We start from the raw sequence: 55,202 nt of genomic DNA on the forward strand, positions 1-55,202 counted from the left end.
CCAGCAGCGCGGCGCGGGCGGCGGCCACCCAGACGGCGTCGGAGCGGGCCGGGCCCGAGGTGACGGGGGCGGCGGCCGTGGCGGCGGGACCCGTGCCCGCCGCGTTCTCGGCGCGCACGGCGACCGTGTAGGTGCCCTCGGCGACCCCGCGCAGCACGGCGGTGCGGGCGGTCGCGGGGAGCGACTCCGTGACGGCGGCGCCCCCGCTGACCGGGGTGAGGGTGACGCGGTAGCCCGAGACGGGGGCGCGGCCGGAGCCGGCGGGCGCGCCGGTCCACGAGACGCTCACACTGTCGTCGGTCGACGTGGCGCCGACGCCGGATGGCTGGACGGTCGGCGCGACGAGGTCGGCCGAGTGCAGCGCGGCGACCTGCTCGGCGGTGAGCGCCTCGTCGAACACGCGCAGGTCGCGGAAGGACCCGGCGTAGGTGGGGTCGGTGCGGTAGTTGCTCTTCCCGATCAGCACGCTGAGCGGGCCGGCGAACTCGGCGATGCGCGTCGTCTTCGGCACCGCCGGGCCCATCGGCACGCCGTCGAGGTAGCCGCGGATCGAGTCGGCCGTGATGACCGTGGTGTACTGCGCCCACCGCGAGCGGGGCGCGGCGGGCACCGAGTTCGCCGTCGAGGACGGCCCGACCTCGGTCGACCAGGGCTGGGAGGCGCTGGCCCCGTTCGTGAACACGCTCTTCGCGGAGCCGCCCGGGTTCGAGGGGTTCAGGAACCAGTAGTTCGTCGGCACGTCGGGGTTCGCCGCGGTGCCGAAGAAGAGGGCGGAGTAGTTGCCGTTCGGCACCTCGCGCTTCACCCAGGTCGAGACCGTCAGGTCCTCGCCCTGGTCGGTGACGACCGCTGCGGGGAGGCTCGCGTGGGGGCCGGTGCCGGAGCCGCCGGGCAGGGTGAGGCCGTCGGTCCAGGTGACGGCGCCGACCGCGCGGCCGTCGTAGTCGCCGGCGCTGTCGACGAGGTCGGTGCTCAGCGGGTAGTGGGCCGCGGGGGCGGGAGGGATCGCGGCCGCGGCCGCCCCTCCGCTCGCGACGAGCCCGGAGGCGAGGAGCAGTCCGCAGACGGCTCTGGAGAGCAGGGCGGTACGACGGGAACGGCGCATGTCACATCCTTGTGAACGAGGGAGTCACCGGATGTTACCGTGAACAGTTTCGGACGGGCAAGGGTGCCGGGGGCGAGTGCGGTTGCTGTCCCGCGGTCGTCGGGCCGGTCGGCAGTGCGGTCAGCGAGACGCCGCGGATCGCTCCGGCGACAGGCCGACAGCCCGGACGCGCCCCTCCGCCGCCTCCAGGACCACCACCTCGCCGTTCGCGATCCGCGGGAACGGGCGGCCGGTCAGCACCGCGATCCCGCTGCGGAGGAACGCGCCGTGCCCCACGATCACGGTGCCGGGAGTCGCCAGCAGCGCCAGGGCGGGTCCGCTCCGGGCGGTCAGCTCGTCGGCGGTCTCGCCGCCCGGGTAGGCCCCGTCCGGCCAGCGGTGGAGAGCCTCGTCGACCGGCACCCCCTCCGCGTCGCCGTAGTCGCGCTCGAGGAGCAGCGGCTCGAGCGCGGGAGCGGGCAGTCCGAGCTCCGCCGCCACGATCTCAGCGGTGCGCCTCGCGCGCACGAGCGGCGAGCACACGACCCGGGTCCACGGGTCGCCCGCGAGGGCGAGGGCCGCCGCGAGGGCCTCGCGGTGCCCTTCCTCGTCCAGCGGGAGGTCGGCGCGGCCCTGCAGGCGGCGCTCGGCGTTCCAGCGGGTGCGCCCGTGACGGATCAGCGCGGTGCTGTCCCTCTGAGGGATCGGCGGCGTGCTCACGCGGCGGGCCGCGCGTAGGCGACGGCCCGGTCGACGTGCACCCGCACGTCCGCGCCGACCTCCGGCCGGAAGCCCTCGCTCCGGCAGCGCAGCGGCAGCCCCGCCCAGTCGAGGACGACGTCGTTGCCGGTGCGGCCGAAGAGCGAGGACACCACGGTCGCGGTCGTGCCGTCGGCGGCGGCGGGCTCGATCCGCACGTCGTCGGGCAGGATCGCGACCTCGCAGTCGCCGTCGGGGTAGTCGCCGTCCAGCCGCGCCGGGTCCAGTCGCAGCGGGTGCGCCTCGGCGGTGAAGCCGTCGGCCGATCGTCGGCCCGCGACGGTGGTCGCGTCCGAGAGGAACCGGGCCACCAGCGCGGAAGCCGGGCGCTCGAGGAGCTCGGCGGGTGAGGCGACCTGCTGGATCCGGCCCGAGTCGAGCACCACGACGCGGTCGGCCAGCGCGAGCGCCTCCTCGCGGTCGTGGGTGACGTGCAGCACGGTGAGCCCCATCCGCCGGGTGAGCGACTGCAGCTCGATCCGGAGGCGGTCGCGCAGCGGCTCGTCGAGAGCCGAGAGCGCCTCGTCGAGCAGCAGGACGCGCGGCTCGGCGATCAGGCGCGGGCGATCGCGACCCGCTGGCGCTGTCCGCCCGAGAGGGTGGCCGGATCGCGGCGCTCGGCCCCCTCCAGCCCCACGAGCTCGAGCACCTCGGCGACGCGGCGTGCACGGGAGCGGCGGTCGACCCCCGAGCGCCGCAGCGGGTAGTCGATGTTGCGGCCGACGTTCCAGTGCGGCCACACCGCGTGCTGCTGGAAGACCATGCCGAGTCCGCGCGCCTCGGGCGGAACGAACGCCGATCTGCTCGACACCACCGTCTCGCCGAGCCGGATCGTGCCGGAGGTGGGCGCGAGGAATCCCGCGACCGAGCGGAGCAGGGTGGTCTTGCCCGATCCGGAGGGGCCGACGAGCGCGACGAACTCGCCGTCGCCGACCCGGAGGTCGATGTCGGCGAGCCCGACGGCGCCGGACGGGTAGCGCAGCGAGACGGAGTCGAGGGTGACGGAGGCCACGGCGACCTTTCAGCGGGGAGAGCGGGCGGCGAGTCCGAGACCGGCGAGCCCGACGAGGGTGATGAGGAGGGAGAGCGCGGCGGCCGTGTTGTAGGCGCCGGCCTGCTGCAGGTTGAAGATCGCGACGCCGAGGGTCTGCGCGCCGGGGGAGAGCAGCAGGACCGAGAGGGTCAGCTCCCGGACCGCGGTGAGCGCGACCAGGACGGCGCCCGAGATCGCGGCGGGCACCGCCATCCGGCACGAGATGTCGAGGAGGGCGCGCAGTGCTCCCGCGCCCGAGACGCGGGCCGCCTCCTCCGCCGTGAGGGGAGTGGCGCGCAGCGGAGCCGCGACCGCCTGCACGACGAGGGCGACGAACGACGTGATGTAGGCGCAGAGGATCAGCCAGGGCGTGTTGAACAGCCCGATCCGCGGGGCGAGGACGAGCCACGCCACCGCGATGACGAGCCCGGGCACCGCCTGGGGGAGCAGGGCCACGGCCCGCAGCGCGCCGTTGTCGCGCGCGCGGGTCCTCGTGGTCAGCGCGCCGATGCCGAGCCCGAGGACTCCGCAGACGAGGCCGGCGAGGGCGGCGAGCAGGACGGACGTCGTCGCTCCGGTGATCGTGTTCTTCGCGGTGACGGCCCGGGTCAGGTTGTCGAGGGTGAGGTTCTCGAGCGTCAGCGGCACTCCGGGTGCGGGCAGCAGAGCCTGGCTGAGCAGGGCGAGGAGCGGGAGCAGGGTGAGGGCCAGCACGAAGCCCCACGTCGCGACGGCCGCGGCACCCCGCGCCGGCCCGAGCGGGAGCCGCTGCGGGGTCGACGTGGAGGAGTCGAGCTCGACCCGGCGCCGGCCCAGCAGCAGGTCTAGGACGAGGGCGGCGAGGGCGACGACCAGCAGCACCGCGCCGATCGTGGCGACGACCTCGAGCGGGCGGTCGACGGTGCCCGACTGGATGTAGCGGTAGACGAGCGTCGAGAGCGTCGTGTACCGCTCGGGCAGTCCGATGATCGAGGGGATGCCGAAGTCGGCGAGGTTGCCGACGGCGATCAGGAGGAACGCGGAGGCGATCGCGGGGCGCAGCAGCGGCACCGTGATGGTCGTGAGGGCGCGCAGGGCCGACGCCCCGCCGATCCGCGCCGCCAGCTCGAGGTCGACCGGGATCCGGCGGATCGCGGCCGAGACGATCAGCATTGCGATCGGGTAGCTGTGGACGGTGAGCAGGAACACGACTCCGTCGCCGCCGTAGACGCTCCACAGCGGCCCGCCGGTCAGGCCGCGCCACCACAGGTTGACCGCGCTGGTGGGCCCGGCGAGGCCGACCCAGGCGATCGCGCCGACGAACGGAGGGACGAGCAGCGGGCTCAGGGCGAGCATCCGCAGGGCGCGGCGGCCGGGCAGGTCGGTGCGGTCGAGCAGCACTGCGAGCACCGTGCCGACGAGCACGGCGAGGGCGCCCGAGAGGGTGGAGGAGACGAGGCTGTTGACGCCCGCCTCGACGACGTCGCCCTCGAGCAGCGTGCCGACGTGGCTCCCGCCCGCCGCGAGGACCAGGACGGTGCCCAGCGGCACCAGCACCAGCGCCCCGCAGGCCGCCCAGAGCAGCAGCCGGAGCGCGCTCGCCCCCGAGAGCCGGGGCGCGCCCGGCAGCCGGGGCGCGCGCCCGCGACGCCGACCGGGGGCGGTCGACGTCGCGAGCACGGAGGAGGCCGTCATCTACTGGAAGAGCGAGTTGAACGTCGCGACCGCGGCGTCCTGGCTGTCGCGGATCGTCTGCAGGTCGGGCGAGAGCACGGTGATCTCGTCCATCGCCGGAGCGCCCTCGGGGGTGCCGACGTCCGAGCGGACGGGGAGGTAGGACTGCTGGACCGCGAGCGTCTGACCGGCCTCGCTGACGAGGAAGTCGACGAACAGCTCCGACGCGGCCTGCTCGTCGGTGTCGGCGAAGATGCCGGCCGGCTGCGAGACGTAGGGCACGCCCTCGGTGGGGTACGCGACGGCGATCGGAGAGCCCTGGGCGGCGAGCTCGCGCACCAGGTAGTCCACGACGATCCCGACCGGCTGGGTGCCCGAGGCGACGGCCTGCGAGACCGGGCCGTTGCTGTCGGCGATCACCGGGCGGTTGGCGGCGAGCTCGGTCAGCCAGGACTCGCCCAGCGAGGGCTCGTCGAGCCAGACGGCGGCGTTGTAGGCGGCCGCGCCCGAGACGTCGGGGTTCGGCATCACGAGGCGGTCGGCGTAGGACGGGTCGGTGAGGTCGGCCCACGACTCGGGGGCGTCGGCCTCCTCGACGAGACCGGTGTTGTAGGCGATGACGGTCGGGATGATCCGGGTGCCCGTGTAGTAGCCCTCGGGGTCGACGCGTCCGGGTTCAGGGCGTCGACGTCGGCGGGCGAGTACTGCAGCAGCAGGTCCTCGGCGGCGTAGTCCTCGAAGGTGCCCGCGTCGGCGGCGAGGAGCACGTCGGCCTGCACGGCGCCGGCGGTGCGCTCGGACTCGATGCGGGCGGTCAGGTCGCCGGTGCCGGCGCGGAAGACCTCGACGGTGATCTCGGGGTGCTCCTCGTTGAAGGCGGCGACGAGGGCGTCGGCCTTCTCCTGCGGCTCGGAGGTGTAGAGCGTGATCGTGGCCGGCCGGGCGGCGGAGTCGCTCGCGGGGGCGGACTCGGCCGACTCCGCTCCTCCGCTGCAGCCGGCGAGGAGGAGGGTCGTGAGGGCGAAGGCCGGAACAGCGGCGGAACGCAGGAGGCGGGGCATGGTGGTGTCCTTCTTCTGGAGGGAGGGCTTCGGGAGGCGGGGATCAGAGGGCGACGGCGCGGCGCGCGGCCGTGACGAAGAGCGGCTCGGGCGTGCGCATGCTGACGGTGGTCGCGCCGACGGAGCGCGCGTCGAGGTGCACGAGCGAGAACATGGCGGAGTCGTGGCCGCTGACGGTGTCCGGACCCGCGTTCATCACCTGGTGGTAGGCGAGCGAGGGACCGACCGAGACCGGCACCGAGCCGACGACCGCGGCGAGGGGGTGGTGGAAGTGCCCCGCGAGGACGAGCCGGACGCGGTTCCGGCGAGCACGGCGAGGAACTCGTCGGCGTCGCGCAGGCCCTGCTGCGCGAGGGTCGCAGCGGGGATCCGAGCGGCGGGTGGTGCAGCGCGACGACGGTGCCGGAGGGGTGCGGCACCGCGAGCCTCTCGGCCAGCCAGCGCAGGCGCGCCGGTCCGAGCGCGCCGTCGCCGGAGTCGAGGAGGACGAGGCGCACCGCGTCGAGCTCGACGACGCGGTCGTGCCCCGCGGAGTGGCCCGGCAGGATCCGCGCGGCCACCGGGTCGTCGTGGTTGCCGAGCGTCGTCAGCACCGGAGCGCCGACGCGGTCCTCCAGGCGCTCGAGGGCCCGGGCGAGCGAGGAGTACGCGCTCGCGTGGCCCCGCTGCACGAGGTCGCCCGTGACGACGATCGCCTCGGGCGTGATCCCGGCGTCGAGGGCGTAGGTGCCGACCAGCTCGAGTCGCTCGAGGCCGTCGACCGCTCCGTAGAGCAGCTCGCCGTCGGTCGCGTGGACGTCGCTGACGTGCAGGATCGTGACGCGGCCGTTCTCGGTGCTCACCGCGTCATCCCGTTCCCGCGTTCCACCCGATGCGGAACGTCGTTACGGAGCCAGGGTCGGCGGGTCCGATGAACGTCGGGTAACGAGGGCGCGGCCTCGGTGCGAACGATCAGATCTCGTCGGTGAGCGCCTCCGCGACCACGTCCCGCATGCCGGCGCCGGTCGGTGCGAGGCGGCGGGCGAGCTGCGAGTGCAGCACGTGCAGCAGCACCGTCTGGTTCAGGCGGCTGAGGAACGGATCGACGCCGTGGCCGTCGCCGGTCGGCGAGCTGATGAGCGCCACGGTCGCCAGCCGCGCGAGGGGCGCCCGGGCGAAGCTGGTGATCGCGAGGACGTCGGCGCCCCGATCGGCGGCGGCACGGCAGGCGGCCAGCGTGTGCGCGTTCGCTCCGGAGTAGCTGACGGCGAGGCACACGTCGCCGGGCTCGAGCGCGTGCGCGGCGAACTGCTGTGCCAGGACGTCGGCGGGCGCCTCGACCGAGCGGCCCAGGGTGCTCAGCCGCAGCGCCGCGTCCTGGAGGGGTGGGCCCGAGAAGCCGTTGCCGACCAGCACCAGGCGGTGCGCGGTGGCGAGCAGGTCGACGGCCCGGCCCACCGCCTCCGGATCGACGCCCTCGCGGGCCAGGCGCAGGGCGGCGACGGCGTCGTCGAAGACGGTGCGGACGCCTCCGTCGGAGGCCGCCGCGTCGACTCCCGTCCGGGGCGTCGACCGCGCCAGCTCGAGGCGGAGGTGCTGGAACCCGCGGAACCCGAGGCTCTGGCAGGCCCGGATGACCGTCGCGGCCGACGTCTCGGCGGCGGTCGCGAGCTCGGTCGTGGACCAGTCGACGACGTCCTCCGGCCGGCTGAGCACGACCCGCGCCACGCGGCGCTCGCTCGGTCCGAGGCGCCCGGAGGCGGCTCTCAGCTGGGCCAGGAGCGTGCTGTCACCGGTGGTCGCGGTGGTCGGGCGGGGCTCCGGCGTCGGCATCCGCGGAGCATAGCGAACGGAGGTGGCGCGCTCCGGGCGTCCGTGTGGGCGCCGAACGATTGGCTGCGCGCCTCGATCGGCACCGGCGGCCGGACGCGCGCGCCTCCGGCCGCCGTTCGCGACGGATCGACGCGGGAAGCCGGTCAAGCCCCTCCCACCCGCGGCACGGCTCCGCTTGTCTGAAGACCGTGGGGACGGCGGCGGAGAGACGGATCGTGCGCGAGCGCGCCTACCAGGGCGGGTTCCTGATCGGCGTCGCGCTGATGGCGGCCGTCGACGAGATCGTGTTCCACCAGATCCTCGGCTGGCACCACTTCTACGACCGGTCCACCCCCGCCATCGGACTGCTGTCGGACGGACTGCTGCACGCGGTCGAGGTCGTCGCGCTGGTCGCCGGGTTCTTCCTGCTGCTGGATGCGCGGCGCCGCTCGGCACTGCGCGCGGGGGTCGCGGTGGCGGGCGGCCTCACCGGCGCGGGCCTCTTCCAGCTGTGGGACGGCGTCGTCGACCACAAGCTGCTCCGCGTGCACCAGGTGCGGTACGAGGTCGACCTGCTGCCGTACGACCTCGCCTGGATCGCGTCGGGCGCGCTCCTGCTCGTCGCGGGGATCGTGCTGTCGGTTCGCGCGCGGCGGCGCACCGCGTGACTCCGCACGGCCATCCCCTGCTCGATCCCGGGCTCCTGCTGAGCGCGCCCCTCGTCGTCGCGGCGGCGCTCGCCGTGGGAGCGAGCCGGGCCGAGTCCCGTCGCCGCCGCCCCTGGCCGGTGCGCCGGCTCCTCCTGCTGCTCACGGGCCTCGGAGTCGCGATCGCGTCGCTGACCGGCCCGTTCGCGCAGTGGGCGCACGCGGATCCACGGGGCGCGATGCTCTCGCATCTCGCGCTGGGCCTGCTCGCGCCGCTCCTGATCATGACCTCGGCGCCCGTCACCCTCGCCCTGCGCGCCCTCGACGTCACCGCCGCCCGCCGGCTCTCCCGCGTGCTGCGGAGCCGCCCCGCGCGCGTGCTCGCGCATCCGATCCCCGCCGTCCTGCTCTCGACCGGCTCGCTCTGGCTCGTGCACGCGACGGGCCTGCTCGGGGCCGCGCACGCGGATCCGCTGCTGCACGCTCTGCTGGGCGTGCACTTCCTCGCCTCGGGCTGCCTGCTCACCGGCGCGCTGGTCGGCGTCGACCCGGCGCCGCACCGCGGGCCGTTCGGACTGCGGCTCGGAGTGGTCCTCGGCAGCATCGCCGCGCACGCGCTGCTCGGCACGACCCTCTACGCCGAGGCGGCGAGCGGCGCCGAGCGGCAGGCCGCGCAGATCCTGTACTACGGAGGCGACCTGCTCGAACTCGCGCTCGTCACGGTCCTCTTCGCGCAGCAGTACGCGGCGACGGCCCCCGGGAGGCCGCGCAACCCCCTCCGCCGCCGCCCGGCGCATCCGTAGAGTCGCCGGATGCTGCTGATCTTCGGAACCCGCTCCATCGAGGACGTCCTGCGCGTGCTCGTCTTCGTCTGCCGCGTCTGCGGAGTGCGCGACGAGCAGCGCGTGATCCGGAGCCGGACGCGGCTGTCCCTCTTCTTCGTCCCGCTGCTCACGGTGTCGTCGCGGTACCTGCTCGAGTGCAACAACTGCGGGACGGTGTCGCGCATCACGAAGCAGGAGGCGGAGGGCACCGTCCGCTGGGCGGGCAACTCGGACGCCTGACGCGGGTCGCGCGGACGCGGACCGGGCCCTGGGTCGCCCCGAGCGTCCGATCCGCGTCCACTCGTGAAGCGCGGACGCCGCGAGTGGTCGCGCATCAGGGTCCGCACTGTGTCGTCAGCCCGTTCCGCGCCCACTCGCGAGACCCGGCCGCCGCCGGTGGGTGCCGGCCGGGCTCCGAGAGGCGTCGAGCGCCCGTCTCGCGTCCACTCGAGAGCGCCCTGTCCGGTCCGCGGGCACTCGCCGGTTCAGCGACTGCGCCGCAGCAGCACGATCCCCGTCAGCACCTGCCATGCCGTGATCGAGTACACCGCGAGGCGCTCCCAGGCCCCGTCGGGCAGCAGGTCGATGCTCGTGGTCCCCGAGTCGACCCGGAGCAGGACCAGCGCCGCGAGTCCGACGGCGCCGAGCGCACCGCTCGCGATCGCATAGCCCCGGGGCACCGCATGGCGGCGGGCGGTCGCGCCGGCGGCGATCGACGCGGCGTTGCCTCCGATGATCGCGAGGGCCGCGCCGAGGACGTGCAGCCAGCCGATCCCGCTCTCGGCGCTCGCCCGGCTCCCGTGCACGACGCCGATCAGCGCGCTGCCGACGGCGAAGGCGGCCGCCGGCGCGAGGAGCGCCCGCCATCGCCCGCCGGGCACGGCGCGCGCGGTGAGGACCGCGGCGGCGAGGTAGAGCACGCCTTGCAGCACGAAGGCCGTGTTCATCACGGCGCTCAGCGGCGAGTCGATCGCACGTCCCTGGTAGAGCTCGACGTCGGGGACACCGAGGTCGCTGATGTAGTTCGCCGCGTAGCTGTAGCCGGGGAACGCGGCCGCCGCGATCGCCTCGCCGCCGATGTAGACGACGGCGCCGAGCAGCCACAGCACGCCGGCCGGCCGGCCGAGGCGCGTCGCGAGCTCACGGGACGAAGAGGGACAGGAGCGTCGAGAGGATCCCGAGTACGACACCGGCTCCGAGGAGGATCAGGCCCGTCAGCCGCAGCGCCCGCACGGCGTCGCTCCAGCGGTGCAGCCGGATCCGCTCGGGGTCCTCCTCGCGGTAGTGCACCTCCCGCTGCTCCGATCGGACCGGCGCGAGGGGGTCGCCCGGCCTCAGCGGATGCGAGCGCACCTCGCCGGCGCGCGTCACCCAGTGCAGGGAGCGAGGGGGGCCGTCCTCGAGGTACGCGGTCGTCGGCAGCCAGCGTCCGTCGACCAGCGCCGCGACGAAGGCGGCGAGCAGGAACAGGAGGCCGAGCGGGGCCGTGGTCAGCGAGAGCGCCTCGAGGATCGTCTCCAGCATCCGGTGCCTCTCCTCGTCGTCGGATCACGAGAGTAGCGAGTGCGCCCTGAATGGACCCGGCAGCGGAGTCAGAGGAGGTCGCGCAGGGCCTCGCACGTGCGGTCGGGGTCCTCGAGGTGCAGGTCGTGGTGCAGGCCGGGGAGGCGGCGGACGCCCCAGCCGAGGTGCTCCAGCGATCCGACGAGGGCGTCGGGGAGCACGGAGGGGGACTCGTCCGACAGGACGAGGGTGGAGGGCACGGCCGGCGGCGCGGCGGCGAGCGGATGGAAGGCGACGTCGCGGAACACTCCGATCGCCATCCTCCGGTCGAACTGCTCCTGAGCGTGCGCGACGAGGGCCCGGGTGTCCGGGTCGAGCGGAGTCGCCGCTCCGCTGCGGCGCGCGCGGAGAGCCTGGGCGACACCGAGGCTCAGCAGCGGCACGAGCCAGAACAGGCGCCCGGCGATCCCCGTGGTCGGCAGGGCGAGCCGGAAGCCGGGGTCGAGGTAGATCGCGCGGGACGGCGCGAGGCGCTCGACGGCGCGGACGAGGACCGGTCCGCCGAGGGAGTGCCCGACGATGCTGTGGAGGCCGGCGGGGAGGGTCTCGACCAGATCGTCGGCCAGCGCGTCGAGCCCGTACGACGCGGCGCGGTCGCTGCTCCCGTGCCCGCGCAGATCGACGGTCGTCACGGTCCACCGCCCGTCGGCGAGCATCCGGTCGATCAGCGGCTGCCACGTCGCCCCGCTCGCGCCGAGCCCGTGCACGAGCCCCACCGTGATCGGCCCGGAGCCGGACGTCCTCGTCGTCAACCGCATGGGGTCATCCTCCTCCGCCTGAGCACGAGGGGAGCCGTTCCAGCGCGGCCCGGCGGTGAGCTCGCGCGACCGTCCCGAGCGCGCACCGGATCCCTCGGGCGTCGCGCGCGAGCAGGGCGCTCGGACTCAGGCGGCCCGTCGCGCCGCGAGAGTGCGACCGTGGTGCCCGGCGCGCTCCTCGGCGACGGCTCTGAGCTCCTCCGCGATGTCCGTGAACCGGTCCAGGCTCGGGTTCACTCCGACGAGGGTGAACTCGCGGGTGACGACCTCGAGGTCGAGCTCCCAGACGTCCTCGAGGATCCGGCGCATCCACCCGGTCGCGTGATCCCAGCCCTCGCGGGGAGTCCCGGCGGCGTAGTTGCCGCCCTGCACGGTGACGAGCACGGCGGGCCTGCCGGCGATCGAGGGGGTCCGCCCGGGAGCCATGCGCGGGTCCGTGAGCACGAGGTCGACGTACGTCTTGAAGTGCTGCGAGACGCCGAAGTTGTAGAGCGGCACTGCGAAGAGGAGTGCATCGGCTCCCTCGAGCTCGTCGGTCAGCTCGGCTGCCAGAGCTGCAGCCTCGTTCTGCGCGGCGCTGCGCGCCTCGGGGGGCGTCATCGATCCCGCCACCGCGTCCGACCACGAGGTCGACGGGAGGGGGTCGGAGCCGAGGTGGCGACGGACGATCGCGGCATCGGGGTGCGCGGCTCGCCACTCGTTCTCGACGATGTCTCCGAGAGCGCGGCTCGTCGATCCCTCGACGCGGATGCTGGCGTCCAGACGGAACAGGGACATTCTTCTCCTTCGCGGGACTCCGCTCGTGCGATCCGAGCGTGTCCGGGCTGTCGCCCTGCGGGTGGCGGGGCGGTGAACCGCTGTGGTTACCGTCAGTAACTGTGTACGCTCTGATCCCGTTACCGCAATCGCACCCCTGTTACCCCGCGGTGACCGAAGGAGGAGCGATGTCCCGCGATGATCGAGGCCGCGCCCTCCAGGAACGCCTCAGCGAGTCCATGCCCTCCATGCACCAGCTCTGCTCGGGGGAGTCGCCGGAGCTGTTCCGATCGCTGATGTCGCGCATCGGCGACAAGTGGACCCTCCTGGTCATCGGAGTACTGGGGAACGACCGCCTGCGCTTCACCGAGATCGCCGACACGATTCCGGGCATCTCCCGCCGCATGCTCACGGTCACTCTGCGCGCCCTCGAGCGCGACGGACTCCTCTCACGGACCGTGTACGCGCAGGTTCCGCCCCGAGTCGAGTACGAGGTCACCGATCTCGGACGCTCCCTGCAGACCGTCGCCTTCGCGGTCGGCGACTGGGTCGGGGACCATCAGCAGACGATCGTCGAGAACAGGCGCAGCTTCGACGCCGCCGCCGACCCCGCTGGCCCTGGGCGGCAGGCGGACGAGCCGAGCTCCGGAGCGCAGGCGCGCTGAGCGCCGGAGGAACCCTGTCCCCTTCTCTGAGAGGAGCAGGACGGCGTCCTCCTCCCGCGGAGGGGTCGGTGGTTCCCGGGCGAGCCGGACTCTCCTCCGCGAGGTCGCCTCCTCCGTCGCGTTCACAACGAAGGAAGGATGCGCGGGCTGCAACGTGGACACGCGTCCCCGCCGCTCGCCCGAGCGCATCCTTCCTTCGTTGTGAACGCGGAGTCCGGCTCCCGGACTCCGCTCGGCGTCAGGCCGGGCCCTCGGTCAGCCAGCGCTGGAACGTGACGAGCATGTCCTTGTTCGTCTGCGACGGCACCACGTGGCCGTACTGCCGCCCGCACCCGAGTGCGGCAGGAGCGACACCTCTTTGGCGACCGGCAGCGCGCGGCGGTAGAGACGGGCCGAGTGCTTCTCGTAGGGGACGACCTGGTCCTCGGGCGAGCCGCTGATGCGCAGGCGCGTCTTCGCCCAGACCGACTGCGGCAGGTAGATCGGGTTGGTCGCCTTCACCGCGGCGACGTCGTTGCCGTAGGCCGGCAGCACGCTCTCGGGCCGGCGGAGGAGGACGTCCTCCATGTCGTACACCCCGCTCGCGTGGTACGCACCGCGGATGTTGGGGACCATCCTCTTGCCGTACGCGTAGCAGAGCAGCGCCCCGCCGCCCGAGTTCGAGCGCAGGAACGAGACGGACACCTTCCAGAGCTTTGTCACGTAGGCCGTCGCGTTGCGCTGCGCCTGCAGCGCCGCCGCGCTGGTCCAGACGCTGCCGCCGTAGTTCGGGCAGATGCTGACCATGCCCTGGTCCACGGCCTGGTCGGCGGTGTACTGGAACGCGCCCGAGAGCGCCGCGTAGCTGCTCCCGTTGGCGTGGTAGTACCAGAGGAACGTCGCGTTGCGGGTGAGGCTGGGAGCCGCCGCGTGCGGCACGAAGAGGCGCGTGCGGTCACCCGAGATGAGGACGTCGATGACCTCGTACTTCTTCATCCCGAAGCGGGACGTGACGGTGTCGCCCCGCCCGAGCTCGCCGGGGAGCTTGGGCACCTTGCTGTAGTTCGGCGCCGCCGACGCGGGGGTGGCGAAGGCCAGCGCCGCGCCGAGGCCGAGGACGGTGCCGCTGACGAGCGAGCGACGGGAGAGCGCGGACGGAGTCCGGTCAGGATCGGACATGGTGAGGTCCCTTCGGGAGAGTCGCCTTGCCGACCGCGAGCGGATCGGGAAGTGGGAGAGGTGCGGAGAGCGCCGGGTCCGCGCCTCGCCGTGACAGCGTACCCGCGGGCCCTGGCGCGTTCCAGGGCGGGAGCGGAACTGCCCGCCCCCCGTTCGGCAGTCGACCGCTCGTGGGGATCCGAAGCGAGAGAGCGCGAAGCGGTCCGGATCGCGACGCGGAGACCTCATGCGGTAAGCGGGAGGTCTACCATGGACGAACACCCCCGGATACTTCGGTTACCGGTTAGAAGGCCCCGCTCCGGCGGGGCCTTCGGCATTCCTGCGTCCCCCTCAGGCCCACGCCGCCGGACGGTGGAAGACCCGGCCGCGGCTGTCGACGAGCTGCGCGGGGAACTGCGACGCCGCCAGTACGGCGTCCGTGACGTGACCGATGAAGGCCGGTGCGGTCTTGACCAGTTCCTTCGAGCTCCGCGCCGACGGCATCGGGAAGATGATGCCGAACTCGCGACCAGACTCGCGCAGGATCTCGAGTGGAGGCACCTGGTCGGAGTCGTTCGAGAGGAGCACGTAGATGTCGGCCAGGGATCGATGGGCGTCGGCGATCATCCGAGCAGCCAGATGCACGTCCGAGCCCTTCTCCTCGACCTTGCGCACCTTGACCTGCACGTACCGCCCGGTCAGCGGGTCGACCGTGAGGGGGACGGAGTCCATCCACCGGTTGTCGTTGCGGAATCTCCCGTGATGGATCGACACCGCTGAGTCGGTGCCGAGCGCACGGAGGTACGTCTGCTGCCGGACGGGGGCCTGGACGTCGACCGACATTCCAGGGCGCACGTTCGCCGTGAAGTAGCGGACGAAGGTGACCTCGTAGTCGGGCATGATCGCCTGGCCGAGCGCCCGCAGGTCGAGCCACTTCAGATGCGGCTTGTCGTCGAGCGCGCGACGGTAGAGGTTGAACCCGTCGACGTAGAGGCGCGCCGTCGGCTTCCCTGTCATGACGAGAGAGCCTAGGACCCTCGCCCCGCCCGGCGCGCAGGGCTGTGGACAACGCCCTCAGAAGCCTTCGTCCGCGCGAGGGGACGCGCTCCTGGAGCTGCGTGGGAGCCGGAGCCCGATCCTGGACCGATCAGGTGCAACGGACGCCGCCGCGGACGGACTACGCACCGCCCCCGGAGACGCGTCAACGCGGTCACGCCGTCAGGCCGGCAGCCGCAGCAGCCCGCCGGCCGAGCGGATGGTCGCCGCGGCGACCGCCATCGCCCGCGTGAGCACCGCGGTCGGGTCCGCGTCCGGGCCGTCGAGCCCGGCGACGACCGCCGAGAACGTCGCGTCACCCGCTCCCATCGTGTCGACGACCGGTCCCGGGGCGCCGGCGATCGGCACGGAGTCGCGCCCCGTCCGCCGCACCAGCGCGGCACCGAGCGGGCCCGCGGTCTCGAGCACCGCGCCCGCGCCCGCCGCGAGGATCCGCTCCGTCGCCTCCGCGAGGCCCGTGCCGAAGACCAGCTCGGCGTCCTCCGCTCCCACCTTCACCAGGTCGGCGCGGGCCGAGAGTGCGAGGAGGCCCGCGGCGAAGGCGTCGCGGTCGCGCAGGAGGCCCGGCCGCGGATTAGCGTCGATCGCCAGCCGGGCGCCCCCGGGCACCAGGGCCTCGAGGGCTGCCACCTCGGCCGCGTCGTCGAACGGGAAGCCGCTGACGACGATCCGGTCGCTGCGGGCGGCGGCCGCGCGCAGCTCGTCGGTCGGGAGGAGGGTGCGCGAGCGCGACGCCTGGGAGAAGGAGTAGCGGGGCTCGCCGTCGGTCCGGTCCGACACGGCCCGTCCCGTGCCCCGCGGAGCCGGAGTGGCGAGGAGGGGGACGCCGTGCGCGCGCAGGTGCTCGCGCAGGAGCTGCCCGGCGGCGTCGTCGCCGACCATCCCCGCGAGCAGGGACGGCGTGCCGAGCACGGCGAGGCCGACCGCGACGTTGAGGGCGGAGCCGCCCGGGACGTCGATCGAGCCGGCGGGATCCCGCATCTCGTCGATCAGGACGTCCCCGAGGACGAGGACGGGCGCGGGGAGGGAGGAGGACATGACGCCTTTCGAGGAGAGGTGCGCGGGCGCGCCGAACGGCGCCCCCGACGGGGCGGAAGAGCGACGGGATCAGGAAGCGGGTGCCTGCACGGAGTCGCGGGGGACCAGCGGGCAGGGCAGCAGCACCGGGTGGGAGGCGAGGAGGAGCTCCTCGCCCGATCCGCCGATGAGCCGGACGAGCGTGTCGACCGCCCAGGCGCCCATCTCGTAGTGCGGCAGGGCGACCGTGGTGAGCGGCGGGTGGAGGCCCTCGGCGATGATCTCCTGGTTGTCGAACCCGACGACGGAGAGGTCGCGCGGGATCTCGAGGTGCAGCTCGGCGGCTGCGCGGTAGGCGCCCATCGCCATGCGGTCGTTGTAGCAGAAGAGGGCGGTGGGCCGGTCGGGGCGCGAGAGGAGCCGGGTGCCGGCGCGGTAGCCGCCGGGGCTCTCCGAGACCTCCTCGACGATCAGCGACTCGTCGACCTCGAGGCCGGCCTCGGCGTGCACCTCGCGGTACGCCTGGAGGCGGAGCCGGGTCGCGGGCACGTCGTCGCGGTTCGTGAGGAACCCGATGCGGCGGTGCCCGGCGGAGACGAGCTCGGTGACCGCCGCGCGCGCCCCGCCGAGCTCGTCGGGCACGGCCGACGGGATCCGGCCCTCGGTGTCGCGCGCGTCGATCAGCACCGACGGGATCGCGTGCAGCGACTCCGGGAGCGAGACCTCGCGGTGGAACATCGTGGCGAAGAGGATGCCGTCGACCTGGTTGTCCATCAGGGTGCGGATGGGGGCGCCGAGATCGCCGGAGTCGCGCATCGTGTTGATCAGGACGAGCGTGAGGCCGTGCGCGTGGGCGGCCTCCTGAGCGCCGAGGATGATGCGGCCGGCGTGCGGAGTGGTCGCGATCTCCTCGCTGATCAGGCCGATCATGTCGGTCCGCTGCCGACGGAGGCTGCGCGCGATGCGGTTGGCGCCGTAGCCCAGCCTGGCCGCGGTGGCCCGCACCCGCTCGCGCGTCTCGTCGCTCGCGCGGGCCGACTCGACGTCGTTGAGGATGTGGGAGACGGTGGTCACGGAGACGCCCGCCTCGCGAGCGACGTCGCGGATGCCGACTGCCTTAGGGGTCACGTCTCCCACATCCCTCATCGCTCGAACGTCGAGACTATCGCCGCGCGCCCGCTCATCCCTTGACCGCGCCCAGGGTGAGGCCGGCGACGATGTGCCGCTGCAGCACGAGCGTGAGCAGGATCACGGGCAGGGAGTAGAGGACGGCCAGAGCCGTCATCGCGCCCCAGTCGAGCCCGAACTGCGTCTGGAAGTTCGCGATCACGATCGGAGTCGTCTGCGCGCGCACCGCGGTGAGCAGCAGCGCGAAGAGGAACTCGTTCCACGAGGCGAGGAACGCGAAGATCGCGGTGACCGCGACTCCGCCCGCCGTCACGGGGATCACGACGCGCCACAGGGCGCCGAGCCGCGACGCTCCGTCGATCTTGGCCGCCTCCTCGAGCTCGCCGGGGACCGCCTCGAAGAAGCTCGACATGAGCCAGATCGAGAGGGGGAGCGAGATCGTGGTGTGCGCGATCGCCAGGGCGAGCGAGGTGTCGGCGATGCCGAGCGTGCGGAAGATCGAGATCATCGGGGCGCCGACGACGATCGGCGGCACCATCCGCATCACGAGCGCGCCGACGATGAAGATCCGGCCGAGCCGCGTGCGGAAGCGCGTCACCGCGTAGGCGGCGGGGATCGCGAGCACGAGCGAGACGGCGGTGCTGAGGACCGCGGTCACGATGCTGTTGATGAAGGAGGCGACGACTCCGTCGCGGCTGAGCGCCGCCACGTAGTTGTCGAGGGTCCACTGCGTGGGCAGGATCCGCGGGGGGACCGCGATCGTCTCGAGCGGCGTCTTGAGCGACGTCAGCAGCATGTAGACGAAGGGGAATCCGTAGAGGACGACGGCGAGGGCGAGCGCGATCCAGATGATCGCGCGGGGGCCGACGCGGGTGGCTTCGAGTCCGTTCACGAGGTGCTCTCTCCTCCGGGTCGCCAGATCGTGAGGATCGCGACGAGGGCGACGGTCAGCATGACGACGAGGTACACCGTGCCCATCGCGCTCGCGAGTCCCGGATCGCCGAACCGGATCATGGTGCGGTAGATCAGCAGCGACATCGTCTCGGTGCTCTGCTGCGGTCCGCCGTTGGTCTGGATGAGGATGACGTCGAACGCCCGAGCGGCATCGATCCCGCGCAGGATCAGCGCGACCGCGATGACCGGCCGCAGCAGCGGGATGACGATGCGGAAGAGGATCGCCGGGTAGCGGGCACCGTCCAGGCGCGCGGCCTCGATGACGTCGCCGGGGATGTTCTGGAGGCCCGCGAACAGGACCAGCGTGACGAACGAGGTGGTCAGCCAGATGTCCGGGATCGCCACTGAGAACAGCGCGATGGACGGGTCGCTCAGCCACGCGATCTGACCGGGCGAGGACAGGATCCCGACGCGGCTCAGGACCTCGTTGACGATGCCGAAGTTGTCGATCAGGAGGAAGCGCCAGAGCAGTCCGGCCACGATCGGAGCGATCATCAGCGGGTACAGGAAGATCGTGCGGAAGACCCGCGAGGCGTCGCCCAGCGCCGTGAACAGCAGCGCGACTCCGAGGCCCAGCACGAACTCGAGCGTCACGACCACGATCGTGTAGACGAGGGTGCGCCACGAGGCGTTGAGGAAGTCGGGCGAGCCGAAAGCGGTGGCGTAGTTGCCGAGGCCGACGAACTCCCGGCTGCCGGCGATCGGGTCGATCTCGAAGAAGGAGTCGCCGACGAACTGCAGCAGCGGCCAGCCGACGAAGGCGGCGAGGAACAGGGCGGCCGGCACCATCAGCAGGGCGGCGAAGCGGCGGTCGGTGAGGGCGCGGCGCGGGGGCCGGCGCGGCCGGGGAGGTCCCCGACCGGGCGCCGCGCGCGGTGCTCACCTGCGTGGCGGAGGTCACTCGGCCACCAGCGACTCGACCTGCTGCTTCGCGTCCTCGAGCAGAGCCTGGTTGTCGGCTCCGGGCTCGACGGCCTTCTGCAGCATCGGCACGAGCACGGTGTCGACGATCTGCTGCCACTCGGCGACCGCGGGGCGGGGGAGCGTGGCGGGCGACTCGAGCGTCTCGAGCAGGGGGCCGTAGTTCTCGTAGCCCTCGACGGTGGAGTACTTCTCGAGCACCGAGATGCGCGAGGCGAGGCCCAGGCTCGTGTCGGCGCTGAGCTCGTTGTTGTCGAAGGCGTACTGCACGAACTCGAGCGCCTTCTCCTGCTTCTCGCTCGCCTTCGCGACCGAGAGGTACCAGGCGCCGGGGACGCCGGCGGGGCCGGCCTCGCCGCCGATCATCGGAGCGACGCCCACGTTGCCGGCCACGGCCGCGTCGGCGGGGATCTGGCGGTAGGCGTGCGCCCAGAAGCGCATCATCGCGGTCTTGCCCTGGTTGAACAGGTTCTGCGCACCGGCCCAGTCGAGCTGCGCGGCTCCGGGAGGGGCGTAGGGGAGGAGGCTCGTGTAGAAGTCGAGCGCCTTCCGGCTGTTCTCGTCGCCGAGCGAGACGGCGCCGTCGGTGTCGGTGACCATGGTGGTCTCGCCGGTCTGCGACAGGGTGGCGAGCCACTCCGTCTCGACCGCGCCCTTGACGTCGGTGCCGTAGAGGTCGGGCGTGCCGTCGCCGTCGGTGTCCTGCGTGAAGAACTCGGCGGCGTCGGTGTACTGCTCCCAGGTGGTGGGCGGCACGAGGTCGTAGCCGTACTCGGCCTTGAAGGCCTCCTGCTGGGCCGGGTCCTCGAAGAGGTCGGTGCGGTAGTAGAGGATCTCGGAGTTGGTCCAGGCCGGCATACCGACCTTGCTGCCGTCGACGGTCGCCTCGGCGACGAGCGAGGGGAACAGGTCGGCCGTGACCTCGTCGGTGTAGAGGTCGTCGAGCGGAGTGACGGCGCCGGCGAAGGCGGGCAGCCAGATCGCGTCGAGCGCGGCCACGTCGAACGAGACGCTGCCCGAGGAGAACTCGCTGTTGAGGCGGTTGTAGAGGCCGTCGTAGGGGAGCTCGACGAACTCGATCGAGGTGCCGGTCTCCTCGGTGTACTGGTCGGCGATGGGCTGCAGCTCGCCGTGGCCGCCGGCCTCGACGAGGACGGTCACGGTGTCGGCGTCGCCGGAGGCACCGGTGCCGCCGCCGGCACCGCAGCCGGCGAGGACGGTGGTGGCGGTGAGGGCGACGGCGCCGACCACGAGGAGGCGGCGGGCGGGTCGGGGGGAAGGTCTGCGAAGCGACATCACTTCGGCTCCAATCGAAAGCAGTGGGGGCGGGAGGGGCGGCCGCTGTCGAGGCGACCGCACGACGACAGCATGCATCGAATGCACACGATTGACAATACGTTTTGCCAAAACGTATTGTCACGATATGACCAGCACCTCCTCCCTCGGCCTCGAGCGCGCCGACGCCCTCCGCCCGCGGATCCACTTCACCGCCGAGTCCGGCTGGATCAACGATCCGCACGGGCTGACCTTCCACGACGGCCGCTACCACCTCTTCCACCAGTACGTCCCGGGCAGCACGGTCTGGGCCCCGAACTGCCACTGGGGCCACGCGGTCGCCACCGACCTCCTGCACTGGGAGCACCGCCCCGTCGCCCTCGCCCCCGGCGACGGTGACGGCGGCATCTGGACGGGCAGCCTCGTCGTGGCCGAGGACGGCGCTCGGATCCTCTACACCTCGACCGTGGAGGCGGACTACGCGCTCGGCCGGGTCCGCGTCGCCCGGCCGGTCGATGAGAGCTGGGACGAGTGGGTGAAGGGCGACGTGCTGGTCGAGCCGCCCGCCGACCCCGACGTGGTCGTGTTCCGCGATCCGTTCGTGCTCCGCGAGGGCGACGGCTGGCGCATGTTCGTCGGCGCCGGCACCGCGGCGGGCGAGGCTCTGGCGATCACCTACACCTCCAGTGATCTCGACTCGTGGCAGCACGACGGAGTCGCCGCGCGCCGCTCCTCCGCCGAGCGCGAGCCGGTGTGGACGGGCGCCCTCTGGGAGTGCCCGCAGGTGGTCGAGGTCGACGGCCGGCACGTGCTGATCAGCTCCGTCTGGGACGACGACGTCCTGCACTACGCGGCCTACGGCATCGGCGACTACGCCGACGGGCGCTTCGAGGCGCGCGACTGGGGGCGCCTGAGCTTCGGCGACTCCTACTACGCCCCCTCGTTCTTCCGGGACGAGGACGCCGGCCGTGCCTGATGTTCTGGATGCGCGGAGTCGCCGACGCCGAGGCCGGCTGGAGCAGCGCGCTGAGCCTCCCGCACCTGCTCGCGATCCGCGACGAGCGCCTCGTGCTGCTGCCGCACCCGGCGTGGGCGGGCGGTCGGATCGTCGAGGCCGAGGGCCCGCTGGACGGCCCCGTGCGCCTCGACTGGACGCCGGAGACCCCGGGCGACCGCCTCGAGATCGCCCCGTCGTCCGCGCTCGTGTGGAGCGGCTCCGAGCTCGCGCTCGAGCGGGTCGGCTCGGAGCCGTGGACCGCGCCCCATGCGGGCGGCCCGGTCGCGGTGGCCGTGGATGGACCGGTGCTGGAGGCCGTGACGGCCGCCGGAGTGCTGGGCGGGCCGATTGCCCCGGCTACCGGCGTCCGCGTGCTCGGCGGCCGGGTCGAGGCGCGCGCGATCGACTGATCGGGAGGGCGGGCCGGTCCGGAGGGTGCGCGCACCTCCTCGGGGCGCTCGCCCTTTCTTGATCAAACGCTTGAACATCTCCGCCGACCGCGCTAGCGTCCTAGTTGTTCAAGCGTTTGATCAAAGGTGATCCCCATGACAGAGACGATCGGCACCGCCGGCGAGGCCGAGTCCTCCTCCGCCCTCGACCGCAGCGGCGCCCCCGCCCACGACCTGCTCTTCCAGCCCGCCCGCGGCTGGGTCGGCGACGTGATCCCCGTCGAGCGCGACGGGGAGTTCCACCTCTTCTACCTGCACGAGCTGCGCGACGATCCCAAGCCCGGCACCGCGTGGTCGCTGGTGACGACCCGGGACTTCGTGCACTTCGAGGACCGCGGCGTCTCGCTCCCGCACGGCGGAGCGGATGAGGACGACTTCAACGCGTACACCGGCTCGGTCGTCCACGACGACGGCGTCGACCACCTCTTCTACACCGGCCACAACCCGTGGCGGCTGGGCCCCGACGGAGTCACTCCGCTGCAGGTCGTCATGCACGCGACGAGCGTCGACGGGATGCGCACCTGGGTGAAGCACCCGGAGGACACCTTCGGCGCGACCGAGGGGTTCGAGCCCGGCGACTGGCGCGACCCGTTCGTCTTCCGCTCGGAGCCCGAGGGGGAGTGGCGGATGCTGCTCGCCGCCCGCCACGTCGACGGTCCTTCGCGCCGCCGCGGCACGATCGCGCAGCTCGTCTCGAGCGATCTGCGCAGCTGGCGCCCGGTCGCTCCGTTCTGGGACCCCCGCCGGTACATCGCGCACGAGTGCCCGGACGTCTTCCCGTGGGGTGCCCACTGGTACCTCGTGTCGTCGGAGTTCTCGGAGGACTTCACCACGCGCTACCGGATCGCGGACTCGGTCGACGGGCCCTGGCGCGTGCCGCTGCACGACTCCGTCGACGGCCGGGCGTTCTACGCGTCGAAGAGCGTCGAGCGCGACGGGCGGCGGTTCTTCGCCGGCTGGATCGCCTCCAAGGAGGACTCCCGCGACGACGGCGCCTACCAGTGGGCCGGCACGATGTCGGTGCTCGAGGCCCTGCAGCGCGACGACGGCACCCTGGGGTTCACGCTCCCGGAGGAGGTCCTCGCGGCCTTCGACGAGGAGCTGCCCGTCGTGCTCCACGACGAGAGCGGAGCGGTCGACTCGCGCGACGAGATCCGCCTCGCGGTGCCCGACGGCTACGCGGCCCGACTCGGCGCCTTCGACCTGCCGCCGGTCTTCTCGGCCTCGGTCCGCTTCGACATCGCCGAGGGCACGACCGAGTGCGGGATCCTCCTGCGCAGCAGCGCCGACGGCGACGAGTCGTACGTCCTGCGCCTCGAGCCCACGCGGAACCGCATGGTGCTCGACCGCTGGCCGCGCCGCCTCACCGGTCCGATGCAGTGGCAGATCTCGGGCGACGTGCCCTTCGCCGTCGAGCTCGAGCGCCCGGCCGACCTCTCTCCCGGCGAGCACCGCCTCGACCTGATCGTCGACGGCTCCGCGCTCGTCGCGGTCCTCGATCGTTCCGTCGCACTCAGCGCGCGGATCTACGACCGGCCCACCGGCCGGATCGGACTCTTCGCGGGGGAGGGGGAGGTCGTGTTCCGCGACCTCCGACTCCGCCGCAGGACGACCTGACACCCACCCTCCCCCACAGAAATGGAAACCCGATGAAGCGAATCCATTCCGCCGCAGCGATCGCCCTCTCGGCGGTCCTGCTGGCAGGCTGCGCCACCGCCGCCGGCGGCAGCGACCCCTCCGACGTCGACCCCTCCGGCGACGTCGTCCCCCGCGAGATCTCGTGGCTGCTCTCGCGTCCGATCGACGGACCGACCATCTCGATCATGGAGGACCTCGCCGACGAGTACGCGGCCGACCACCCGGGCTTCGCGCTCAACCTGATCACCACCCCCGACCGTCCCTCCTACGTGCAGAAGTACGAGACGCTCGCCGCGGCGAACAAGCTCCCCGAGCTGTTCGACACGGATGCCACCCCGTACGCGAAGAAGCTGGCCGACCAGGGCCGGATGATGGACGCCGAGGCACTGCTCAAGGACCTCGGGCTGTACGACAGCTACCGCCCCAATGCGCTCGACTACCAGCGCTTCGACGACGGCTCGCTCCGGATGATCCCGTTCGAGTTCCAGCTCGAGTACTTCTGGTACAACAAGGCCCTCTTCGAGGAGGCCGGGGCGAGCATCCCGACGTCGCTCGACGACTTCCCGGCGCTGTGCACGCAGCTCCGCGAGGCCGGCATCACTCCGATCGCCCTCGACGGGCAGGACCAGTGGCCGCTCGAGCGGTACATGGCGTTCCAGCCCTTCCGCCTCGCCGGCCCGGACTACGTCCAGGGCGTGAAGACGGGGGAGACCTCGCTGAGCGACGAGGTCGGCACGAAGGCCGTCCAGTGGCTCTCGGACCTCGGCGCGGCCGGCTGCTTCGACGAGGGCTTCTCGTCGACGGGGTACTCGGACGCGCAGTCGACCTTCACCTCCGGCACCGCCGCGATGTACAACATCGGCACCTGGGAGCTGGGCAACCTCGCCACCGACGCCCTCGACGAAGGGGTGCGCGACGACGTCGACTTCTTCACCCTGCCGACCGTCGCCGACTCCGCCACGGAGCCGAACGAGTACGTCGTGAGCTCGGGCATCGGCATGGCGGTCAACGCCAAGACGTACGACCCGCTGGTGCGCGACTTCCTGAAGTTCGCCCTCGAGAAGTACCCCGCGCTGTACGCCGCCACCGGTGCGCTGTCGCCGACGACGGATGTGGAGACCACCCTCCCGGCGAACGCCACTCCGCTCTACCAGAAGGCGCTCGACCAGGCCGACGACCTCGGCTCGGCGCTCGCCATGCCGTGGGACACGCAGCTCGATCCCGCCTCGAACACGCGTCTGCAGCAGGAGCTCGTGCTCCTGATCCAGGGCAACGCGACCCCGCAGGAGTTCACCGACACCGTCGACTCCACCATCGCCGAGAACGCGCCGAAGTTCTTCGGCTGATCCTCCCCATCGGGGCGGGGGCCCACCGGCCCCCGCCCGAAAGGTGACGACATGCTCCCCAGTCGCTCGCGGCTCTCCGTCGCGGTGTTCCTCCTCCCGCCCCTCCTCGTGTACGGCATCGCCGTGCTCCTGCCGATCGTGCAGTCCCTCTTCCTCAGCCTCTTCAGCTGGGACGGGATCAGCTCGCCCGAGTTCATCGGCCTCGGCAACTACGTCCGCATGCTGACCGGCGACGACGTGTTCTGGACCGCGCTGGGCAACAGCCTCGGCTACCTCGTGATCTGCCTCGTCCTCCAGCTCGGCGGCGGCCTCCTGGTCGCGAGCCTGCTGACGGCCCTGACCCGCGGGCGCGAGCTCGTGAAGACCCTCTACCTGCTGCCGGCGGTCATCTCGACCGTCGCCATCGCCTTCCTGTTCCAGCGGATCTACTCGACCTCGCCCGAGGGGCTGCTCAACCAGCTCCTCGAGTTCGTCGGGCTCGGCTCGCTGGCGCGGCCCTGGCTCTCGGACGTGAACACCGTCCTCGCGGCGGTCTCGATCCCCGAGGGCTGGCGCTTCACGGGCCTCTACGTCGTGATCCTCTACGCCGCGCTCATCGCGGTGCCGCAGGAGCTCGAGGAGGCGGCCCGCCTGGACGGCGCGTCCCGGTGGACGGTCTTCTCGAAGATCCGCTTCCCCTACATCCGCCCCGTGTGGATCACGACCACGATCATGGCCGCGACCTACAGCCTGCGCGGCTTCGACATCCCGTTCCTGCTGACCAACGGCGGGCCCGGGCAGGCCTCGGAGCTGCTCACCACCTACATGTACAAGAAGGCCTTCGTCGGCACCGACTTCGGCTATGCGAGCGCGATCTCCGTGTTCATCGTCGTGGAGTGCCTCCTCGCCGTGGGCCTCATCTACCTCCTCCTGAGAAGAAAGGCCGACGCATGACCGGCACGGCCACTGCGGTCCGCTCCGCCCCGCGCACCCGCCCCCTCCCGCGGCCCCGCCGCCGACGCCCGGACCGCTTCAAGGTCCTCACGGCGGTCCTCGTCACGGTCATCGTGATCGTGCAGGTGTACCCGCTCGCCTGGCTGTTCCTCACCAGCCTGCGGACGGAGGAGGACTTCGTCACGGGCAACCCGTTCGCCCTCCCGAGCTCGATCACCTTCGACAACTACGTCCGCGCCTTCAGCCTCGGCAACCTCGGGCTGAACATCCTCAACAGCCTGATCGTCACCCTCGGCGCGAACGTGCTGATCGTGATCCTCGGGATGATGGCCGCCTACGCGCTGCAGGTGCTCGGGTTCCGCTTCAGCGGTGTCGTCCGGGGGCTGTTCCTGCTCGGCATCATCGTGCCGGTGCAGATCGCGCTCGTCCCGCTCTTCGTCGACTACTCGGCGGTCGGGGCGCTCGACACCTACCTCTCGATGATCATCCCGCTCGCCGGATTCGCGTTCCCGCTGTCGGTCTACCTCTTCAGCTCGTTCTTCGAGTACATCCCGCGCGAGATGTACGAGGCGGCGTCGATCGACGGGGCGGGGCCGTACCGGATCTTCCTCGGGATCACGCTGCCCCTGTCGACCAACACGATCGTCAGCGTGGTGCTGGTGAACAGCATCTTCATCTGGAACGACTTCATCTTCGCGAACACGTTCGTGCTCAGCGACGGACTGAAGACGATCCCGCTGGGGCTGCAGAACTACATCGGGGCGATGGGCAACGTCGACTGGACGGCGACCTTCGCGGCGGTCTGCGTGACGGTCACGCCGCTGCTGCTCGTCTTCCTGATCCTGAACCGAGCCATGATCTACGGGCTCGAGGCCGGGGCGAGCAAGGGATAGCGATGACTAGCATGAAGGACGGCGGCGGACAGGCCCGCGCCGGGGCGGGTGGAGCATCATGACGACCGACGCGCCGGGTGCAGGAGCCCCCCGCGCGGTCACCATGAAGGACGTCGCCGACCTCGCCGAGGTCTCCGTCGCCACCGTCTCGCTCGTCGTCAACGGCAAGAAGCGCGACCGGATCGGCGAGAAGACCCGCTCGCGGGTGCTGAAGGCGGTCGCCGAGCTCGGCTACCGGCCCAACGTCCTCGCGCAGAGCCTGGTCAGCGGGCAGTCGCGCTTCATCGGCATGGTCGCCGACTCGATCGCGACCCTGCCGTTCGCCGGCCAGATCCTCCGCGGGGCGCAGGAGGAGGCGTGGCGCAACGGCTACGTGCTGCTCGTCGCCGACACGGGCGACCGGCCCGACGCGGTCGAGAATGCGATCGACATGATGGCCGACCACCAGGCCGTCGGGATCCTCTACTCCACCTGGTACCACCGCGAGGTGGAGCCGACCGCGCGGCTGCGCACGCTGCCGACCGTCTTCGTCAACTGCTTCTCGAGCGACCCGACCGACTCCTCGATCGTGCCGGACGAGGTGCAGGGCGGCTACCTCGCCACTCGACTGCTCCTGGACCGCGGGCACCGGCGGATCGTCTTCATCAACTCCACCGAGGACGCCCCGTCGACCGTGGGTCGCCTCGCCGGGTTCCGGACGGCGCTCGGCGTGGAGGGGATCCCGGAGGACGAGGACTCGGTCGTCGACATCTACCCGGAGCGGACCGGCGGGTTCCAGGAGGCCGGCTTCCTGGCCGCGTCGGACATCCTCGACCGGGCCGATCGCCCCACGGCGGTCTTCTGCTACAACGACCGGACCGCGATGGGCGTCTACGAGGCGGCGAAGGAGCGCGGGCTGCGGATCCCCGAGGACCTCGCCGTCATCGGCTTCGACGACCAGGAGGTCATCTCGGCGCACCTGCGCCCGGGACTGACCACCATCGCCCTCCCGCACTACGAGATCGGCGTGCGCGGAGTGCGGACGCTGCTGTCGCGCATCGAGCGCGGGGAGACGGAGCGGGGCGTCGAGAAGGTCGACTGCCCGCCCGTGCTGCGCCGCTCGATCTGAGCCCTGCGCGCCCCTCGCGGCGCGCTCCCTCCTCCGGGCGCCCGGTTCCTCCGCCGCGCCCGGATCCTCCTCCGCGACCCTCCGCGACCCCCGTCGCGATCCCTCTCCGACGAAAGGCACGACCCATGTCCGACCTGCCCTCCTACCTCCGCACCGCAGCCGTGCAGAGCCGCGCGATCACCGCCGAGAACCCGACCGGTGCCCGCGGCGCCGGCGGCCACGAGTCCTCCGCGCTCGGCCCCGGCCGCAAGGGCCGCGCCTTCCTCCCGCTCCGCTCCGGCGGCACGCTGACCCTCGCCGACATCGACGGCCCCGGAGTGATCCGGCACATCTGGATCACCGTGCCCGACAGCACCCCCGAGGCCCCGTTCGTCCTGCGCGACCTCGTGCTGCGCGCCTACTGGGACGACTCCGACGAGCCCGCGATCGAGGTGCCGCTCGGCGACTTCTTCTGCAACGGCTTCGGCGCCCGCAGCGTCGTCACGTCGGCTCCGATCGTCGTGGCGCCGACCGGAGGGATGAACAGCTACTTCGCGATGCCGTTCCGCTCGCACGCGCGGCTCACCCTCGAGAGCCAGCACGCCGGCGGCATCGAGGCGGTGTTCTTCCAGATCGACTACACGCTCGGCGACGACCTGGCGGAGGACGTCGGCTACCTGCACGCCCAGTGGCGGCGGACCCGGTCGCCCCAGAAGGGCGAGGACCACGTCATCGTCGACGGGATCCGCGGAGCCGGCACCTACGTCGGCACGTACGTCGCGCTCACCGCGCTCGGCCGCTACTGGTGGGGCGAGGGAGAGGTGAAGTTCTACCTCGACGGCGACGACGACCTGCCCACGATCTGCGGAACCGGACTCGAGGACTACGCCGGCGGCGCCTGGGCGTTCCAGGACCGCCTGACGAACGAGGTCGAGCCCGAGGTCTTCACCTACAGCGCGCCCTACTTCGGCTACCCGCAGCGGCAGACGAACGACACGTCACGGCGCTCGCCGTACGCGACCTCGATGCCGACGACGCACGGCCTCTACCGCTGGCACCTGCTCGATCCGATCCACTTCTCGCAGGAGCTCTGCGCCACCCTGCAGCAGATCGGGCACGACGGCACCCGCCTCTTCGAGCGGACCGACGACATCTGCACGACCGCCTACTGGTACCAGAGCACCCCCGCGGCGCCCTTCCCGCCCCTGCCCGCGCAGGCCGACCGGCAGCCGCTGTAGGGCGCTGCGGATCCGCCCTTGACGCGCGGAGGGACTCGTGGGACCCTCCCGCGTCGATCGGCATGTAATGCGTTACATCGCCTCGGCCCGCACCTCCGAACGGTGGTGCGGACAGTCCGACAGCCCTCGATGAGGAGGCCTGAATCATGACCTACGGACAGATCGCGCGCCTCGCCGGAGTCTCGACGGCGACCGTCTCCCGCGTGCTCGCCGGCTCGGGATACGTGAGCGAGGAGCGGGCCGAGAAGGTCCTGGCGGCGGCCCAGGAGCTGCACTACCGCTCCAATCGGGCGGCCAGGACCCTCCGCCGGCGGCGGTCGGACAGCATCGGCCTGATCGTCTCGGACGTCGAGTACCCGTTCTTCGCCTCGGCCGCCCGGTCGATCGAGGCGGCCGCCGCGGCCAACGGCTGCGCGGTGCTCGTCTGCAACAGCGACGAGGACCTCGCCCGGGAGCGCTTCTACTTCGATCTCCTGGTCGAGGAGCAGGTCGCCGGAGTGATCGTCGCTCCGGCCATCGAGGACGCCTCCGTCCTCGCGCCCCTGATCCGCGCCGGGATCCCCGTCGTCACGCTCGACCGGCGCTTCGACGGCGATCCGGTCGACAGCGTGCTGCTCGACAACCGGGCCGCCGCCGAGCTCCTCGTCCAGGATCTCGTGGCGCACGGGCACCGGCGGTTCGCCGCCGTCGTCGGCACCACCATCGCGACTCCGAGCCGCGAGCGGCTCGAGACCATCGAGGCCGCGCTCGAGACGGTGCCCGGCAGCTCGCTCCTCATCGTCGAGAGCCGGCTGAAGTCGACGGTCGGCGTGCAGCACGCACTCGACACCGTGGGCGAGCACGTCGTCGAGATGATGCTGGCCGCGGACGAGCGGCCCACGGCGGTCCTCTGCGCGAACGCGATCATGCTCACCAGCGTCCTCGGCGCCCTCCGCGACGCCGGCCTGGCCGTGCCCGGCGACGTCGCGGTCGTCGGCTTCGACGACATGCCCGGGTTCGCCCTCTTCGAGACGCCCGTCACCGTCGCCGCGCAGCCGACGGACGAGATCGGGCGCACCGCGGCCCGCCTCCTCTTCGACCGGATCGCGCATCCCGAGCTGCCGACCCGCTCCGTCCGCGTGGCCCCCGAGTTCCACCACCGCCGCAGCTGCGGCGCCTCCTGATCCTCCGTCCACCCTCTCCCTCAGAAACGAGACCCTCATGAGCACTTCGCGAGACGACGATGTCCGCACCGGTCGCCGACGCCGTCGAGCAGCCACCCTCGCCACGGCCTTCGCCTCGGTCCTCCTCCTCGCCGGCTGCGCCGGCTCCGGATCCTCCTCCGACGCCCTCACCGTCTACAACTGGGGCAGCGCCGACGAGGCGAAGGTCTACGACAGCGTCTTCACCGAGTTCGGCGCCGCGAACGGCGTCACCGTCGAGGACAACGTCGTCCCGGTGAACGCCTGGGGCGACTACGTCTCGAAGCTCGCCACCCAGGTGGCATCGGGCAACTCCCCGGACCTGCTGAACATGGCGATGGAGGGCACCCGCCTCTCCGAGGACAAGGGCCTGCTCACTCCGCTGGACGAGTACCTCTCGGAGAGCGAGCTCGCCGAGCGCCTCGACTCCGTGCCCGAGGTCCTGAAGGACGCGTACACCGTCGACGGGAAGCTCTACGAGATCCCCAACGGCTACCAGACGATGGTGATCTACGCGAACACCGACCTCTTCGCCGAGAAGGGGGTGCCGCTGCCCGACCCGGACTGGACGTGGGACGACTTCCTCGCGACCGCGCAGGCGCTGAACGGGGACGACGTCAAGGGCTTCGGCCTGCCGTGGGGCTTCTTCCAGATGCAGCCGTGGCTCTCGAGCAACGGCGCCTCGCTCGTGAGCGACGACCTGTCGGCACCCACCCTGACCGATCCCGCCGTCGTGGAGTCGGTCACGTTCATCCGGGACCTGGTGCAGACCCACGAAGTGTCGCCGGATCCGACCAACATCGACGTGTACTCGCAGTTCTCGGCCGGCAAGTTCGGGATGATCGCCGCGGGCCGCTGGCCGATCCCCGCGTGGTCCTCGAGCGGCTTCGACAGCTACGTCGCCCTGCCCTGGCCGAAGATGACCTCCCACACCACGGTCGTCGGAGGATCCGGCTGGGCGATCAGCGCGAAGTCCGAGAACAAGGACGCCGCGTGGAAGGCGATCGAGGCCCTCATGGACCCCGAGACGATCACCTCGATCAGCGACATCGGGCAGCAGATCCCGATCTTCCCCGGAACGGCGACCCCGACCGGCGACAAGGCCGCCGACGACGCCCTCGCGTTCCTCGAGACGGCTCCGGACGACGCCAAGGCCGTACCGGCCCCGCCGTGGTTCGACACCCTCGAGTCGGTGACGATGCGCTACATGTCGCAGATCGTGACCGGCCAGCTCGAGCCGGAGGACGGGCTGCAGCAGGCCCAGGACGAGATCGAGGCGGCGATCGAATGACGGCCGGCGTGCTCGACGTCGCGAGACCACGGGCGGCCGTCGCCCGTCGGCGACGACCGGTCAACCGCACGGCGTGGGTCTTCGTCGCACCGGCGACGCTCGGATTCCTCGTCTTCATCCTGCTCCCGCTGCTGCTGACGATCGTCTACAGCTTCACGGAGTACGACCTGTTCGACTCGCCGCGCTTCGTCGGCCTCGAGAACTACACCGCCATGCTCAGCGACTCGCGGCTGGCGCACGTCTATCTGAACACCGCCGTCTTCACGCTGCTGGCGACCCCGCTGAACGTGGGGCTCGCGCTCGTCCTGGCGGTCGGGCTGCACCAGGTGCTCAACCGGTTCGTCAGCGCGTTCGCGAGAGCGGCGTTCTTCTTCCCCTCGCTGGTCGGGCTGGTGTTCGTCGCCATCATCTGGCAGTTCTTCTTCCAGACCGACTTCGGCATCATCAACTACTACCTCGGGCTCGTGGGCGTCGACCCGGTGCCCTGGCTGTCGAGTCCGGAGTGGGCGATCCCGTCGGTCGTGATCCTGGACGTCTGGAAGAACGTCGGACTCGCGACGATCATCCTGCTGGCCGGCCTCCAGGGGATCCCGGCCGTCTACTACCAGGCGGCCGCGATCGACGGGGCGGGAGGATGGCGCCGGTTCCGGTCCATCACCGTCCCGCTGCTCTCGCCGCAGCTGTTCTTCGTGCTCACGCTCTACCTGATCGGCGCGGTGAAGGTGTTCGAGTCGATCGTGGTCCTCACCGACGGCGGCCCGGGCGACGCGAGCCGCAGCGTGGTGATGTACATCTACGAGAAGGCCTTCAAGTCGTTCGACTTCGGCTACGCGTCCGCGGTCTCCGTGACGCTCCTCGTGATCGTCTCCCTCGTCACGCTGGTGCAGTTCCGCGTCTCGCGACGGTGGGTGCACTATGAGTAGGCGCGACGGCCGGTCCCGGCTGCGGCGTCTGGGTGACGCCCTCCCGACCGCGGTCCTGGTCCTGGGCGGGCTGGCGATGCTGCTGCCGTTCCTCTTCATGGTCTCGACCTCGCTGCGACCGGTGAGCGATTCGGTCACGGTGCCGCCCCAGTGGCTGCCCGCGACGGTCGACTTCTCGAACTACGCCCGGCTGGCCTCGCAGGAGTACCCGGTCCTGACGTTCCTGCAGAACTCGCTCGTGGTCTCGATCCTGTCGACGGCGGGGATCGTCGTGACCAGTGCGCTGGCGGGCTACGCCTTCGCGAAGTTCGAGTTCCGGTTCCGCGAGCCGCTGTTCGCCCTGCTGCTGCTGTCCCTGATGATCCCCATCCAGGTGACCATCGTCCCGCTCTACGCGATCATGCAGCAGCTCGGGCTCCTCAACTCGCTCTGGTCGCTGATCCTGCCGGCACTGCTGGGGGCCTTCGCTCCGGGTATCGCCGGCGCGTTCGGGATCTTCCTGATGCGGCAGTTCTTCCGGGGCACCCCGGATGCGCTGCTGGAAGCGGCGATGCTCGACGGAGCGAGCAGGGCGCGGGCCTTCTTCCAGGTCGCGCTGCCCCTCGCGAAGCCGGCGATCGCCTCGCTCGCGCTGATCGTCTTCATCCTGTCCTGGAACGACTACTTCTCTCCGCTGATCTTCCTCAACAGCACCGAGACGATGACGCTCCCCGTCGGGATCCAGTCGCTGCGCCCGCCCTTCGGGCAGGGCAGCAGCCTCGTGATGGCGGCCGTGACCGTCGCCCTCCTCCCCGTCCTCGTCGTGTTCCTCGTCGGCCAGCGCTGGATCGTCCAGGGCTTCACGCGATCGGGGCTCAACGAATGACCCTCCTCACCACCCCCACCTCTCACCTGTCACCGACGAAGGAGTCCCCCTCGATGAACGACCACGACGACTGGACCGGCGCCGCCCAGGAGCGCGTCCGCCACTACCCGGGCACGGCCTCGGAGGCCGCGTTCCTGCTCGGCGGGATCGGCACGGGCAACGTCTCGATCGGCGCCCGCGGCGAGTTCCGCGACTGGGAGATCTTCAACTGGCCCGGGAAGGGCCAGTACATGCCGTTCACCTTCTTCGCGATCCGCACCCGGACGCTGAGCGGGGAGGTGAGGACGGCCGTCCTCGAGTCCGAGATCGCCGGCCCGCACGCCAAGTCGCACGGCTACTTCAACGGCGAGCTCGCCGGGCTGCCCCGCTTCAGGACCTCGCGGATGTGGTCGCTCTACCCCTCGGTGTTCGTGGAGCTGACCTCGCCGGATCTCCCCGTGACGGTCGTGCTCGAGGCGTTCACGCCCTTCGTCCCGGGCGACGAGCTCGATTCGGGGATCCCGGGAGCGGTCCTGCGCTACCACGTCACCAATCTGACGGAGGAGTCGCTCGACGTCTCGGTCGTCGGCTCGCTGACGAACGCGCTCGGCTTCGGCGGCTACGACGTCTTCGGCAACCTGAAGCTCTCGGGCACCCCCTCGAACGTGCTGCGCGAGGAGGAGGAGCTGACGGGGCTCTTCTACACGTCCGACGACGCCCCCGGCACGGAGCAGTTCGGCACCATGGCCTTCGCGACCACGGAGCCCGACGCGAACTACCGCCCGGAGTGGCTGCAGGGGCAGTGGACCGACAACGCCCAGGACTTCTGGGACGACTTCACCGACGACGGCGCCCTCGACTTCTTCCACTCCGTCGACGCGCCCGGCTCGGAGCTCGACCACTTCTACGACTTCAGCTACCTCCGCCTGCGCGAGAAGATCGGCTCGATCGCCGTGCCCAAGCTCCTCGGAGCCGGCGGCACCGAGACGTTCGAGTTCGCCTTCACCTGGCACGTCCCGCACCGGCCGAAGGGCTGGGTCGAGGTCGACGCGGACCTCGAGCGGCACGCGGCCGGCGGCTACCCGACGATCCGCAACCACTACGCCCTCGTCTACGAGGATGCCTGGGCGGCGCTCGCCGATCTGCTCGGCCGGCTCGACTCGCTCGACGCCCGTTCGCGCGCGTTCACCCGCTCGCTGTACTCCTCGTCGGTGCCCGACGTGGTGCTGGAGGCCGTCGCCACCAACATCACGGTCATCCGGAGCCACACCTGCTTCTGGCTGGAGGACGGGAACTTCTACGGCTGGGAGGGGATCCGCAACGACGTCGGATGCGGCCTCGGCAACGTGAACCACGTCTGGAACTACGCTCAGGGCCTCGCGTTCCTCTTCCCGCGGCTCGAGGTCTCGATGCGCCGGATGGAGTTCCTCCTCGAGATCGACGAGCACGGAGCCGTCCCCTTCCGCTCCCGGCAGTCGCTCGGCGAGGAGCGCTGGAAGATGGTGCCGGCCGCGGACGGGCAGCTGGGCGCCGTCGTGCGCGCCTGCCGCGAATGGCGGCTGACCGGGGACGACGACTACCTGCGCGAGATCTGGCCGTCGCTCGTCCTCGCGATGGAGTACGCGATCACCACCTGGGACACCGACGGCGACCTGGTGCCCGACTCCCAGCAGAGCAACACCTACGACATCGAGTTCTACGGTGCCAACGGGATGATGGGCACGCTCATGGTCGCGGCGCTGCGGGCGATGTCGGACATGGCGGACGGCCTGGCCGAGTCCGAGGCGTCGGCCGACTACGCCGAGAAGGCCGCGCGCTCGAGCGCCGCTCTCGACGCCCTGTGCTGGAACGGCTCGTTCTACGTGCAGGACCTCGCGGATCCGGACGCCCACCGCTACCAGTTCGGCCGGGGCTGCCACTCGGACCAGCTCCTGGGGCAGTTCCTCGCGTCCGTGACCGGCCTGGGTCACGTCCTGCCGGCGGAGCGGGTCCGCTCGGCGCTGTCCGCGATCGTCCGTCACAACCTGCGCGACGAGATGAGGACGGTCGGCACCGTCCAGCGCGTCTACGCACTGAACGACGAGGCCGGACTGGTGCTGTGCAGTTGGCCCGACGGCGGGCGCCCGCGGTTCCCGTTCGGCTACAGCGACGAGGTGTGGACCGGTGTCGAGTACCAGGTCGCCGCGTCGCTCGTCTACGAGGGCCTCGTCGAGGACGCCGTGGCGATCGTGACCGAGGTGCGCGCCCGCCAGGACGGCGTGCTCCGGAACCCCTGGAGCGAGAACGAGGCCGGCCACCACTACAGCAGGTCCCTGGCGAGCTGGGCGCTGCTCACCGCCTACTCCGGCTTCACAGCCGATCTCGGACGCGGACGCGTGCGGTTCGCTCCGGTCGTCGAGGGCGACTTCTCGACGTTCTGGTCGCACGGGAAGGGCTGGGGCACCTACACCCAGACCGTCGGCGGCGACGGCCGGCTCGTGGCGGTCGTCGAGGTGATCGAGGGCGAGCTCGGCACGGAGTCGCCCGAGACGCCCGCGGACGAGGTGCGGATCGAGGCCGCGGGAGCCCGGGTCTGAGCATCGACGGACGGCTCGCCCCGACGAGGGGCGGGCCGTTCGTCGTGCGGGCTGCGACCGGGTCAGCCCGGGATCGACGGAGTCGTGCGCACCGCGTTGACCGAGCGGTCGGCGACGACCTCGTCCTCGGTGCCGGAGTCGAGGATCGTGTTGCCGGCGGACGCGGCGTCGACCTGCACCGCCACGACTGCGAGCCGCGCCGAGGTCGTCGTCGAGAGCAGCGCGTCGACCTGCGCCTCGAAGGCGGATCCGCCCGAGGCGGCGCGGACGTCCTTGCCGACGGTGTGGTTGCCCGAGACCTGGTTGCCGGTGCCGCCGACCAGGCGGACGATCACCGGCGCGGATCCCTCGGGGCGCACCTTCCGGGCGTCCACCACCTCCGAGACGTGGTTCGCGAGCACGGAGTTGTCGCTGCCGTCGATCCGGACGAGGCCGAAGTCGTCGTCGCGGCCGTTGTCGATGCCGAGGAACGGCGTCCACGGCTCGTGGTCGCGCAGCAGGTGGTTGGAGGCGACGAGGTTCTCGGAGCTGCCCTCGTCGAGCAGCACCATGCCGGGGTAGAAGGAGTGCAGGCGGTTGGCGACGACGCTCGAGCGCGTCACTCCGCTCAGGTGCACGCTGCTCGCGCCGCGGGGGAACACGTTGTTCGCGGTGATCAGCAGCCCGCCGTGGTTCTCGGCGCGGATCGAGTGCCCGTGCGGGCCGGCGCCGAGCAGGTTGTCGGTGATCTTCGACGCCTGGCCCCAGCCGAGGAGCTCGATGCAGCTGCCGCTCTCGGCGAGGAAGTTGTCGTGGATCGAGAGCGCGTCGGCGTGGTGGATCGTGAGCGCGTGCTCGAGGTAGACGAAGCCCATCCCGGTGACGCGGAAGGAGTCGTTGGCGCTCGTGACCAGGATGCCCGTGCGGCCGTTCACGTACGTGTTCTCGGGGTGGACGTCGGTGCCGTCGGCCTCGAAGTGCATGCCGTCGAGGCAGAAGTCGACGAACTCGACCGAGCTGATCCGCGGGCTGCCCTCGCGGCGGACGAGGAACGCGGCGCCCTCCTCCTGCGTGGCGCCTCCCTCCAGCAGCACCTGGATGCGGCTGCCGCCCGGCCACAGCTCGTGCAGGTCCGGCCACTCCTCCTCGGGCACGTTGAAGCGGATGCTGGAGGACGTGAAGCCGTGGCCGGAGCCCTGGATGCGCAGGTAGCTGATGTCGATGACGACCTGCGTGCGGAGCGGGTAGTCGCCCGGCGGGAGGTGGATCACGGCGCCGGGCCTGCCGCCCTGCCGCTCGTCGGTGGCGGTCTGCCGGCTCCGGACGTCGTCGAGGATGCTGTTCAGCACCTCGCCGACGTCGCGGGTGGGGTCGCCGACGGGCCAGGTCGTGACGTCGTACTGGAAGGGGCCGGGCATCGGTGCTCGCTCTCGTGTTCTGGGGGTGCGGCGTGCGGAGGGAGCGCCTCCGGATCGAGGAGCCCACGGCGAGGAGTCGCTCCGCACTGCCATGCGACAAAACGATTTGTCACGACCGACTGTAGGACCAATCGCGGGGTGAGGAAAGGGGGAGTGGTGACGGCGATGCTCGCGCGGGTGGCGACTGGTCGCTCGTCGGTCTCTGCGGGTCGGATCGGGCCCGTTCCGAGTCCCCTCGCGGGTGCGTTGCTGCACGAGTGGACGCGATCCGGGCCCGGCGGGTCGGATGGGGCCCGCGTCGGTTCCACTCGCGGGGGCGTCGTCGCGCGAGTCGGCGCGATCCGGGCTCTGCAGGCCGGGTCGGGCCGGTTCCGCGCCCACCCGCGGGTCAGCCGCGGTCCGGGTCCGCGGGGTCGGAGCCGCCGTTCGCCTCCGGTGCCCCGATCGTGCTGACGATCGGGAGGGTCCCGGTCCGCACGAGCGGCTCGTGCGGATCCGACGCAGGCGCTGCCGGATCCGCGACCGGCAGCGGCGCGGTGGTCGGGGACGGCTCACCCTCGCTGTACAGCACATCGGCGGCCAGCGCCGCGTCCATCCCGCGATCCCGCCGAGCCCGCGCGCGCACCGGCGCCACCGCGCGCACCACCGGCGTCCGCAGTCGGCGGTACGCGATCCGGCCGAGCGTGACTCCGCCCGCGAGACCGACCGCGATCATCCCGGCCTGCAGCAGCAGCTCGATGCCGCTCGTCGGATCGCCGCCGGACGTCAGGTCCAGCACGCCGCGGTAGAGCGTCAGCCCGGGCAGCAGCGGCACGATCCCGCAGGCGGTCGTCACGACGGCGGGGATACGCATCCGGTCGGACAGGGCCTCGCCGAGCAGGCCGATGACGAGCGCGGGGGCGGCGCTGGCCATCAGAGGAGCGGCGCCGAGGGCGAGGAGCGAGTCCGAGGCCAGCCACGCGCCGGCTCCCGCGAGCGCGGCGATCAGCGCCGGCCGCGGCGGGGTGTGCGACGAGAGCGCCCAGGCGCCGGCCGCGATCCCCGCGCCGAGGATCTGCACGCCGGCCGGCCAGGGGCGGGCGTAGGAGTCGACGAGCACGAGCTCGACGCCGAGGGAGCGGGCCGCGTCCAGCACGGCGGCGATGCCGACGACGATGCCCAGGGTGAGCAGGCCGACCTCGAGCAGCGCCCGCCCGCGGTGATCGGGAAGCCGTTGATCGCGTCGTCGGCGGCGCCGACGAACGAGAGGCCGGCGAGCAGGACGACGACCCCGGAGGCGACCACCAGCGCCGGCGGCAGCGCGGCGAGCTCGACCGGCAGCTGCGGCACGACCGCGAGCAGCAGCACCGCCACTCCGGTCGCGACCGCCGCGCCCGCGATCTGCTGGAAGAAGGCGGGCAGGCCCCACCCGCCCAGCAGGCGGGTGACGGTGTCGATCAGGGCGGCGGTCGCGGCCGCCACGAGGACCACGAGGGGTCCGCCGCCGAGCAGCACCGCGACTCCGGCGGCCATGACGGCCAGGGTGAGGGTGACGACGGCGCGGCGGTAGCGGTGCGGCTGCACGAGGATCGCATCGAGCCGCTCGTGGGCCGCCTCGAACTGGTGCCGGGCCTCGTCGCGCGCCTCGGTCGAGTCGACGGTGTCGGCGACCCGCACCTCGGGGGAGCCGTCGGTGATCGCGGTGACCAGCGCGGTCACCCGGGCGAGCCGCTCGTAGTCGGCGCTGCGGGTCTGCACCACCCGCAGCACGCTCACGCCGGGGGAGTCGTCGCCTCCGTCGTGCACCACGAGGATCGACGTGAACGTGAGGTCGACCTGCACCTCGATGCCGTACGCCCGGCAGACGCGCTGGATCGTCTCGGTCACCTCGGCCGCCGCCGCTCCGAGCGAGAGCAGCGTCTCGCCGAGCCGCACCGCCAGCTCGAGCACGCTGCGCACGGTCTGCTCGGCGAGGGAGGCGCGACGGGCGCGACGGCTGACGGGCGCGGCGGGCTTCTGCCCGCTGAGCGTGCCGACGACCTGCTGGAGGAGGCGAGGAGGGCGCATCCGTCGAGCCTAGGCAGACCGCGGGCCGTCCGTGACCGCGCTCTCCGACACCCCCTGGCGCCCCCGCCCGGGATGTGAGGGGATGGAGCCCGGTGCACCTCGCACCTCCCCCTCTCGGAAAGGTCGAGCATGTCGCTCAGCGTGCTGTTCATCGGTGGAACCGGCATCATCAGCGCGGAGGGCGTGCGCCGCTCCCTCGCGCTCGGGTACGACGTGACCGTGCTCAACCGCGGGCGCACGTCGATCCGGCCGCTCCCCGAAGGCGTGCGGACCCTCACCGCCGACGTCCGCGACTCCGCCTCGATGCGCGACGCTCTGGGCGACGAGCGCTTCGACGTCGTCGTCGAGTTCGCCGCGTTCACCCCGGAGCACGTGCAGCAGGACGTCGACCTGTTCGCCGGGCGCACCGGCCAGTACGTCTTCATCAGCTCGGCCTCGGCCTATCAGAAGCCTCCGGCGCGCGTCCCGGTGACCGAGTCGACTCCGTTGCGGAACCCGTTCTGGACCTACTCGCAGGACAAGATCGCCTGCGAGGACCTCCTCGTCGCCGAGTACCGGCGCAGCGGCTTCCCCGTGACGATCGTGCGGCCCTCGCACACCTACGACCGCACCGCGCTGCCGGTCGACGGAGGCTGGACCGTGATCGACCGGATGCGGCGCGGCCTCGAGGTGGTCGTCCCGGGCGACGGCACCTCGCTCTGGACCCTGACCCACAGCAGCGACGTGGCCGTCGGCCTCGTCGGCCTGTTCGGCGCCACCGCCGCGATCGGCGAGGCCTTCCACATCACCGGCGACGAGACGCCACGTGGGACCGCATCCACCAGGACCTGGCCGCCGCCGCCGGGACCGAGGCGCGAATCGTGCACGTCGCCTCCGACGCGATCGCCGCCGCCGACCCCGAGCTCGGCGCCGGGATCCTCGGCGACAAGGCGCACTCGATGGTCTTCGACAACGCGAAGGTGCGGAGCCTGGTGCCCGCGTTCTCGCCGGCCGTGCGGTTCAGCGACGGCGCGCGCGAGATCGTCGAGTGGTACGACGCCGATCCATCGCGCCGGGTCGTCGACGAGCGGATGAACGCGCTGTTCGACTCCCTGATCGAGGCGTACCGGCCTCGGCCGCTCTGACCGCGAGCGCGCCGGCGTCAGGCCGTGGCGACGTGCCGTGCCGCGACTCCGTCGACGCGCTCGTGATCGAGCGCCTCGCGGTACTCGGCGATCGCCGCGAGGACGAGTGCGGTGCCGATCAGCTCGGCCGCCTCCTCGAGGTGGATCAGCAGCTGCGACGTCTCGGCGAGGAGGTTGCCGATCAGCTCCATGCCCAGCGAGCCGCCGACGAAGACCGCTCCGGCCCCGATCAGCTGGAACGCGATGCGGCGGGGCAGCGCGCGCAGCAGCGGCAGCGTCGCGAGGGCGAAGAGGACGATCAGCGGCAGGAGGAGGACGGCGAGCGTCGAGGACTGCTCGTGCATCTGCAGCAGCTCGTCCATCGACAGGCAGGCGAACGTCACCGCGACGCAGGCCCACGCCCACCACGGCGACCGGTGGAGCACGCGCTCGACGCGGGCGAGGTCCCAGGCGACCAGGGCCACGACGACGAGCAGGATGCTCGAGTACCAGGCCGGCAGGTTGCGCTCGTAGTTGACGTTCAGCCAGAACGAGACGAAGTCGAAGGCCTCGCGGACGCTGCCGCCGCTCGTGCGGGTGGCCGTGTCGAGGGCGACCACGATCGAGCTCGCGAGCAGGAGTGCGACGGCGGTGAGGACCAGGCCGAGGCGCAGTCGACGGGAGGGGATCGTGATGCGGAGGATGACGAGCTCGTCTCTGGGGGCAGGGGGCTGCTCGCGGCGGGTGCGACGGTGCACGGACACGGGGGTGAACATCCACTGAACACGAGGTGGACGCAGTGTAGATGAATTCGCATGGAAACTCCCCCATAAGAGGGACTGTGCAACGTCTGTCGGGTTCCCCGCGGGTCCTCCGCTCGACCGCCTCCCGCCGACGGTGCTCCCGTGCGCGAGGATCGGGGGCATGAGTGCGCAGCGAGGTCTCGGCGACGGACGTGCCGACGGAGTGTGGTGCCAGCTCGGCGAACCCCTGACCGCGCTGCAGATCGCGCGCAGCGGAGTCGACTGGCTGGCCCTCGACGCGCAGCACGGGGCGTTCGACGACTCCGCCGTCGTGGCGACGCTGCGGGCGGCGGCGGTGCTCGAGGAGCGGCCGCCCGTCGCCGTGCGGGTCGCCGAGCTCTCGGACGCGCTGATCGGCCGGGCGCTCGACGCCGGTGCCGACGTGGTGATCGTGCCGATGATCGAGACCGTCGCCCAGGCGGAGGCGGCCGTCCGGGCCGCGCACTACCCGCCGGTCGGACGACGCAGCTGGGGCCCGATGGCGGGGCTGTGGGGGGCGGTCGCCCCGGCCCCGACCGAGGCGCGCTGCGAGCTGTGGGTGATGATCGAGACGCGCGCCGGCCTCGACGCGGTCGACGGGATCCTCGCGGTGCCGGGCGCGCGGGCGCTTCGTGGGCCCGTTCGACCTGGCGATCGCCCTCGGGGTCGCGCTGCCCGACCTGATCGCCGCCGACGGATCCGGCGACCCGCTGCCCGCGATCGCGGCGGCGGCCCGTCGCTCCGGCGCGCGCGCAGGGGCGTTCGCCGGCGACCCCGAGCGGGCGGAGCGACTCCGCGCGCTCGGCTTCGACGTGGTCGCGGTCGTCACCGATCAGGCGCTGATCGCCCTCGGCGCCGCCGCGGCGCTGCGGTCGGGGGAGCGCGGCTGATCGGGCTGCGCGACGGGGCGCTCCCGCGGCGGGTCGACCGCCGTTCCCCCGGTCGCGTCCCGCCGTTCACCGCGCCCGCCTAGGGTCGCCGCATGGCGATCACCGGGACGGCCCCGCGCGGCACGGCGCGCCTCGTCCTGGCGGTGGTCGCGGCCGCGAGCGCCGTCCTGCTGCTGGGCCACGCCGCGGTGCAGGGGGTCGGCGCGCTCGTGTTCTGGCAGCCGTGCTGGTCGCAGGGCTACGGGAGCGACGCCTGCGCCTACCTGCAGTACGAGGCGCCGACGCCGGAGTGGCTCGCTCCGCTGTGGGTCTGGTTCGCCGAGCTGGTGCTCGCGATCGCCGTGCTGGTGCTGTCGATGCGCGCGCAGGGGCGCATCGTGCCGCCGGCCTTCGCGCTCCTGGCGGTGCTGGGGTCGAGCATCCTCGTCGACTACGCCTTCACCCCGGCGATCAACGGCGGCTACCTCTCGGCTGACGACCCTCCGGGGTTCGGCCTGATCGGCGCGGTCTGCCAGGCCGTGGCGGGAGTGCTGCTGCTGGTGACGGCGGTGCCACCGCGCCGCTGAGCCGCCGGCCCCGCGCAGCCGCCGGCACGCCCCGGTTCCTCACAAGTTGCGGTAAGTGCTCGCACTTCCCGCAACTATCGGAGGAGCGTGCCGCGCACCCCGCCGCGGTTCCTCAGTAGTTGCGGTGACCGCTCGCGCTTCCCGCAACTATCGGAGACGCGAGGCCGCCCGGCGACCTCCGGCGCGCGGCCTACGCTGGCCGCATGGACGGACCTCTTGCCGGCGGCAACATGAACGACGTCGAGCGCAGCGGGGACACGGTCCTGCGGAACGCCGGACCGTGGACGCCGACCGTGCACCGCTACCTCCGGTACCTGGCCGTCGCCGGGATCGACTGGGCGCCCCGGCCCCTCGGCGTCGAGGGCGGGCGCGAGAGGCTCTCGTTCGTCGAGGGGGAGGTGCCGCTCTACCCGCTGCCCGCCTGGGTGTGGAGCGACTCCGTCCTCGAGGAGGGCGCGCGCCGGCTGCGCGAGCTGCACGACGCGAGCATCGGCTTCGGCGTCGACGGCGCCGTCTGGCAGGCGCCGGCCAAGGTGCCGGCCGAGGTGATCTGCCACAACGACTTCGCCCCGCACAATCTGGCGTTCGTCGACGGCGCCGTCGTCGGCGCCATCGACTTCGACATGTGCTCGCCGGGCCCTCGGCTCTGGGACATCGCCTACTTCGCGACGCGCGTCGTCCCGTTGACGGCCGTGACTCCGGAGGGAGCGCCCGGGATGAGCGACGCGCGGCGCCGGGTCGAGCTGATCCTGCGCCGGTACGGCTCCGATGCGACCTGGGCGGACGTCCTCCGCGTGGCGGTCGTCCGACTCCACGACCTCGCCGAGATGTCGATCGGCAAGGCCGAGGAGCTCGGCAAGCCGCACCTCCTCGCGGAGGCGGCGGAGTACACCGCGGACGCGCATTTTCTCCGCGACCTGCTCGACGGCGACACGCGCCCCGCGGCAGTCTGAGCCGCCGCCACCCCGCCCGCGGTTCCTCACTAGTTGCGGTGAGTGCTCGCGCTTCCCGCAACTTCTGAAGGAGCGGCGCCCTGCACCCCGACCCGCCGCGGTTCCTCAAGAGTTGCGGTAACGGCTCGCGCTTCCCGCAACTTTTGGAGGAGCGAGGAGGGGCCCCGCCCGGAGTCGCCCGTCCCCACGCCCCCGCGTCAGCCCACGTGCACCGCGGGCCGGCGCCCCGGATCCGGCTCCGCGCGACGCAGCACCTCGCGCGTCACCGGCGCCACCTCGCCCGCCCCCGTGATCAGGAAGCGGAACATGTTCGACAGCGGGCTGCCCTCGGTCCACTCGAAGTAGATCTCGGGGATCACGCCCGTCTCGGAGCGGATCTCGAGCAGCACCGCGGCCAGCGTGTTCGGCACGTTGCCGCTGCTCACCTGCAGCACGCGGAAGCCGTGCCGCACGACTCCGCGCACCTCCAGGTCCTCCTCGAAGTTCGACGAGTCGGCGCGGTGCACCTCGAGGAACAGCACGGGCGAGCGGGCCGGGATGTTGCTGTCGCGCCGCTCCTCGCTGAGCTTCGTGCGGTACTCCTGCTCCGAGTCCTCGTCGGGCTCGTGCGAGACGATGCGGATCACTCCGTAGTCGTCGGCGTCGGAGCGGACGAAGGCCAGCGCCTGGTCATCGAGCACGACGGAGGTGGCGCGCAGCTGGAACGAGCGCTGCACGCGCGAGATCAGCGAGACCACGACGATGCCGACGATGAAGACCGCCGCAATCCTCACTCCGTCGGGCCGCTCGATCACGTTGACAACGGTCGTGTAGACGAAGACGAGCGCGATCAGCGCGAAGCCGACGGTGCGCTTGCGCTGCCGCTGCCGGCGCGCCGAGAGGAACACGGCGACGGACGCCGAGGTGATCAGCACGAGCACGCCCGTCGCGTAGGCGCCGCCCTGCGCGTTGACGTCGGCCTCGAACAGGATCGTGATGAGGAACGCGATCGCGGTGAACACCAGCACCAGCGGCCGCACGGCCGCCGCCCACTGCGGAGCCATCCCGTAGCGCGGCAGGTACCGCGGCACGATGTTCAGCAGCCCGGCCATCGCGGAGGCGCCCGCGAACCAGAGGATGCAGATGGTGCTGACGTCGTAGACGGTGCCGAATCCGTCGCCCAGGTACTCGTGCGCGAGGTAGGCGAGCGCGCGTCCGCTCGCCTCGCCACCGGGCTGGAACTGCGCCTGCGGGATCAGCAGCGTCGTCACGATGCTCGAGGTGATCAGGAAGCTCGACATGATGATCGCCGCGGTCAGCAGGAGGCGCTTCGCCCCGCGGATCCGCCCCGCCGGGTTCGCGGGGGTGTCGCCGGGCGCGCCGGTGATCTGCGGCATCACCGCGACTCCGGTCTCGAAGCCCGAGAGCCCGAGCGCGAGCTTCGGGAACACGATCAGCGCGATCCCGACCATGACCAGCGGATTCCCGTGCTGCGTCGTCAGCGCGCTCCACCAGTCGGTGATCACGACCGGGTTCTCGGCCACGTGCCCGAACGACACCGCGATCACCACCAGGTTCAGGAGGAGGAACACGGCCACGAGGACGACCGCGATGCCGATCGCCTCCTTGAACCCCTTGAGGAACACGAGCCCGAGCAGTGCCACGAGCCCGAGGGTCAGCGGGACCTCGGCCCCCTCGAACCAGGCGGGCGCGAACGGGTTCTCGACGGCGTGCGCCGTGGCGTCGGCCGCCGAGAGGGTGATGGTGATCATGAAGTCGGTGGCCGCGAATCCGAGCAGCACGAGCACGAAGAGCTTGCCGCCCCACCAGGGCAGCAGCCGCTCGAGCATCGCGATCGAGCCCTCGCCGCGGAAGCTCTCGCGCGCGACGCGGCGGTAGACGGGCAGCGCGCCGAACAGCGTGAGCAGCACGAGCACGATCGTGGCCAGCGGCGAGAGGAGCCCCGCGGCGACCGCGGCGATCGCGGGCTGGTATCCCAGCGTCGAGAAGTAGTCGACGCCCGTCAGGCACATCACCCGCCACCACGAGTGCGTCTTCTCGACCGTGGTCGCGTGCGGGCCCTGGTGCGCGCCGGACTCCTCGGACAGGCCGGTGAGCATCCAGGCGCGGAGGGCGCGGCGCTTCACGGGCGGAGGAGGAGTGGGAGTGGCGGCGGCGCGCGCCGGAGAGGAGGTCACCTCCCGTTTCTACGCCCCGCGAGGGGGCCGCCAGGACCGTTCGGGGAAATCACCCGTGAGGATTCCGTAGGGATTTCGGCCGCAGCGCCGGTGAGGGGGATCGACCCTCGGGAACAAGGCGGGAACGGGCGGACGAGGGGGGATCGGGGGTGACGAGCTCTCAGCCTCAGCGGTGCCGCCGATCACCAGTCCACGAGCGCGGCGAGGTCCTCGGCGACGAAGATGCAGAACGGATGACCGGACGGATCCGCGAAGACGTAGAGCGGGCCCTCCGCGTCGTCGCTCTGGTCGTCGATCACCTCGGCGCCCAGCCCCACGGCGCGCTCGCGCTGCTCCTCCAGCTCGGCGGCGTCCGCCACCATCAGGTCGAGGTGCAGCTGCTGCGGGTGCTCGCCCTCGGGCCAGGTCGCCCGCTGCAGTCGGTCGACCCGCTGGAACGCGAGCCGCATACCCTCGGGCGTGCGCAGCGCGACCCAGTCCGCGCGGTCGTCGGAGCCGTCGGCCGGCGGCTCGTCGCCGGGCCGGTAGCGGCCGCCGAGGAGGGCGGCGTAGAAGGTCGCGAGACCTCGCGCGTCCTCCGTGTCGAGCACGATCTGTCGCAGTCGCAGTGCCATGGCGGCAGGGTACGCCGGGCCGGGCCGGGCCGACAGGTGCCGGGATCCGCTGCCGCCGCCGGTGCGCGGCCCGCCCGTGTCCGCAACCGAGGTCGGAAAGGCGATCAGCGGACGGATGCGCCCGGCTGCGGCTCCTCGTCCTCGGTTCCGCACGTCCTCGCCGCACGACCGCCGGCGAGCGGGAGCTCTCGTCCTCCGCGGCGGGGCTCCTCAGCGGCTGCGCTCCTCAGCGGCTGCGCGGAGCACCCGCGCCGCCGGGAGCCGCGCCCGCGGTCGGCGTCGTCGTCGTGTCGACCCGGGCCGTCAGCGCCACGGAGTAGCCCGACGCGACGTCCCCGGTCGTCGTGCCCAGCTGCAGCACGCCGCCGTCGTCGCCGAAGACGTTGTCGTCCTCGAGTGAGACCTGCGCGAGGTCCGCCGTCGATCCGCTGTACTCGTCGAGCGCGTAGACGGCGGCGCAGGCGTCCTCGGGGAGGGCGACCTGCGAGGTCGCGACGCGTTCGCCGCGTCGGTGATCGAGGCGGCGTCGGGGTAGACCTCGAAGTGGATGTGCGGCCAGCGACCGGAGTAGCAGGCGGGGAAGACGGAGGCGAACGTCACCGATCCGCTCGCGTCGGCGACCTGGACCCCGCGCAGGTACGTCTCGTCCTCGACCCCGGAGGAGTACATCGAGTAGTTCCCGTCGGCGTCGCAGTGCCAGACGTAGACGGCCGCCCCCTCGAACGGAACGTCGCCGTTCGCCGTGTCGAGGATCGTGAGGGTCAGCGTCATCGGCACGCCCGCGGCGGTCGCTCCGCCGTCGATGCTCGAGCGGATGTCGCTGCGCACGACTCCGGCGTTCTCGAGCACGTCGACGCCGTTCGAGCCGTCGCCCGGGTAGGGGCCGGCGGTCTCGTCGGGGATCTCGCCGATCGCTGTCGTGCCGGTCGACGCCGTCCCGGACGAGGCGGCGCCGGAGGATCCGCTCGCGGACGACGAGCCCGTGCTGCCGCCCGCGTCGGTGGTGCAGGCCGCGAGCCCCATCGTCGCCGCTCCGACTCCGATCAGCGAGAGCACCCGGCGGCGGCTGACGAGCGTGGCGACGTCGAACGGGAGCCCCTGGTCGACGACCTCCTCGTGCGGCCGGTCGAGGCGCCGCCCCTGGTAGGCGGGTCCCTGCGGGGTGAGGTCGGGCTCGGGGATGCGGGTCATGGTGTCCTCCTCGGACGTCGGCTGCGCATCCGACTCTGGCCGCCCGGCCTATGACTCCCCTATGACCCTTCGATGAACCGACCATTACCGACGAGGCATCCTCCGACCGTCGAGACGACCCGGTGCCGCAGGACGTCTCGACGGTCCGAGGACGTCTCGACCGAGGACGGCTCAGCGGGCCGCCCGCTCCCGGATCGCCAGGATCACGTCGGTCTTCGCGTCGGAGTACGCGTTCATGTCGTCCCAGCGACGGCGCAGCAGCTCGCGCTTGACGCTCTCGTAGAGCGCCCGGTCGGCGGGGTCCGAGCGGAGGCGGTCCCGCAGCAGCAGGTACGCCGCTACGGCCGGGTCGCCGTCCGCGTAGACGTGCACGTGCACGTCCCGCGCAGGGGTCCGTACGAGGCGGTGGCCCGGCTCCCGCACGCGCAGCAGGTATCCAGCGGCCAGGAGCGCGTCGAGGTAGTCCTCCTCGGCCGTGATGTCGTCGACGATCACGACGATGTCGATGATCGGCTTCGCGGCGAGACCCGGCACGGACGTCGATCCGATGTGCTCGACCCCGACCCCCGGCAGCGCCTCGAGGATCCGGCGCCGGTGCTCGAGGAAGAGCGCGGGCCAGCTCTCGTCGTACTCGTGCAGGGCGACCTCGAGCGGCTCGACTCCGCCGATCAGCTCGACGGAGGTGGCATCGGGGCGGCGGGAGGACATCCGCCCATCCTCGCGAAGAGAAGGGCCGGAGGGATCGCTCCCCCCCGGCCCGCAGAGGCAGGAGCTACGCCGTCTCCTCCTGCACGTGCTTCGCGACCTTGTTCGCGCGCGCGTTCGGCACGGTGTGCGTCATGACGAGGCCCTCGACGTCCCGCGAGCCGTTGCGGCCGAGGTTCGCGAGGCGGGCGAGCTCGTCCTCGGACAGGGTCTGCGACTGCAGCGGAGGCAGGTCCTTCACCTCGTCGAGGGTGATGCCCAGGCCCTCGCCGACGCGGCGGCCGAGGTCGTCCTCCACCAGGTAGAAGTGCCACAGCATCCGCTCCTGCACGGGGCGGGCGGCCTGCGAGATCAGGTCGACGAAGTTCGCCACCAGGTCGTCGCGCTCCCACTCCTCCAGCAGCAGGTAGCGCTGGCCGGCCTGGGTGTAGTCGTTCGTGCGCGGGATCCGCTTGCGGGTGAGGCGCCCGGTGATCTCGGGCCCCTGGTCGTCGTGGGTCGGGTACTGCGCCTCGCGCAGGCCGCCCGTGATCGAGGGCTCGTAGTTCACGTGCGGGTTCTCACCGCCGTGGTCCTGGTGGAACGCCATCTGCCCGTCGCGCTGGTTGGTCGCGACGTTCACGTTCTTCGGCGCGTTCACCGGCAGCTGCAGGTAGTTCGGGCCGACGCGGTAGCGCTGGGTGTCGGAGTAGGAGAAGGTGCGGCCGACCAGCATCTTGTCGTCCGAGAAGTCGAGGCCGTCGACCAGGACGCCGGTGCCGAACGAGAGCTGCTCGTTCTCGGCGAAGTGGTTGGTGACGTTGCGGTTCAGGACCATCCGGCCGACCGTCTTCGGCGGGAACTCGTTCTCGGGCCACACCTTGGTGTCATCGAGCGGATCGAAGTCGAGTTCCGGGTGGTCGTGGTCGTCCATCAGCTGCACGCGCAGCTCCCACTCCGGGTACTCGCCGCGCTCGATGGCCTCGTAGAGGTCCTTCGACGCGTGGCCGAGGTCGCCGCCCTGCACGACGGCGGCGTCGGCCTCGGTCATGCTGTTGACGCCGACCGACGGGATCCAGTGGTACTTGACCAGCTTCGTGTCGCCGGCCTGATTCACCCACTTGTAGGTGTTCACTCCGAAGCCCTGCTGGTGGCGGTAGTCGGCCGGGATGCCGCGCGGGCTGAACAGGTTGACCAGCATGTGCATCGACTCCGGTGTCTGCGACATGAAGTCGAAGATGCGCGCGGGCTCCTGCCGGAACGTGACCGGGTCGGGCTTGAGCGAGTGGATCACGTCGGGGAACTTGATGGCGTCGCGGATGAAGAAGACGCCGAGGTTGTTGCCCACGAGGTCCCAGTTGCCGTCCTCGGTGTAGAACTTCACGGCGAAGCCGCGGGGGTCGCGCGCGGCCTCGGAAGAGTCGCGGCCGCCGATCACGGTCGAGAAGCGGATCGCGACATCGGTGCGCTTCCCCGCCTCCTGGAAGAGCTTCGCCCGGGTGTACCGCGAGATCGGCTCGTCGCCCCAGGTGCCGGTCGCCTCGAAGTAGCCGAAGGCGACGGCGCCGCGGGCGTGCACCACCCGCTCGGGGATCCGCTCGCGGTCGAAGTGGCTGATCTTCTCGAGGAACTGGTAGTTCTCGAGCGTGGCCGGGCCGCGGGCCCCGACCGTGCGCTGGTTCTGGTTGTCGTAGACGGGGTGGCCCTGACGGTTGGTCAGGATCTTCCGGTCGTCGCCCTCGGCGGGCGGCTGGGAGGAGACGTCGGTCATGGATCAGGTGTCCTTTCCAGGTGGCGGTCCCCTCCATCCGATCAGAGACCGCCGACACGCGCGCCGGGTTGACGGGTGAACGGGGAGGGGCGGAACGGGGTCGTGAGGACCCCTCCCCGGGGTGGGGCGGAACGGGGGCGTCAGGAGCCCCGCGCCTCACTCCTCCGAGATGTCCGCCACGGCCTCGCCGACCTCGGCGGCGCCGAGCGCGCGGGCCAGGTCGGCCTGCGCGATCATGCCGACCAGGTCGTGTCCGTCGATCACGGGCAGGCGGCGCACCTGGTGCTTCCGCATGGTCTCGAGCGCCTCGGAGGCGTCATCGTCGGCTCCGATCGTCACCGGCTTCCCCTGCGCGAGGGAGCCGGCGGTCGACGATGCCGGATCCTGCCCCTCGGCCAGGGCGCGGACGACGATGTCGCGGTCGGTGAGCACTCCCTTCAGCTGCCCGTCCGAGCCGCAGATCGGCAGCGCCCCGACGTCGAGGTCGCGCATCTTCTCGGCAGCCTTCTGCAGGGTCTCGTCCTCGCCGATGCACTCGGCGCCGGGGGTCATGATCTCGCGTGCACGCATGTCCGTGTCCTTCCTGGTCGCTGCGGCCGCAGTCCGGGCCGCGAGGCCAGTCCAGGGCTCCGGCGTGAGCGGGTCAGGAGTGTTCCCCGCGCCGATCCGCCCGGCTACCCTGCCGCGCCGGAATCCGGACGACGCGGCGCGGCGCATCGCAGTCGGGCCCGGAGGTCAAGCCCCGTGCCCGGCGTCGGTGGTGCCGTCTTGACTCCTTCGAGCACGAGGAACGGGACGGAAGGAGACCCTCATGATGCGGATCGCGGTACCGGAGCAGCTCGAGGACGTCGCCCTCGACCCGATCGGGGACGACGGCTGGCGGGTGCGGGACGGGTCGGAGGACGCGGGCGACCCCGCGGCGATCCTCGGCTTCATCAGCCCGTCCTCGCGCGGCTTCCGGGCGTACCGGATCGGCCGCACCGAGAACGACGTGCACTGCGCGACGCTGGAGGACGCGCGGGCCGTGTACGTCGCGGGCCGAAGATGACGGGCCCGGGCTCCGGGGAGCGGTGATGTCCGTGCGCGTCGTGATGCTCCGCGAGATCCCCCGGCGGCGGTCGACGCGGATCATGTGGCTGATGTGGTCGCTCTTCGGCTACTCCTGCCGCCCCTGCCCGGAGACGTCGCGGGACAGGAGCCGGCTGGCCGTGGAGTTCTGGGTCATCGCGCCGACCGCGTCGGCCGACACCCTCGCGTCGTACGAGTGGGAGCTCGACGACGCCCTCGCGAGCCGGAGGATCAAGGCCGGGTGCACCGGCGAGGGCGCGCGGCTCGAGCGGTGATCACGACGTCTACCCCGTGCTCCGACGGCGTGTAAACCCTCTCCAGTGTCCGTCGCCGACTGCCGACTCTGATCGCATGACCACGGTGAGCAGCGCCCCGGCGACCACGACCGCACCCGCCCCGAGCGGTGCCGCCCCTCCCGCGCGCCCCGGGCTCCGCACGTTCGGCGTCGAGGAGGAGCTGCTCCTGGTCTCGCCCGAGACCGGGCAGGCGGTGCCGGTGGCCGAGAAGCTGCTGCGCGAGACGCAGCGCTCCTCCGCACCCCTGCAGCGGGAGCTGCAGCAGGAGATGATCGAGGCGGTCACCGCGCCGTGCTTCTCGGCGGCGCAGTTGGCCGACGAGGTGCTGCAGGCGCGGCGGGCGGCCGACATCGCCGCCGCACGGCACGGCGCCCGGGCGCTGCCGCTGGCGACCAGCCCGACGTCCGCGACGCCGCATCCGAGCCTGCGCCCCCGCTACCTCGAGATGCTCGTGCGCTACGGAGCGACGGCCCGCAGCACGCTCGCCTGCGGCCTCCACGTGCACGTCGGCATCCTCGACGCGGCGGAGGGCGTCGCGGTCCTGGACCGCATCCGGGTCTGGCTCCCGGTGCTGCTGGCACTCAGCGCGAACTCGCCGTTCGCCGACGGAGTCGACACCGGCTACGCCAGCCACCGCTCCCAGACGCTCTCGCAGTGGCCCTCGGCCGGCCCCAGCGACGTCTTCGGCACGGCGGACGCCTACGCCGCCTTCGAGGACGACCTCCTGCGCACCGGCGTCCTGATGGACGCGGGGATGCTCTACCTCGACGCCCGCCTCTCGCGCAGCTACCCGACGATCGAGATCAGGGTCGCCGACGTGTGCCTCCGCGCCGAGGACACGGCGGTGCTCGCCGCCCTCGTCCGCGCGCTCGTCGACACCGCGGCGGAGGAGTGGCGGAGTGGCCGGGAGCCGGCCCCCTGCTCCGTCGGCGTGCTGCGTCTGGCGACCTGGCGCGCCCGGCGCTCGGGCATCGACGAGCAGCTCGTGCACCCCGCGACCGGGCAGCCGGCCGACGCGGTCCGGGTCGTCGAGGCGCTGCTCGAGACGGTGCGGCCGGCGCTCGCCGCGAGCGGCGACGAGGAGCTGGTGGTGGACGGGGTGCACCGGATCCTGTTCCGCGGCTCCGGCGCCCATTGGCAGCGCCGGGTGGCCCGCCGCTCGAGCGTCGAGGACGTGGCGCTGCAGCTCTGCCGCGACCTCTCGGCCGGGCGGCTCCGATGACCTCCTGGCCGATCGGAGCCCGAGAAGTCAACCGCCTCCTCCCGGGGCGTCCGCGAGGACTGGACTACCGCCGACCGCTCAGCACCAGGAGGGACCGCCCGTGACCGTCACCGCTCCGCACTCCGAAAAGGCGCGCGTCCGATCGCGCCCCGGTCGCCCCCGCGGGCGCCTCGCGCAGATCGCCACCTCCACCGACCACAAGGTCGTCGGCAACCTCTACCTCGTGACGGCGGTCGGCCACTTCATGGTCGCCGGACTGCTCGCGCTCATCATCCGCGCCGAGCTGTACGAGCCCGGCATGAACGTGCTGAACAGCCGCGTGGAGTACAACCAGCTGTTCACCATGCACGGCACGAGCATGATGCTGCTGTTCGCGACTCCGCTGTTCTCGGGTTTCGCGAACGCGCTCATGCCGTTGCAGATCGGAGCGCCGGACGTGGCCTTCCCCCGGTTGAACGCGCTGTCGTTCTGGCTCTACTTCTGGGGCGGCCTCATCGTCGTGGTGCCGATGCTCACGCCTTTCGGCTCCGCCGAATTCGGCTGGACCGCCTACACGCCGCTCTCGACCGGCGGATACACCCCCGGGATCGGGGGGAGCCTCTGGGTGATCGGGCTGATCCTGACCGGGTTCTCGACGATCCTCGGTGCGGTGAACTTCATCACGACGATCATCACGATGCGCGCGCCCGGCATGACCATGTTCCGGATGCCGATCTTCACGTGGAACGTGCTGATCACGTCGATCCTCGCGATCCTGGCGTTCCCCCTGCTCGCCGCTGCGCTCTTCGGGCTGGCCGCCGACCGCCTCTGGGGCGGCCACGTCTACGACCCGGCCGGCAGCGGACCCCTGCTCTGGCAGCACCTGTTCTGGTTCTTCGGGCACCCCGAGGTCTACATCATCGCGCTGCCGTTCTTCGGGATCGTCTCGGAGGTGTTCCCCGTCTTCAGCCGCAAGCCGCTCTTCGGCTACAAGAGCATCATCTACGCGAGCATCGCGATCGCGGCCCTCTCAGTGACGGTCTGGGCTCACCACATGTTCGCGACCGGCTCCGTCCTGCTGCCCTTCTTCTCCCTCCTCACGATGCTCATCGCGGTGCCGACCGGAGTGAAGATCTTCAACTGGGTGGGCACGATGTGGCGAGGGTCGGTGACGTTCGAGACGCCCATGATCTGGGCGATCGGGTTCCTGGTGACCTTCACCTTCGGCGGCCTCACGGGCGTGATCCTCGCGTCACCGCCGCTGGACTTCCACGTGCACGACTCGTACTTCGTCGTCGCCCACTTCCACTACGTCGTCTTCGGGACCGTGGTCTTCGCGATGTTCTCCGGCTTCTACTTCTGGTGGCCGAAGTTCACCGGCACGATGCTCCACGAGGGCTGGGGCAAGGCGCACTTCTGGATGCTCTTCATCGGCTTCCACGCGACGTTCCTCATCCACCACTGGCTCGGCGTCAACGGCATGCCCCGCCGCTACGCCAGCTACCTGCCCGAGGACGGCTTCACCTGGATGCACCAGCTCTCCTCCGTCGGCTCGGCGCTGCTGGGGGCCTCGATGCTGCCGTTCCTGTGGAACGTGTGGATCACGTTCCGCCGCGGGCAGCGCGTCGAGGTGGACGATCCGTGGGGCACTGCCCGCTCGCTCGAGTGGGCCACCTCGTGCCCGCCGCCGCGGCACAACTTCGTGACCATCCCCAAGATCCGCTCGGAGGGGCCTGCTTTCGACCTGCACCACCCGGAGGCCGGTCCCGCGATCGGACGCGGCCCGATGCGCGACGAGCCCGAGAGCGGCACGGATCCCCAGGAGCGGGGGCCGTCGATCTGATGCGCGGCTCACCTGTCCGAGCTGACGTGCACAGTCTCCCCCGCGAGGACGAAGCGGAGCCCGCTCCCGTCGCCGAACGCGTCGCGCAGCTCCGAGGGCAGCGAGGGCGAGACCGTGAGCTGCGCCGTGGCGGGGAAGGACCGCGCACTGCAGCCGCTGTACACGATCCCGGACGCATCGCTTTCGGCAGGGACGACGTACAGGCACGAGCCGCCGTCCTCGCCGCTGGGCCGCTTCACCACCCGGAGGCCGTGGAAGTCGTCGGACGCGAGGGTGTCCTCGGAGCCGCCCCAGCCGGCGAGGTCGTCGGCGGGCGCCAGGCGGAGGGTCGCGACCTCGCGGGAGTCGGAGCCGGCGGCGAGGGTCGTCACTCCGGCTCCGAGGAGCGCAGCGGCGACGAGGGCGGCCGCCCGGAGGAGGAGGCGGGGGAGCCGGGCGGAGGCGGATCGGGGCGTCCCGGGAGCCGCGTCGGGCGGTGCCGGGTCGGTCTCGCCGAACGGGTCCTCCGTTGCGACCGGGGCGGCCTCCGCGACCGGCCCCCTCGACACGGGACCGGATCGGGGTGCCGCCGCCGCCTCGAGCGCCCGCAGCCGCGACCACTCCCCCGGAGCGAGGTCCGGCCCGCGCCCGTACGCCCGGCGCTGCAGGGCGCGGAGCTCGTCGTGCGCAGGCTCGTCCATCCTCCGCAGTGTGCCACCGCGTCAGCGGCGGACGGCCTCCGACACCGCCTCGACGGCACGGTCGACCGCGGCCCGCCGGGCGCCGTCGTCCTCCTGCTCGGACTCGTGGACGAAGACCGTCACGCCCCGCACGGCCCCGCAGTAGTCGACGATCCCGTGCTCGATCTGCGTCCGCAGCGACTGCTCGTAGCCGTGGCGCTCGTAGACGCCGGCGTCGTCCCCGGCGATCGGCACGAGGTGCACGGTGAGAGCGCCGAGGCGGCGGCGCATCCCTCCGGCCGGGTCGATCGAGAAGGCCCAGCCGTTGACGAAGACGCGGTCGATCCAGCCCTTCAGCAGGGCCGGCATCGACCACCAGTACACGGGGAAGACGAGCACGAGGTGCTCGGCGCCGTCGAGCCGCCGCTGCTCGCGGCCGACGTCCTCGGGGAAGTCGCCGGCCACCCGGTACGAGTGACGATC

At 72.0% G+C, this 55,202-nt stretch carries 56 protein-coding genes and 3 pseudogenes (1 of these 59 running past the window's edge); 26 read left to right on the forward strand and 33 right to left on the reverse strand.

The features are described 5' to 3' along the window. The 10 genes and pseudogenes from B0T42_RS05900 to B0T42_RS05930 form a co-directional block, all read right to left on the reverse strand. Nucleotides 1-1,105: LamG-like jellyroll fold domain-containing protein (locus B0T42_RS05900; protein WP_173892305.1), on the reverse strand; the 1,105-nt coding region annotated here is incomplete at its 3' end. Nucleotides 1,106-1,225: 120 nt separating this feature from the next. Continuing rightward, nucleotides 1,226-1,804 (reverse strand): histidine phosphatase family protein, encoded by a 579-nt coding sequence (locus tag B0T42_RS05905; protein ID WP_158078051.1) that lies wholly within the window; start codon nt 1,802-1,804, stop codon nt 1,226-1,228. After that, entirely contained in the window at nt 1,801-2,295 is a 495-nt protein-coding gene (locus B0T42_RS21085; RefSeq protein WP_236720145.1) for an ATP-binding cassette domain-containing protein, read from the reverse strand. The genes B0T42_RS05905 and B0T42_RS21085 overlap by 4 nt, the downstream gene beginning before the upstream one ends. Before the next feature lie 101 nt (nt 2,296-2,396). Next, nucleotides 2,397-2,855, reverse strand: a complete 459-nt coding sequence (locus tag B0T42_RS21090) for an ABC transporter ATP-binding protein (RefSeq protein ID WP_236720146.1) — start codon at nt 2,853-2,855, stop codon at nt 2,397-2,399. A 9-nt stretch (nt 2,856-2,864) separates the two neighbouring features. Continuing rightward, complete coding sequence (locus B0T42_RS05915; RefSeq protein WP_077222334.1) at nt 2,865-4,550, reverse strand: ABC transporter permease; 1,686 nt, start codon at nt 4,548-4,550, stop codon at nt 2,865-2,867. Continuing rightward, nucleotides 4,551-5,162: an extracellular solute-binding protein gene (locus B0T42_RS21910; RefSeq protein WP_342418212.1), complete on the reverse strand. Its 612-nt coding sequence runs from the start codon at nt 5,160-5,162 to the stop codon at nt 4,551-4,553. Then, a complete protein-coding gene (locus B0T42_RS21915; RefSeq protein WP_269087503.1) occupies nt 5,057-5,590 on the reverse strand; it encodes an extracellular solute-binding protein in 534 nt (177 codons plus the stop codon). The genes B0T42_RS21910 and B0T42_RS21915 overlap by 106 nt, the downstream gene beginning before the upstream one ends. A 43-nt stretch (nt 5,591-5,633) precedes the next feature. Beyond that, nucleotides 5,634-5,828 (reverse strand): hypothetical protein, encoded by a 195-nt coding sequence (locus B0T42_RS21095; protein WP_236720151.1) that lies wholly within the window; start codon nt 5,826-5,828, stop codon nt 5,634-5,636. A 190-nt stretch (nt 5,829-6,018) separates the two neighbouring features. Beyond that, a pseudogene (locus B0T42_RS21100) lies at nt 6,019-6,432 on the reverse strand (metallophosphoesterase); the annotation flags it as partial. Nucleotides 6,433-6,541: 109 nt separating this feature from the next. Next, entirely contained in the window at nt 6,542-7,402 is an 861-nt protein-coding gene (locus B0T42_RS05930) for a MurR/RpiR family transcriptional regulator (protein ID WP_077222335.1), read from the reverse strand. A 215-nt stretch (nt 7,403-7,617) separates the two neighbouring features. Between B0T42_RS05930 and B0T42_RS05935 the strand changes: the two genes are divergently transcribed. From B0T42_RS05935 to B0T42_RS05945, 3 genes are read left to right on the forward strand one after another with little or no spacing between them, the layout of a single operon-like run. Then, nucleotides 7,618-8,049: a DUF2243 domain-containing protein gene (locus B0T42_RS05935; protein ID WP_236720147.1), complete on the forward strand. Its 432-nt coding sequence runs from the start codon at nt 7,618-7,620 to the stop codon at nt 8,047-8,049. Continuing rightward, nucleotides 8,046-8,831, forward strand: a complete 786-nt coding sequence (locus B0T42_RS05940) for a cytochrome c oxidase assembly protein (protein ID WP_158078052.1) — start codon at nt 8,046-8,048, stop codon at nt 8,829-8,831. Before B0T42_RS05935 ends, B0T42_RS05940 begins: the two co-directional genes overlap by 4 nt. A 9-nt stretch (nt 8,832-8,840) precedes the next feature. Continuing rightward, nucleotides 8,841-9,092 carry a zinc-ribbon domain-containing protein gene (locus B0T42_RS05945; protein ID WP_077222337.1) on the forward strand — a complete coding sequence of 84 codons (252 nt, stop codon included), beginning with the start codon at nt 8,841-8,843 and terminating at the stop codon, nt 9,090-9,092. 245 nt (nt 9,093-9,337) lie between these two features. Here B0T42_RS05945 and B0T42_RS05950 read toward each other — a convergent pair whose 3' ends face one another. The 4 genes from B0T42_RS05950 to B0T42_RS05965 form a co-directional block, all read right to left on the reverse strand. Beyond that, nucleotides 9,338-9,961 carry a DUF998 domain-containing protein gene (locus B0T42_RS05950; protein WP_077222338.1) on the reverse strand — a complete coding sequence of 208 codons (624 nt, stop codon included), beginning with the start codon at nt 9,959-9,961 and terminating at the stop codon, nt 9,338-9,340. A gap of 31 nt (nt 9,962-9,992) precedes the next feature. Continuing rightward, entirely contained in the window at nt 9,993-10,376 is a 384-nt protein-coding gene (locus B0T42_RS05955) for a hypothetical protein (protein WP_077222339.1), read from the reverse strand. 68 nt (nt 10,377-10,444) lie between these two features. Next, nucleotides 10,445-11,173, reverse strand: a complete 729-nt coding sequence (locus B0T42_RS05960) for an alpha/beta fold hydrolase (RefSeq protein WP_077222340.1) — start codon at nt 11,171-11,173, stop codon at nt 10,445-10,447. Between the two features lie 126 nt (nt 11,174-11,299). Continuing rightward, complete coding sequence (locus tag B0T42_RS05965; RefSeq protein ID WP_077222341.1) at nt 11,300-11,950, reverse strand: FMN-dependent NADH-azoreductase; 651 nt, start codon at nt 11,948-11,950, stop codon at nt 11,300-11,302. Nucleotides 11,951-12,168: 218 nt separating this feature from the next. Between B0T42_RS05965 and B0T42_RS05970 the strand changes: the two genes are divergently transcribed. Further along, the gene (locus B0T42_RS05970) at nt 12,169-12,594 is read left to right on the forward strand and encodes a winged helix-turn-helix transcriptional regulator (protein ID WP_077222389.1); all 426 of its coding nucleotides are present in this window, start codon (nt 12,169-12,171) and stop codon (nt 12,592-12,594) included. A gap of 255 nt (nt 12,595-12,849) precedes the next feature. Here the strand turns inward: B0T42_RS05970 and B0T42_RS05975 are convergent, their stop codons facing one another. The 7 genes from B0T42_RS05975 to B0T42_RS06005 form a co-directional block, all read right to left on the reverse strand. Next, nucleotides 12,850-13,752, reverse strand: coding sequence for an alpha/beta hydrolase (locus B0T42_RS05975; RefSeq protein WP_077222342.1), 903 nt, complete (start codon nt 13,750-13,752; stop codon nt 12,850-12,852). Nucleotides 13,753-14,082: 330 nt separating this feature from the next. After that, the gene (locus tag B0T42_RS05980; RefSeq protein ID WP_077222343.1) at nt 14,083-14,748 is read right to left on the reverse strand and encodes an NYN domain-containing protein; all 666 of its coding nucleotides are present in this window, start codon (nt 14,746-14,748) and stop codon (nt 14,083-14,085) included. A gap of 201 nt (nt 14,749-14,949) precedes the next feature. After that, nucleotides 14,950-15,825, reverse strand: a complete 876-nt coding sequence (locus B0T42_RS05985) for a carbohydrate kinase family protein (RefSeq protein WP_077222344.1) — start codon at nt 15,823-15,825, stop codon at nt 14,950-14,952. A gap of 69 nt (nt 15,826-15,894) precedes the next feature. After that, nucleotides 15,895-16,932 carry a LacI family DNA-binding transcriptional regulator gene (locus B0T42_RS05990; protein ID WP_173892306.1) on the reverse strand — a complete coding sequence of 346 codons (1,038 nt, stop codon included), beginning with the start codon at nt 16,930-16,932 and terminating at the stop codon, nt 15,895-15,897. A gap of 52 nt (nt 16,933-16,984) precedes the next feature. Continuing rightward, the gene (locus B0T42_RS05995) at nt 16,985-17,824 is read right to left on the reverse strand and encodes a carbohydrate ABC transporter permease (protein ID WP_056868938.1); all 840 of its coding nucleotides are present in this window, start codon (nt 17,822-17,824) and stop codon (nt 16,985-16,987) included. Further along, the gene (locus B0T42_RS06000; protein ID WP_077222346.1) at nt 17,821-18,675 is read right to left on the reverse strand and encodes a carbohydrate ABC transporter permease; all 855 of its coding nucleotides are present in this window, start codon (nt 18,673-18,675) and stop codon (nt 17,821-17,823) included. Before B0T42_RS06000 ends, B0T42_RS05995 begins: the two co-directional genes overlap by 4 nt. 108 nt (nt 18,676-18,783) lie before the next feature. Continuing rightward, nucleotides 18,784-20,103 (reverse strand): ABC transporter substrate-binding protein, encoded by a 1,320-nt coding sequence (locus B0T42_RS06005; protein WP_077222347.1) that lies wholly within the window; start codon nt 20,101-20,103, stop codon nt 18,784-18,786. Nucleotides 20,104-20,230: 127 nt separating this feature from the next. On the opposite strand from B0T42_RS06005, the gene B0T42_RS06010 reads away from it, so the two are divergent. The 13 genes from B0T42_RS06010 (at nt 20,231) to B0T42_RS06065 (ending at nt 35,478) form a co-directional block, all read left to right on the forward strand. After that, on the forward strand, nt 20,231-21,058 hold the full coding sequence (locus tag B0T42_RS06010; RefSeq protein WP_201788494.1) for a glycoside hydrolase family 32 protein: 828 nt from the start codon (nt 20,231-20,233) through the stop codon (nt 21,056-21,058). Beyond that, on the forward strand, nt 21,058-21,489 hold the full coding sequence (locus tag B0T42_RS20620) for a hypothetical protein (RefSeq protein WP_201788495.1): 432 nt from the start codon (nt 21,058-21,060) through the stop codon (nt 21,487-21,489). The genes B0T42_RS06010 and B0T42_RS20620 overlap by 1 nt, the downstream gene beginning before the upstream one ends. Nucleotides 21,490-21,624: 135 nt before the next feature. Beyond that, on the forward strand, nt 21,625-23,145 hold the full coding sequence (locus B0T42_RS06015; RefSeq protein WP_077222348.1) for a glycoside hydrolase family 32 protein: 1,521 nt from the start codon (nt 21,625-21,627) through the stop codon (nt 23,143-23,145). 32 nt (nt 23,146-23,177) lie between these two features. Continuing rightward, entirely contained in the window at nt 23,178-24,512 is a 1,335-nt protein-coding gene (locus tag B0T42_RS06020; protein ID WP_077222349.1) for an ABC transporter substrate-binding protein, read from the forward strand. A gap of 51 nt (nt 24,513-24,563) precedes the next feature. Next, nucleotides 24,564-25,445, forward strand: a complete 882-nt coding sequence (locus tag B0T42_RS06025) for a carbohydrate ABC transporter permease (RefSeq protein WP_056868944.1) — start codon at nt 24,564-24,566, stop codon at nt 25,443-25,445. Next, nucleotides 25,442-26,338, forward strand: a complete 897-nt coding sequence (locus tag B0T42_RS06030) for a carbohydrate ABC transporter permease (RefSeq protein ID WP_077222350.1) — start codon at nt 25,442-25,444, stop codon at nt 26,336-26,338. The genes B0T42_RS06025 and B0T42_RS06030 overlap by 4 nt, the downstream gene beginning before the upstream one ends. Nucleotides 26,339-26,396: 58 nt before the next feature. Further along, on the forward strand, nt 26,397-27,446 hold the full coding sequence (locus B0T42_RS06035) for a LacI family DNA-binding transcriptional regulator (RefSeq protein WP_077222351.1): 1,050 nt from the start codon (nt 26,397-26,399) through the stop codon (nt 27,444-27,446). 125 nt (nt 27,447-27,571) lie between these two features. Beyond that, a complete protein-coding gene (locus tag B0T42_RS06040; RefSeq protein WP_077222352.1) occupies nt 27,572-28,663 on the forward strand; it encodes a glycoside hydrolase family 172 protein in 1,092 nt (363 codons plus the stop codon). Between the two features lie 146 nt (nt 28,664-28,809). Continuing rightward, nucleotides 28,810-29,826, forward strand: coding sequence for a LacI family DNA-binding transcriptional regulator (locus B0T42_RS06045; RefSeq protein WP_077222353.1), 1,017 nt, complete (start codon nt 28,810-28,812; stop codon nt 29,824-29,826). A 37-nt stretch (nt 29,827-29,863) separates the two neighbouring features. Further along, nucleotides 29,864-31,135 (forward strand): ABC transporter substrate-binding protein, encoded by a 1,272-nt coding sequence (locus B0T42_RS06050; protein ID WP_077222354.1) that lies wholly within the window; start codon nt 29,864-29,866, stop codon nt 31,133-31,135. After that, on the forward strand, nt 31,132-32,058 hold the full coding sequence (locus tag B0T42_RS06055; RefSeq protein WP_077222355.1) for a carbohydrate ABC transporter permease: 927 nt from the start codon (nt 31,132-31,134) through the stop codon (nt 32,056-32,058). The genes B0T42_RS06050 and B0T42_RS06055 overlap by 4 nt, the downstream gene beginning before the upstream one ends. Beyond that, nucleotides 32,051-32,923 (forward strand): carbohydrate ABC transporter permease, encoded by an 873-nt coding sequence (locus B0T42_RS06060; protein WP_077222356.1) that lies wholly within the window; start codon nt 32,051-32,053, stop codon nt 32,921-32,923. Before B0T42_RS06055 ends, B0T42_RS06060 begins: the two co-directional genes overlap by 8 nt. 53 nt (nt 32,924-32,976) lie before the next feature. Then, a complete protein-coding gene (locus tag B0T42_RS06065; protein ID WP_158078053.1) occupies nt 32,977-35,478 on the forward strand; it encodes a GH116 family glycosyl-hydrolase in 2,502 nt (833 codons plus the stop codon). Nucleotides 35,479-35,540: 62 nt separating this feature from the next. Here B0T42_RS06065 and B0T42_RS06070 read toward each other — a convergent pair whose 3' ends face one another. The 3 genes from B0T42_RS06070 to B0T42_RS06080 form a co-directional block, all read right to left on the reverse strand. After that, the gene (locus tag B0T42_RS06070) at nt 35,541-36,875 is read right to left on the reverse strand and encodes a NosD domain-containing protein (protein ID WP_077222358.1); all 1,335 of its coding nucleotides are present in this window, start codon (nt 36,873-36,875) and stop codon (nt 35,541-35,543) included. A 388-nt stretch (nt 36,876-37,263) separates the two neighbouring features. Beyond that, nucleotides 37,264-37,935 (reverse strand): threonine/serine exporter family protein, encoded by a 672-nt coding sequence (locus tag B0T42_RS06075; RefSeq protein WP_158078054.1) that lies wholly within the window; start codon nt 37,933-37,935, stop codon nt 37,264-37,266. Beyond that, a complete protein-coding gene (locus B0T42_RS06080) occupies nt 37,860-38,921 on the reverse strand; it encodes a threonine/serine exporter family protein (protein WP_077222360.1) in 1,062 nt (353 codons plus the stop codon). Before B0T42_RS06080 ends, B0T42_RS06075 begins: the two co-directional genes overlap by 76 nt. Before the next feature lie 129 nt (nt 38,922-39,050). On the opposite strand from B0T42_RS06080, the pseudogene B0T42_RS06085 reads away from it, so the two are divergent. After that, a pseudogene (locus B0T42_RS06085) lies at nt 39,051-40,045 on the forward strand (SDR family oxidoreductase). 17 nt (nt 40,046-40,062) lie between these two features. Here the strand turns inward: B0T42_RS06085 and B0T42_RS06090 are convergent. Beyond that, a complete protein-coding gene (locus B0T42_RS06090) occupies nt 40,063-40,800 on the reverse strand; it encodes a hypothetical protein (protein WP_139344432.1) in 738 nt (245 codons plus the stop codon). Between the two features lie 148 nt (nt 40,801-40,948). On the opposite strand from B0T42_RS06090, the pseudogene B0T42_RS22635 reads away from it, so the two are divergent. The 4 genes and pseudogenes from B0T42_RS22635 to B0T42_RS06105 all read left to right on the forward strand — a co-directional run. Beyond that, nucleotides 40,949-41,416, forward strand: a pseudogene (locus B0T42_RS22635) (aldolase/citrate lyase family protein); the annotation flags it as partial. 22 nt (nt 41,417-41,438) lie between these two features. Further along, nucleotides 41,439-41,696 (forward strand): hypothetical protein, encoded by a 258-nt coding sequence (locus B0T42_RS21105; protein WP_236720148.1) that lies wholly within the window; start codon nt 41,439-41,441, stop codon nt 41,694-41,696. 92 nt (nt 41,697-41,788) lie between these two features. Beyond that, nucleotides 41,789-42,262 (forward strand): hypothetical protein, encoded by a 474-nt coding sequence (locus B0T42_RS06100; RefSeq protein WP_077222363.1) that lies wholly within the window; start codon nt 41,789-41,791, stop codon nt 42,260-42,262. Between the two features lie 203 nt (nt 42,263-42,465). Beyond that, nucleotides 42,466-43,215: a phosphotransferase gene (locus tag B0T42_RS06105; protein WP_077222364.1), complete on the forward strand. Its 750-nt coding sequence runs from the start codon at nt 42,466-42,468 to the stop codon at nt 43,213-43,215. Nucleotides 43,216-43,412: 197 nt separating this feature from the next. On the opposite strand, the gene B0T42_RS06110 is transcribed toward B0T42_RS06105, so the two are convergent. The 6 genes from B0T42_RS06110 to B0T42_RS06135 all read right to left on the reverse strand — a co-directional run bounded on the left by B0T42_RS06110 (nt 43,413) and on the right by B0T42_RS06135 (nt 50,222). Then, the gene (locus B0T42_RS06110; RefSeq protein ID WP_094742689.1) at nt 43,413-45,314 is read right to left on the reverse strand and encodes an APC family permease; all 1,902 of its coding nucleotides are present in this window, start codon (nt 45,312-45,314) and stop codon (nt 43,413-43,415) included. Nucleotides 45,315-45,574: 260 nt separating this feature from the next. Further along, nucleotides 45,575-46,006, reverse strand: coding sequence for a VOC family protein (locus B0T42_RS06115; protein WP_077222390.1), 432 nt, complete (start codon nt 46,004-46,006; stop codon nt 45,575-45,577). A 303-nt stretch (nt 46,007-46,309) separates the two neighbouring features. Then, the gene (locus tag B0T42_RS06120) at nt 46,310-47,197 is read right to left on the reverse strand and encodes a dioxygenase family protein (protein ID WP_342418211.1); all 888 of its coding nucleotides are present in this window, start codon (nt 47,195-47,197) and stop codon (nt 46,310-46,312) included. A 171-nt stretch (nt 47,198-47,368) separates the two neighbouring features. Further along, entirely contained in the window at nt 47,369-47,905 is a 537-nt protein-coding gene (locus B0T42_RS06125) for a GrpB family protein (protein WP_077222366.1), read from the reverse strand. 64 nt (nt 47,906-47,969) lie between these two features. Then, on the reverse strand, nt 47,970-49,652 hold the full coding sequence (locus B0T42_RS06130) for a catalase (RefSeq protein ID WP_077222367.1): 1,683 nt from the start codon (nt 49,650-49,652) through the stop codon (nt 47,970-47,972). A gap of 156 nt (nt 49,653-49,808) precedes the next feature. Further along, a complete protein-coding gene (locus tag B0T42_RS06135; RefSeq protein WP_201788496.1) occupies nt 49,809-50,222 on the reverse strand; it encodes a CBS domain-containing protein in 414 nt (137 codons plus the stop codon). Between the two features lie 241 nt (nt 50,223-50,463). Here B0T42_RS06135 and B0T42_RS06140 point away from each other — a divergent pair, with 241 nt between their 5' ends. The 4 genes from B0T42_RS06140 (at nt 50,464) to ctaD (ending at nt 54,060) form a co-directional block, all read left to right on the forward strand. Next, nucleotides 50,464-50,700 (forward strand): hypothetical protein, encoded by a 237-nt coding sequence (locus B0T42_RS06140; RefSeq protein ID WP_077222368.1) that lies wholly within the window; start codon nt 50,464-50,466, stop codon nt 50,698-50,700. 25 nt (nt 50,701-50,725) lie between these two features. Beyond that, nucleotides 50,726-50,995, forward strand: coding sequence for a hypothetical protein (locus B0T42_RS06145; protein WP_077222369.1), 270 nt, complete (start codon nt 50,726-50,728; stop codon nt 50,993-50,995). A 76-nt stretch (nt 50,996-51,071) separates the two neighbouring features. Continuing rightward, nucleotides 51,072-52,238, forward strand: a complete 1,167-nt coding sequence (locus tag B0T42_RS06150) for a carboxylate-amine ligase (protein WP_077222370.1) — start codon at nt 51,072-51,074, stop codon at nt 52,236-52,238. A 100-nt stretch (nt 52,239-52,338) separates the two neighbouring features. Then, nucleotides 52,339-54,060, forward strand: coding sequence for an aa3-type cytochrome oxidase subunit I (gene ctaD, locus B0T42_RS06155; RefSeq protein WP_077222371.1), 1,722 nt, complete (start codon nt 52,339-52,341; stop codon nt 54,058-54,060). A gap of 8 nt (nt 54,061-54,068) precedes the next feature. On the opposite strand, the gene B0T42_RS06160 is transcribed toward ctaD, so the two are convergent. Further along, on the reverse strand, nt 54,069-54,740 hold the full coding sequence (locus B0T42_RS06160) for a hypothetical protein (protein ID WP_077222372.1): 672 nt from the start codon (nt 54,738-54,740) through the stop codon (nt 54,069-54,071). 21 nt (nt 54,741-54,761) lie between these two features. Beyond that, nucleotides 54,762-55,202, reverse strand: partial view of an NAD(P)H-dependent oxidoreductase gene (locus B0T42_RS06165; RefSeq protein ID WP_077222392.1) — the 3' portion only. 141 nt of this gene lie beyond the right edge of the window; only the last 441 of its 582 coding nucleotides appear in the window; its start codon lies off the right edge, out of view — the gene reads right to left on this strand; it ends in the stop codon at nt 54,762-54,764.

Source organism: Rathayibacter rhapontici (genome assembly GCF_001995175.1).
In the GTDB taxonomy this organism is placed as follows: domain Bacteria; phylum Actinomycetota; class Actinomycetes; order Actinomycetales; family Microbacteriaceae; genus Rathayibacter.

Bases quoted from the DNA above. Each gene is read 5' to 3' on its own strand.
- B0T42_RS05970 (WP_077222389.1), top strand. From the start codon at position 12,169: ATGCCCTCCATGCACCAGCTCTGCTCGGGGGAGTCGCCGGAGCTGTTC.
- B0T42_RS06130 (WP_077222367.1), bottom strand. From the start codon at position 49,652: ATGACCGACGTCTCCTCCCAGCCGCCCGCCGAGGGCGACGACCGGAAG.
- B0T42_RS06005 (WP_077222347.1), bottom strand. From the start codon at position 20,103: ATGTCGCTTCGCAGACCTTCCCCCCGACCCGCCCGCCGCCTCCTCGTG.
- B0T42_RS06035 (WP_077222351.1), top strand. From the start codon at position 26,397: ATGACGACCGACGCGCCGGGTGCAGGAGCCCCCCGCGCGGTCACCATG.
- B0T42_RS06010 (WP_201788494.1), top strand. From the start codon at position 20,231: ATGACCAGCACCTCCTCCCTCGGCCTCGAGCGCGCCGACGCCCTCCGC.
- B0T42_RS05965 (WP_077222341.1), bottom strand. From the start codon at position 11,950: ATGTCCCTGTTCCGTCTGGACGCCAGCATCCGCGTCGAGGGATCGACG.
- B0T42_RS06125 (WP_077222366.1), bottom strand. From the start codon at position 47,905: ATGTCCTCCCGCCGCCCCGATGCCACCTCCGTCGAGCTGATCGGCGGA.
- B0T42_RS21085 (WP_236720145.1), bottom strand. From the start codon at position 2,295: ATGGGGCTCACCGTGCTGCACGTCACCCACGACCGCGAGGAGGCGCTC.
- B0T42_RS06100 (WP_077222363.1), top strand. From the start codon at position 41,789: ATGGCGATCACCGGGACGGCCCCGCGCGGCACGGCGCGCCTCGTCCTG.
- B0T42_RS05930 (WP_077222335.1), bottom strand. From the start codon at position 7,402: ATGCCGACGCCGGAGCCCCGCCCGACCACCGCGACCACCGGTGACAGC.
- B0T42_RS20620 (WP_201788495.1), top strand. From the start codon at position 21,058: ATGTTCTGGATGCGCGGAGTCGCCGACGCCGAGGCCGGCTGGAGCAGC.
- B0T42_RS06135 (WP_201788496.1), bottom strand. From the start codon at position 50,222: ATGCGTGCACGCGAGATCATGACCCCCGGCGCCGAGTGCATCGGCGAG.
- B0T42_RS06050 (WP_077222354.1), top strand. From the start codon at position 29,864: ATGAGCACTTCGCGAGACGACGATGTCCGCACCGGTCGCCGACGCCGT.
- B0T42_RS06150 (WP_077222370.1), top strand. From the start codon at position 51,072: ATGACCACGGTGAGCAGCGCCCCGGCGACCACGACCGCACCCGCCCCG.
- B0T42_RS06090 (WP_139344432.1), bottom strand. From the start codon at position 40,800: ATGTTCACCCCCGTGTCCGTGCACCGTCGCACCCGCCGCGAGCAGCCC.
- B0T42_RS05945 (WP_077222337.1), top strand. From the start codon at position 8,841: ATGCTGCTGATCTTCGGAACCCGCTCCATCGAGGACGTCCTGCGCGTG.
- B0T42_RS06065 (WP_158078053.1), top strand. From the start codon at position 32,977: ATGAACGACCACGACGACTGGACCGGCGCCGCCCAGGAGCGCGTCCGC.
- B0T42_RS05980 (WP_077222343.1), bottom strand. From the start codon at position 14,748: ATGACAGGGAAGCCGACGGCGCGCCTCTACGTCGACGGGTTCAACCTC.
- B0T42_RS05975 (WP_077222342.1), bottom strand. From the start codon at position 13,752: ATGTCCGATCCTGACCGGACTCCGTCCGCGCTCTCCCGTCGCTCGCTC.
- B0T42_RS06000 (WP_077222346.1), bottom strand. From the start codon at position 18,675: ATGGTGCCGGCCGCCCTGTTCCTCGCCGCCTTCGTCGGCTGGCCGCTG.
- B0T42_RS06110 (WP_094742689.1), bottom strand. From the start codon at position 45,314: ATGCTCACCGGCCTGTCCGAGGAGTCCGGCGCGCACCAGGGCCCGCAC.
- B0T42_RS05915 (WP_077222334.1), bottom strand. From the start codon at position 4,550: ATGACGGCCTCCTCCGTGCTCGCGACGTCGACCGCCCCCGGTCGGCGT.
- B0T42_RS06020 (WP_077222349.1), top strand. From the start codon at position 23,178: ATGAAGCGAATCCATTCCGCCGCAGCGATCGCCCTCTCGGCGGTCCTG.
- B0T42_RS06015 (WP_077222348.1), top strand. From the start codon at position 21,625: ATGACAGAGACGATCGGCACCGCCGGCGAGGCCGAGTCCTCCTCCGCC.
- B0T42_RS06030 (WP_077222350.1), top strand. From the start codon at position 25,442: ATGACCGGCACGGCCACTGCGGTCCGCTCCGCCCCGCGCACCCGCCCC.
- B0T42_RS06055 (WP_077222355.1), top strand. From the start codon at position 31,132: ATGACGGCCGGCGTGCTCGACGTCGCGAGACCACGGGCGGCCGTCGCC.
- B0T42_RS06145 (WP_077222369.1), top strand. From the start codon at position 50,726: ATGTCCGTGCGCGTCGTGATGCTCCGCGAGATCCCCCGGCGGCGGTCG.
- B0T42_RS06160 (WP_077222372.1), bottom strand. From the start codon at position 54,740: ATGGACGAGCCTGCGCACGACGAGCTCCGCGCCCTGCAGCGCCGGGCG.
- B0T42_RS06120 (WP_342418211.1), bottom strand. From the start codon at position 47,197: ATGACCCGCATCCCCGAGCCCGACCTCACCCCGCAGGGACCCGCCTAC.
- B0T42_RS06070 (WP_077222358.1), bottom strand. From the start codon at position 36,875: ATGCCCGGCCCCTTCCAGTACGACGTCACGACCTGGCCCGTCGGCGAC.
- B0T42_RS06105 (WP_077222364.1), top strand. From the start codon at position 42,466: ATGGACGGACCTCTTGCCGGCGGCAACATGAACGACGTCGAGCGCAGC.
- B0T42_RS21915 (WP_269087503.1), bottom strand. From the start codon at position 5,590: ATGCCCCGCCTCCTGCGTTCCGCCGCTGTTCCGGCCTTCGCCCTCACG.
- B0T42_RS06045 (WP_077222353.1), top strand. From the start codon at position 28,810: ATGACCTACGGACAGATCGCGCGCCTCGCCGGAGTCTCGACGGCGACC.
- B0T42_RS06060 (WP_077222356.1), top strand. From the start codon at position 32,051: ATGAGTAGGCGCGACGGCCGGTCCCGGCTGCGGCGTCTGGGTGACGCC.
- B0T42_RS06140 (WP_077222368.1), top strand. From the start codon at position 50,464: ATGATGCGGATCGCGGTACCGGAGCAGCTCGAGGACGTCGCCCTCGAC.
- B0T42_RS05955 (WP_077222339.1), bottom strand. From the start codon at position 10,376: ATGCTGGAGACGATCCTCGAGGCGCTCTCGCTGACCACGGCCCCGCTC.
- B0T42_RS05960 (WP_077222340.1), bottom strand. From the start codon at position 11,173: ATGCGGTTGACGACGAGGACGTCCGGCTCCGGGCCGATCACGGTGGGG.
- B0T42_RS06040 (WP_077222352.1), top strand. From the start codon at position 27,572: ATGTCCGACCTGCCCTCCTACCTCCGCACCGCAGCCGTGCAGAGCCGC.
- B0T42_RS05985 (WP_077222344.1), bottom strand. From the start codon at position 15,825: ATGTCCTCCTCCCTCCCCGCGCCCGTCCTCGTCCTCGGGGACGTCCTG.
- B0T42_RS06080 (WP_077222360.1), bottom strand. From the start codon at position 38,921: ATGCGCCCTCCTCGCCTCCTCCAGCAGGTCGTCGGCACGCTCAGCGGG.
- B0T42_RS06115 (WP_077222390.1), bottom strand. From the start codon at position 46,006: ATGGCACTGCGACTGCGACAGATCGTGCTCGACACGGAGGACGCGCGA.
- B0T42_RS06025 (WP_056868944.1), top strand. From the start codon at position 24,564: ATGCTCCCCAGTCGCTCGCGGCTCTCCGTCGCGGTGTTCCTCCTCCCG.